This window comes from Rudaea sp., from assembly GCF_047601565.1.
Lineage (GTDB): Bacteria > Pseudomonadota > Gammaproteobacteria > Xanthomonadales > Rhodanobacteraceae > Rudaea.
This window is the reverse complement of record NZ_JASGIY010000001.1, coordinates 3,838,856-3,893,999: the sequence shown is the minus strand read 5'-3', so window position 1 is coordinate 3,893,999 and position 55,144 is coordinate 3,838,856. Positions and strand designations below refer to the sequence as shown.

Sequence of the window (55,144 nt, the reverse complement as noted above, 5' to 3'; positions counted from 1 at the left end):
ACGGTGACGACAACGGGTACGCCAACGCCGGCGATCAGTGAAACGGGCGCATTGCCGACGGGCGTGACTTTCACCGACAACGGCGACGGCACGGCCGTGCTGTCGGGCACGCCCGCCTTGGGCACGGTCGGCACATATCCGCTCGTTTTCAAGGCGGCGAACGGCATCGCGCCCGATGCGACGCAGAACTTCACGCTGACCGTGGGCAAGGGCAGCCAGAGCATCGCATTCGGCGCGCAGAGTCCGGCCAGCCGTTCATTCGCGAGCGGGGCCGCGTTCGCTCTCGATCCGCTGGCCAGCGCCAGCAGCGGTCTGGTCGTGAGCTACGCCTCCCTCACGCCGGCGGTGTGTTCGATCAGTGGCAGCACGGTGACCATGGTGGCTGCCGGCACCTGCACGATCAGTGCGAGCCAGGCCGGCGATGCGAACTGGCAGGCGGCCGCATCGGTATCGCAGTCGATCGCCCTCGTGCAGTATTGGACCGTGACCACGGCGGTCAGCGGCAGCGGCGGATCGGTTTCCGCTCCGGCGAGTGCCTCGGTCGCGGACGGTTCGTCCACCACGTTCACCATCACGCCCGCCGCGGGTCATGCGATAGGCACGGTCGGCGGCACGACATGCACGCCGACTCTGCAAAGCGGGAGTACCTGGACCACCGGCTCGATCACGACGAATTGCGCGATCACGGTGACGTTCACGCCGGGTTTCGTCTCCCTCAATCCCGCGCGCCTCCTCGACACGCGCGCCGACCACGACACCGTGGATGGCCAATTCGCCGGCCAGGGTGCGCTCGGCACGGGCGGCGAACTCGACTTGACCCTGGCGGGACGCGGCGGCGTGCCTGCCACGGGCGTCGTCGCGGTGGTGTTGAACGTGACGGCCGTGGCGCCGACCGGACTCGGCCATGTCACGATATGGCCCACGGGCGTGGCGCGGCCATTGGCGTCGAACCTCAATTTCGTGGCCGGGCAAACGATTCCGAATCTCGTCATCGTCAAACTCGGCAACGGCGGCAAGGTATCGCTTTTCGCAGCGGCCGGCACGGACCTGATCGCGGATGTCGCCGGATACTTCGGCGCCGCAACGGACTTGGTCGCATTGACACCGGCACGCCTGCTCGATACGCGCGCCAACGATGCAACCGTCGATGGCCAATTCGCCGGCGACGGCGCGATCGATCCCGCCACGAAGCTCGACCTTCAGGTTTCGGGGCGATATGTCCTGCCCGCGACGGGTGTGGGTGCGGTGTTGTTGAATACGACCGTGGTCGCTCCGACGGCCCCGGGCTATCTGACGCTGTGGCCCAGCGATGCCGCGCAACCGGTGGCCTCGAATCTCAACTTCACGGCCGGAGTGACCATCCCGAATCTGGTATTGGCCAAGGTCAGCAGCGCGGGCCAGGTATCGATCTACAATTCGGCCGGCAATACCAACGTGGTGGCGGACGTGGAAGGCTGGTTTCCATCGTCATCGCAACTGACGCCGTTGGTGCCGGCGCGCGTGGTGGATACGCGCCTCGGCGCAGCCACGATCGATCATCAGTATGCTGGGAGCGGCGCACTGGCTTCGCGCAGCACGACGGCGATAACCATGCTCGGCCGTGGCGGGGTACCCGCCGACGGGGTGGATGCGGTCGTGTTGAACGTGACCGTGACCGGGCCGACCGCGGCGGGTTTCCTGACGGTATGGCCGACCGGATCGACCCGGCCGAATGCCTCGAATCTCAACTTCGTCGCGGGCCAGACCATACCGAACCTGGTGATTGCCAAAGTCGGCAGCAATGGGCAGGTATCGTTCTTTGTCGGCGGCAATGGGAGCACGCAACTGGTCGTCGACGTGGTCGGCTGGTTCGCTCGCTGAGAGAATCTGCCTGCCGAGGCTGCACACCGCGCGCTTGAGCCGAAGCGCGCGGTGCGCCTCCGGAGCGGGCACGGATCACGCTGCGTCGGTGCGGGCAGCGGCTTTCCAGCCCTCGGACGTCAACAGTTCCAGCGGCTGGAAGCGCGCCTTGTAGTCCATCTTCGGATGGCGCTCGATCCAGTAGCCGAGATAGACGTGCGGCAGGCCGCGTTCGCGCGCGAGTTCGATCTGGCGCAGGATGGCGTGCGTGCCGAGGCCGCGCGCCTCGTGGGCGGGATGATAAAAAGTATACACCGCCGAAAGGCCGGTCGCGGTGATATCGGTGACGGCGACGGCGAGCAGGTTGCCGTCCGCGTCGCGCAGTTCCAGAAACGAGGTCGGGCTCCACGCGGTATAGAGGAAGCGCGTGAAGTCCTGCGGGTCGGGATTGTCCATGCCGCCGCCGGCGTGGCGCGCGTCGAGGTAGCTCCGGTACAGGACGAAGTATTCGTGGCTGTAGCGCGCGGGCACGATGGTCAGCGCAAGGTCGGCGTTGCGCCGGAGGTTGCGGCGTTGGCTGCGGTCCGGCGCGAAGCTGTCCACCGCGATGCGCGCCGGCACGCAGGCGCGGCATTGCGGACATTGCGGATGGTAGACGTGGCCGCCGGCACGGCGGTAGCCGCGCGTCAACGCGTGCGCGTACATGCGCGGCAGGTGCGGCGCGGACGGATCGATGACGAGGTTCTGCGCCGTACGCCCGGAGAAGTAGCCGCACGGGTGCGGCAAGGTCTGGAACAGGCGGAGGGATTCCGACTTCATGGAGATAGTCTACATCCGTCGGAACGCCGCATCGTAGGATCTCGATTCATCGAACCCACTGCCCGCTTTCGGACGGCAAGGAATGGACGCGCCCCTATACCCGTGCCGCGACTTCGTCGATATGCAGCAGCAGGTCCGCCGGGTCGGCGTAGACGCGGAACGCGCCGGCGCGGCTCAGCTCGTCCTCGCCGTAGCCGCCCGAAAGCAGGCCGACGCCGAGGCCGCGCGCGCGCTTGGCCGCGATCATGTCCCAGATGCTGTCGCCGAGCACGAGCGAGTCGCGGATGTCGACCCCAAGGCGCTCGGCCGCGGTGAGGAACAGGTCGGGATCGGGCTTGGCGTATTTGACTTGGTCGCGCGTGACCACGGGCACCCTGGCGGGATCGACGCCGAGCGCGACGAGATTGTGCCCGGCGGTCTCCATGCGCCCGCTCGTCGCGATCGCCCACGGATTGCCTTGGTCGGTGAGATGGTCGAGCAGCGCGCGCGCGCCGGGCAGCGGGCGCACGCTGGCGGACAGTTCCTTGTACGCCACGGCATGGTTGCGGCGCAGGCGATCGAGGCGTTCGGGCGTGTTGTCGAGCCCGGTCTCGCGCAGGAGGATGTTGGTGAACAGGCCGCCCGACATGCCGATCTTGCGATGGATCTTCCATACGGGCACGTCGACGCCCTCGGCATCGAGCGCGGTCTTCCATGCGAGCACGTGTTGGTAGACGCTGTCGATCAGCGTGCCGTCGAGGTCGAAGAGAAACGCGGTCCTGGTGCGGGGCATGGGCGTGCTCGTGACGAGAATGAAGCGGGAATCGTGGCCGCGTATCGGCCGCAAGGAGCGCAAAGCACGCCACGGAAGAAAACGGATTCGTGCTGAGGCGGATTTGCGCGCTTTGCGACCGATGAGTTCTTAAAACAGGTGCAGCACACCGAGCCAGTTGAGCATGAGCAGCAGGGCGATGGCTGCGAGCAGCACGGTGCGGATATTCCAGACGAAGCGCGCACGTCGTTCGGCCGGGGTGCGTTCCTTGCTGCGCGAGGCCTCCAATTCCTCGGCGAAGCGCGTCGGCGGTTCGATGCCGATTTCGCGCAGCATCGCGCGCGCGCGCCCCTGATCCTGCGAATGCACCACCCAGACCTGCGCCCAGGCCTCGCGGTTGGACTTCGCGGCGTAGTTTGGCCCCTTGTAGTCGTGGCCGGTGTAGTTGCTGCGGTTGGTCACCGAGGTTTCGATGCCGGCCTCCCGCAGCAGCGCGACGACGCGGTCGATGTTCTCGTTGCGGGGAGAGGTGTAGATTTGCCTCATGGTGGATGATGTTGGTTGAGAAGTGCGGCCATGGATGGCCGCTTCTTGATTTCGCGATCAGGATGATCGCCGAGATACATGCGCCAGTCTTATCATGCCTTCCTGCGCGGTCGAGGCGACGAGGCGGCCGTCGGCGGAAAAGACCTGCCCGCGCGCGAGTCCGCGCGCGCCTTGCGCGGTCGGGCTGTCGAGCGCGTAGAGCAACCATTCGTCGGCACGGAACGGGCGGTGGAACCACATCGCATGGTCGAGGCTCGCGAGCTGTGCCTGGCCCGTGAGCCAGGAGATGCCGTGCGGCAGCATCGCCGTGCCGATCAGGTTGAAGTCCGAGGCGTAGGCAAGCATCGCGCGGTGCAGCGCCGGCGCGTCGCCGATGCGGTCGACGAGACGAAACCAGACGTGTTGCAGCGGTTCCCGCTTGCCGGGGTCGAACTCGTCGCGTGGCTCGACGAAACGCAATTCGAACGGCCCGTGGTTGCCGAGCCAGCGCTGCAATTTCGGCGGCAGTTTTTCCAATTCCTCGGCGGAGAGACTCTTGCGCGAAGGCAGCGCGTCGGCGGCGGCCACGGCTGGCATCGCGCTCTGGTGATCGAGGCCGGTCTCGTCGATCTGGAACGACACGGTGCAGTTGAAGATCTGTTCGCCGTGCTGGATCGCGATCACCCGCCGGGTGGAAAAGCTGCGCCCGTCGCGCGTGCGTTCGACGCTGTAGACGATGGGCGCACCGATGTCGCCCGCGCGCAGGAAGTAGGCATGCAGCGAATGCGCGCCGCGGTGCGCCTCGACCGTCTGCTGCGCGGCCGACAACGCCTGCCCGAGCACCTGGCCGCCGAACACGTTGCGCGTGCCGATGTCGCGGCTCTGGCCGCGGAACAGGTTGTCTTCGAGACGCTCCAGGCCGAGCAGTTCGACCAGTTCGGCGACGACGGGGTTGGTCATGCGGATTCCGGGCGATTGCACAATCCGCATTGTAACGTAGCGGCGCGCTCGATCGCGCCCGCTCCAAGCCTTCCGCGCCGAAACGAGGTCAGGGCATCACGCGCTCCCACACCTGGGTGCGGCCGAGCAGCGAGAAGCCTTTGAAGCCGCGCACCTGCAGGGTCTTGCCGTCGGCGGCGGGCGTGAGCTTGCAGCCGTAGGTGTTGCCGTTCTTCGGATCGAGGATGGTGCCGCCGTCCCAGACGTCGCCGTCCTTCTTCATGCCCCAGATGATGGTCATGCCGATGATCGGCTGGTTCTTGCGCTCGCCGCTGCATTCCTCGCAGAGCGGGTTCGGGCCTTTGTCGGACTGGAGGATTTCCTTGACCTTGCCGATCACTTCGCCGTTGGCTTCGCTGATCTCGACGATGGATTTCGGCTTGCCGGTGGCGTCGTCGATCGTGCGCCAGATGCCGACCGGCGTGGCGTCGAGCGCGAAAGCGGAACCGGCGAACAGCGCAGCGACGGCCGCGAAGACAAAAGTATACAAGCGCATGATGTTCCCCTCGTGGGTTCGGTGCGGTGGGTGACGACGATCCTGGTGCAATGCAATTGATACAATCGGCGATCCTATCCAAATCCCGCAGCACATCCATGACGCAAAGCATCAAGGAGTCGGCCGAACGGCTCGCCGGCGCAGTCGTCGACCCGCACACGGGCAAAACGCTGGCCGAGAGCGGTGCGTTGAGAGGCGTCGGCGCCGACGGCAACAAGGTCGCCGTCGACATCGTGCTCGGTTATCCGGCGCGGACGTGGGAAACCACGCTCGCGCAGCAGGTGCGCGCGGCGCTTGCGGCCGACCCGGCGATCGCGGCGGTGGCCGTCGGCGTCGCCTCGCGCGTGCATGCGCACAAGGTGCAGAACGACCTGACGCCGCGACCGAACGTGAAGAATATCCTCGCCGTCGCCTCGGGCAAGGGCGGCGTCGGCAAGTCGACCACGGCGGCGAATCTCGCGCTTGCGCTCGCTGCGGAAGGCGCGAAGGTGGGCCTGCTCGACGCCGACATCTACGGGCCGAGCATTCCGCGCATGATGGGCGTGTCGGGCAAGCCCGATTCGAAGGACGGCAAGACGATCGAGGCGAAGATCGCGCACGGCGTGCAGACGATGTCGATCGGGTTTTTGATCGAGGAGGACACGCCGATGATCTGGCGCGGCCCGATGGTGACGCAGGCGCTGACGCAACTGCTCAACGACACCAACTGGGTCGATCTCGATTATCTGGTCATCGACCTGCCGCCCGGCACGGGCGACATCCAGTTGACGCTGTGCCAGAAGGTGCCGGTGTCCGGCGCGATCATCGTGACCACGCCGCAGGATATCGCCACACTGGACGCGAGGAAGGCGCTGAAGATGTTCGAGAAGGTCGACGTGCCCGTGCTCGGCATCGTCGAGAACATGGCGCTGCACACCTGCTCGAACTGCGGCCACACAGAGCACATCTTCGGCGCGGGCGGCGGCGCCGCGATGGCCGTTCAGTACGGCGTGCCGCTGCTCGGCTCGCTGCCGCTCGACATCCATATTCGCGAGCAGGCCGACGGCGGCGCGCCGACGGTGGTCGCGCAGTCCGACGGAGCGGTCGCGGCAAGTTATCGCGAGATCGCGCGCAAGGCCGCGGCGCACCTTGCCTTGCGCGCGCGCAGCAAGTCCATCCAGTTCCCGAAGATCGTCGTCCAAGATACGTGAGTGCGCGCAGGATCCTGTGCCTGTCCGGTAGCCTGCGACGGCAATCGGCGAATACGGCCGCGCTGCTCGCCGCACAGCGGTTGGCGCCGCGCGGCCTGTGGCTGGAGTTGTATGCGGCACTCGGCGAGTTGCCGCCATTCAATCCCGACATTGAAGCGGCGGGTGTGCCGGCCGTTGTCGCCGAACTGCGCGCGCGGGTCGCCGCTGCCGATGCGCTGCTGATCGCCTGTCCGGAATATGCGCACGGTGTGCCGGGTGCGTTCAAGAACCTGCTCGACTGGCTGGTCGGGGCGGTCGAATTCCCGTGCAAGCCGGTGCTCGTGCTGAATACCTCGGCGCGTGGCTCGCATTACGCGCAGGACGCGCTGCTGGAAATCTTGCGCACGATGTCGGCGCGGCTGATCGTTCCCGCGCCGCACGTCGTGGCGCTCCCGGCGTGCGGCTGCACGGTCAGCGACGTGCTGGCCGATCCCCAGCGCTGCGCCGAGTTGGAAAGCGCATTGGCGGCGTTGATGCCCTGATTGCGCGCTTCCTGCATGCGGAAAGGCGAAGGGACGCGGTCGGAAAGAATCCAAAGCCAAGGCAAACCCTTCCGCCCTGAAGGGCAGCTTCCCCTGCAGGCAATGGAAGCGAAAGTGGAGCGGCTCAGCGGATGCGTTGCAACTGGCTGCGAGTGCCTTCCTCGTAGAGCTGGCGCAGGAAATCGATCAGGATGGGATTGAGCAGATCGGAGTGGCTGCTGAGCACGGGGTGCGAGGTGTATACGTTCCAGATCGGCGAATCGAGATTGACGTCGGCGTTGCGCGGCAGCAACGCGATCGCGGTATCGGCGGCGCCGGCGATGCAAAACTGGCGGGGGAACGGCGCGACGCCGGCAGCGGTTGCGGCGCTTTTGCAGCCGGCCTGGGGCGGGGAGGCAAGGCAGTTGGCATCGGGCTCCGCCCTCAGCGCTTGTTCCAGCCCGTTCAGACGACGGATTTCCGTCGTGTAGCGAGCGGAGAAATCCGGATCGTTGCGCAGCGCTTCGCAGGTCGCGTCGGCCTCGATCGACTTCGCGCCGGCGAGTTGTTTGTCCTGTTTCAGGTTGGACAAGGTGTTGAGCGTGTAGTCGACGTATTCCTGGTCCTGGCCCAGCGTTTGCGTGGCCGCGTCGCGTTCGGTGTCGGCCGTCGCCGGATAGCGGTTCGAGAGCGTGTTGAAGAAGCGCGCGACGGGGAACGCATAGCGCGTCGCCCAGTCGTCGGCGCTGGTGATCGAAACGAATACCGGCGCATGATAGCTGTGCGGCTGCGCCGCGCGCGCCGCGCGCCATAGCGGCGCGAAGCGGGCCGCCTGGTCGGCCGGGTTGATCGTCAGGATCAGATCGCCTTCGCGCACCAGCACGGGATCGATGCGCCGGGCCGGCGCACCGCCATTTTCGGCGTTGCGCGCTTCGGCGTCGAGGATGCGCTCGTGCAGGTCGGCGATATCGCGCACCAGCGCCTGGCTGAGTGCGTTGTAGACGATCAGGCCGCCGAAACTGTGGCCGATGATGACGAGGCGCATGGACTTGCGGCAACCGGGATCGTAGCCGTCGTCGATGCTTTGCGGCGTTCGCCGGCTGCGCTCGACCTCGCCGTTCCACGTCTCGTTGTTGATGTCCTGGATCGAGCGCAGCCGGCTCAGCAATTCGCGTACTTGTCCCTCCGCCACCTGTTCCGCTGTCGTCTTGCGTGTCCAGAACGTGGCGTTCTTGAAAAGGTCGGGTAGCAGTGTCGCGTCGCCGCGCCAGCCCGCGTACAGGCCGACGATCTCGCTCGAATGCGTTTCCACGTCGGCGAGCTTGGCCAACATCGCGCGAAACCAGCGCACGTTGCTGTCCTCGCTCGCCGCGCCGTGCTTCCAGCCGTGCACGAAGACGACGACGGTCTGGCGATGGCCCTCCTCGCTGCCGTGTTTTCTTGCCCTGTCGCGCACGTAATCGAGGAAACGGTCGGTCTGCTCGGCGGCGAGGCCGTTGGCCGGCGTGGCCGGAAACAGCAGGCCCTGGTCGTCGAATTCGGCAAAATGCAGCGTGTACGGTCCGCTTTGCCCCGGTATGCCGGGAGCGACCTCGCGAATCAGGTCCGCGCAGCCCGCATCGTAGGTGCGGCCGAAGCTGTCGTCGGTTTGCGGATCGACGTGCGGGTTGATCGGATTGCAGTTCAAGGCGTCGTCGAGTTTCGTCCGGTGCGGGGCCAGCGACGTGCACGAGGCCAGCGCGAGGACGGCAATGAGCACGGCCAGCGCCAGCGAGGCCGACAGACGCAGCAAGCGGGGAGCGGGAAACGGGTTCATGATGATGGTCCCGGGTGACGTAGGGAACGGAAGCGTGCCGTCCATCCGCCACGCCAGCCGCCGTTGTCGCGGGTAACGCCGATTCGTCCATGTCACTGACATCCCGCGCCGGACGGACGCCGCGCCGCCGCGGGCGCCGCGCAAAAGGCATATCGGAACAAGCGGGTTAGCCGCTATCATGGCGACCCTTGTCGCCTTTCCGGCCGGAGGTGGAGTGAGCATCAAGAGCGATCGCTGGATTCGCCGCATGGCGCAGAAGCACGGCATGATCGAGCCGTTCGAGCCGGGCCAGGTGCGGGTCAATGCATCCGGCGGCAAACTGATTTCCTACGGCACGTCGAGCTACGGCTACGACGTGCGCTGCGCCGACGAGTTCAAGGTGTTCACCAACATCAACTCGACCATCGTCGACCCCAAGCACTTCGATTCGCGCAGCTTCGTCGACATCCAGTCGCAAGAGTGCATCATCCCGCCGAACTCGTTCGCGCTCGCGCGCACGGTGGAATACTTCCGCATCCCGCGCAACGTGCTGACCGTTTGCCTGGGCAAGAGCACCTACGCGCGCTGCGGCATCATCGTCAACGTCACCCCGCTGGAGCCGGAGTGGGAGGGCCATGTCACCCTGGAGTTCTCCAACACCACGCCGCTGCCGGCGCGCATCTACGCCAACGAGGGCGTCGCGCAAATGCTGTTTTTCGAATCGGACGAGGTTTGTGAGGTAAGCTATGCGGACCGCGGCGGAAAGTACCAGGGTCAGCGCGGGGTCACCTTGCCGCAGGCATGATCGAAGTCGGGCGCATTCGTCAGGATCGACTCCCGACACAACGAATTCGAGGCACGCAGCATCCATGCAGAACATCATTTTCGCTCGTAGTTTCAAGCTCGCCTCGCTGGTCCTCGCGCTGGCCGCGCTCGCCGCCTGCCGCCACGACAGCGTCCGCGAAGGCACTTCCGAGGCGGCCGTGTCGCCGCAGCAGTACGACCTGGTCGTGCTCGCCGACAAGGACGGACAGTACGACCTCGACGGCGCCACGCTCGACGTGGAGACGTTGCGCGACCATATCCGCTACCGCGACGAAAACGGCCAGCCGGTGCGCACGATCCTGCTCAAGCGCGGCGAAAAGCAGAAGATCACCAATGCCCAGGTCATCGGCCTCGCCGGCATCGCGCGCGACTTGAAGACCGTGGCCTTCGTGCTCGACAATGACGACCGGCTCAAGGTCATCAAGATTGCCGACGACGGCAAGAAGTAAGCGTCATCCACCGGAGAAAACCATGCCTCGTTCCACCACAGTTCTGGCCGCGCTGCTTGGCCTCGCCCTCGCCGCAACGGCATCCGCGCGCGACATCGAAGACGGCAGGCTGATCATCAAGATCACCAAGGACGGCAAGTACCAGGTCGGCGATTCGGTCACCGTCGACAAGGTCGGCATGTACGGCGCCGTCGGCGGCTTCTACCAGGACGGCCTCGACAAAAACAAGCCGCTCAAGGGCATCCTCGTCAAGAAGGCCGAGAAAGCGAACGACGAGCAGAAGCACATGATCTACGTCACCGGCAAGCGCATGTCGCTGCCGGTCTATCTCAACGTGGACGGCAACGAGCAGCTCTACACGGAGCCGGAACCCGCTCCGGCAGCCGCACCCGCCGCTGCCCCGGCTGCCGATGCCCAGGCCGCGCCTACCGCAGCCCCGGAGCCGCAGGCCGATCCGAACAAGCACTGATCGGCTCGTCCGTGCATTCCGAACGGTGCCTTTGCGGCGCCGTTCTTTTTTTCCGCTTTCCCTGCGCAGTGGGTTTAGTGGAGCGTTCCGGCCGCGTAGCTCAGATCGCTCTCGGTCGTCAGCGCGGTTCTCACGCACAGGCGGGTTGCCGCGATCATGATTTCCATCGGCAGGCTCGGCGCGTCTTCGAACTTGCGCGCCTGTTCCGGCAAGTATGGCACGTGCACGAAACCGCCTCGCACGCGCCGGCGCGCACGCGCGAGGCGGTGCATCAGGCCGTAGAAGACCTGGTTGCAGACGAAACCGCCGGCGGTTTGCGACAGTTCAGCGGGGATGTCCGCTTCGCGCAGCGCCGCGAGCATCGCCTTGACCGGCAGTGTGGAAAAGTACGCATTTGCGGCATTTTCCACAATGCGCACGTCGACGGGCTGGTCGCCGGCATTGTCCGGGACGCGCGCGTCGATCAGGTTGATCGCGACGCGTTCGAGCGAGATACCTGCGCGGCCGCCGGCCTGGCCGAGCGCGACGACGAGCGCGGGACGGTGCCTGCGCAGCAGCGCATCGAGCGCCGGCAGCGAGCGAGCGAACTCGGTCGGCAGCATGGCGCCGACGATGTGGTGGCCGGCGACGATTTCGCCGTCGAGCGCGCGCGCGATCTCGAACGAAGGATTGATCGCCTCGCCGCCGAACGGATCGAATCCGGTCACCAATGCAACGGGCGGTTTTTTCGCCGAGTGCTTCATCGGAAGATCAGTACCGCCATCAGGATCACGTTGACCGCGAGCAGCGCGAGCGCGGTCGGCCATTGCGCGCGGATCACCGCGTACTGGTCGCGCAGTTCCAGCAGTACCGCGGGCACGATGTTGAAATTCGCCGCCATCGGCGTCAGCAGCGTGCCGCAGTAGCCGGTCAGCATGCCGAGCGAACCGAGCAGCGCCGGCGCGGCGCCGTGCTTGTGGATCAGCAAGGGCAGGCCGATGCCGGCCATCATGACCGGGAACGCGGCGAACGCGTTGCCCATGATGATCGTGAACAGCACCATGCCGAGCGCGAACGCGAGCAGGCAGGCCAGCGGCGAACCGACCGGGATCAGCATGCCGACGATCGCGGCGACCGCCTCGCCGACGCCGGTCGCGGCGAACACGCCGCCGAGCGTGGCGAGCAGCATCGGCAGCAGGGCGACGCAGCCGAGCGCGTCGAGCAGGCGCCGGCCCTCGCTCAGCGCCTGCGTTGCCGGTGCGCGCGTAGTGAGCATGGCGGCCAGCGCGGCGACCACGCAGGCTAGGCCGAGAGCGACGAGCGTGCTTTGCGTCGAATCCACGAGCGGTATGCCGCGCAGGGAAAGGCGCGGAAGCACGAGCACGAAAACGATCGTCGCGAACGGAATCGTCAGCGCGGGAACGAACAGCGCGTTGCCGAGGCGCTCGGCGGAATCGCGGCGTTCGCTTTCGGTCGAGTCGTGTTTCTGCATGGTCCCGCTTGCGGCGAGAAGCCCCAGCGCGATCACGCCGGTGCCCATCGCCTGCGCCGGCCAGCGCGTGTGCGCGGCGCCGGCCGCCATGATCGCGTCGCCGAACAGGAATGCGCAGCCGACGACCGCCCAGAATGCCGCCATCGACCGGCGCCGTTCGCGGATATTGTAGATCGCGCACAGAATCAGCCATGCGCCGATCAGCCAGTAGACGTATTCAATCTTCAACATGCGCGACGTTTTTTTGATGGCGTCCTGCCGCCTGGATTCCGGCCAATCCATGGCCGGAATGACGAAGTTTTTTCTGGAACCAGGCGATGCGCACGGCGTGGATCGCGAACGCCGCAATCGCCGTCGGCAGCGCCCACAGCGCGATCGACAGCGGATCGAGCGCGATGCCGTTGCGCGCGTAGAAACCCTGGATCAGCAGCACCGCGCCGAACGCGAGGAACACGTCCTCGCCGAAGAAGCGGCCGACGTTGTCGGTGGCCGCGGCCAGTGCGCGCACGCGTTCGCGCGCATCGTCGTCGAGCGCGATGCCATCGTTCCGCGCCGCCGCTTCGCTCATCGGCGCGACGAGCGGGCGCACGGTCTGCGCATGGCCGGCAAGGTCGATCATGCCGAGCATCGACAGTATCTGGCGTGCGCCGAGATAGGCGATCAGCAGCCGTGCGAGCGAAAGGTTGCGGAACGAGCCGATCCACGCCTGTGCGCGTTCGCGCAGGCCGTAGCGTTCGAGCAGCCCAATCACCGGCAGGGTCAGCACGAACAGCAGCAGCGCACGGTTGCTCACGAACGAATCGCCGAGCAGCGCGAGCAGGTCGCCGATGCCGATGCCGGCGGCCAGTGCGCTCGCCACGCCGGCGGCGATCACGACGAGCACCGGATTGCGCTTGAGCGCGAAACCGGCGATCACGACGCCGACGCCGATCAGGGGCCAGTAGTTCACGTCCAGATTTCTCCCGTCATTGTTTTTGCGAAACGCGGCTTACGCAGCGATGCGACCAATTCTCACCCCCGCCTTCTGCAAGCCTTCGCGCAACCGCTGCGCAAACGTCGCCGCGTCGAGCCGGTCGCCGTGCACGCAGATCGTGTCCGCGCGAATGTCGACGACTCCGCCTTCGCGCGTCGTCGCGTTGCCGAGCGTGGCGATCTGCACCGCCTGCGCGACGGCGGCATCGACGTCGTGAATCACCGCGCCTTCTTCGCGGCGCGGCGTCAGCGATCCGTCCGCGCGGTAGCGGCGATCGGCGAACGCCTCATGCGCGACGACGAGGCCAAGCTGCGCGCCCGCGTGCGGCAGGGCGCTGCCGGCGAGGCCGACGAGGACCAGGTGCGGATCGAAATCGCGCACGGCATTCGCGATCGCCTCGGCGAGTTTCGCGTCCTTCGCCGCCGTGTTGTACAGCGCGCCATGCGGCTTGACGTGGTGCAGGCGCTGCCCCTGCGCGCGCACGAACGCGGCCAGCGCGCCGATCTGGTACAGCGTCGCCGCGTGCGCTTCGGCCGGCGCGACCGCCATTTCGCGGCGGCCGAAGCCCTGCAGGTCGGGCAGCGAGACGTGCGCACCGATCGCGACGCCGTGTTCGGCGGCCAGAATCACGGTACGCTGCATCGTCATGAAATCGCCCGCATGGAATCCGCAGGCGACGTTGACCGAGCTGACATGCGGCATCACGCCGGCGTCGTCGCCCATCGTCCAGACGCCGAACGATTCGCCCATGTCGCAGTTGAGGTCGATGATCATGTCCGCGTCCGTCACCAGGGCCGATGCAGGCGCGCGCGGATCCAGGTTTCGAGTTTGGCCAGCGCGCGTTCGCGTTCAAGATAGCGCATCTGCGCGTCGGCGAGATCGGTCTGCGCGAAACGCAGGCGGTCGCCGGGCCGCCGTTGCGCGAAGCGCGGCTGGTCGACGGCGATGATGTGGGCGATGCGCGGATAGCCGCCGGTCGTCGGCGCCTCGGCGGCCAGCGCGATCGGCGCGCCGCCGGGCGGCAGTTGCACGGTGCCGGGTGCGGCGCCTGCCGAGACGAGTTCGAGCGGCATCGCGAGGTTCAGCGCCGCGCCTTCGAGGCGAAAGCCGACGCGGTTCGAGTCGACGCCGACGCGGAATTCCGCGCCGAACAGCGCGCGCTGCGAATCGGCGTCGAGCCGGTCGAAGTGGGAGCCGGCGATCGCGCGGATCGTCCGCGCCGCATCGGCGTCGAACCACGGCGCCGCATCGAGCGACCAACGGGTTGCGACGATGCCGCGGTTTCCCGAATCGTCTTCGCGGCGAAATGCGGCAAGCATCGCTTCCCGCGATTGCCGATCGCGGGACGAGGGCGCCGTCGGCAACGAATCGCCCGCGGCGAGCGCGCGGGCGAGCGGCCCGAGTCCGGCGTTGAGGTCGGTGGCGCGGCTGCCGAGCACGCGCGGCAGGTCGATGCCACCCGCGACCGCGAGATATGCGCGTGCGCCGCGACGCATGCCGCCGAGGTGCAATTCGCTGCCGGCGCGCAACAGGACCGGACGCCAGCGCGGCACGTCTTCGCTGGCGCAGCGCGCCTCGATTTCCGCGCCGGTGAGGGCGATCAGCGCATCGCTGTCGAAACGCAGCCGCGGCCCGTGCAGGGTGATTTCGAGCGCGGCCGCATCCTGTGCATTGCCGACGAGCAGGTTTGCGAGCCTGAGCGACACGGCATCCATCGCGCCGGCGCTACCGACCCCGATCGCGCCGAAGCCGCGACGCCCCGCGTCCTGCACGGTGGTGAGCAAACCGGGAGCAAGCACGGTAATGCGCGACGGCTCTTGCTGGAGAGTGCGGCCAAGGATGGCCGCTTTTTGATCCTTGCGATCAGGGACGAACGCAGAGGTGCTCGAGATGCTTCGGAAGCGAACGCGCGTGCCCGGCGCGAGCAGCGCGGGCGGATCGCGCGCGGCATCGAACAAGGTCAGCGGCGTGCGGCCGATGATTTGCCAGCCGCCGGGCAATTCGCGCGGGTAGATGCCGGTTTGTGCGCCGCCGATCGCGACCGAGCCCGCGGGCACGCGCGTGCGCGGGCGCGCGCGGCGCGGTGCGTGCAGCGCACGGTCGAGGCCGAGCAGATACGGAAAACCCGGCGCGAAGCCGAGCATGGCGACCCGATAGTCGCCGCGCGCATGGCGTGCGATCACCTCGGTTTCGTCGAGCCGCGCGTGCCGGGCGACGTCGGCGAGATCGGGGCCGTATTCGCCGCCGTAGCAGACTGGAATTTCCAAGACACTCTCCCTCTCCCTCGACGCCGGCGTGGGAGAGTCCGGGACAAGGGCGGTTTCGAGTATGCGTCGGGCCAGGCGCTCGCCCGCGGACGGACCGCTTCCGGCGTCGGCCCATGCCGCGGGATTGTAGTGCACGGCGACGCTCGCATACGCCGGCACGATGTCGGCGACACCCGGCAGGTCCGCCGCGCGCAGCGTGCCTGCGAGGTCGTGCGCACGCGAATTCGTCCCGGTGTCGATCGCATCGCCCAGGCACAGCAGCAGCGCGCGGTCGCCCAGCCATTCGACGCCGATGCCGCTCATCCGCGTCTTGCGATTTCGATCTGCGCGAGCAGTTGCGCCTTGCGCGCGGCGAGCGTATCGGCCGGATAAGGCGCTCGCTCGCCGATGCCCCAAACCGGCTTCGGCCATGCCGCGTCGCCGACATGGCGCGCGACGACGTGCACGTGCAACTGCGGTACCAGGTTGCCGAGCGCGGCGACGTTGAGCTTGTCGGGCCGCGCGACGATGCGCAGCGCGCGCGAGCAGAGTTCGATTTCGTCGAGCAGGCGATGCTGCCCGGCATGCGGCAGGTCGATCCAGTCGCTCATGCCCGCGCGCATCGGCACAAGGATCAGCCAGGCATAGCGCGCATCGTCCATCAGCAGCACGCGCGAGAGGTCGAGGTCGACCAGGGCGTGCGCGTCCGCGCGCAGTTGCGGATGCAGCTCGAACGGCGCGGCGGCCATCACGCGCCGCCGAGATGGCGGCCGAAGAAGGCGAGCGTGCGCTCGAGTGCAAGCGCAGCGCTGGCTGCGTCGTAGCGGTCCGGCGACGCTTCGCGGTTGAAGGCGTGGTCGGCGGGGTAGGTGTAGATCTCGAGTTCGCGTTGCGCGGCCGGCACCCCGTCGGCGAAACGCAATTCGGCGCGGTGGCGCGCGATCGCCTCGGGCGGGATCGATTTGTCGTGCTCGCCGAAGTGGAAGATCGTCGCCGCGCGCAGCGGCTCGTGCAGGAAGTTGACGTTGCGCGCGCCGTAGTAGCTGACCGCGGACAGGCCGAGGCGGATCGCCGAGAGCATCGCCACCGTGCCGCCCCAGCAGTAGCCGACGACGCCGACCTTGCCGGCCGACGCGATCGACGAGGCGGCGCTGGCGATGTCCTCGAGAGCGCGCTCGATCGGCGTTTCGGCGACGAGTTCGCGCCCGCGCGCCATGCCCGCGGCATCGTAGCCAAGTTCGACGCCGTGCTCGACGTGGTCGAAGAACGCCGGTGCGATGGCGACGTAACCCTGTTCGGCGAAGCGGTCGACGACGCTGCGGATGTGCGCGTTGACGCCGAAGATTTCCTGCACGACGACGAGGCCGCCGCGCGCCGCGCCGGAAGGTTTGGCAAGGTAGGCGCCGATGCACTGGGTGCGCGTGGTGCCGATGCGTATCGTTTCGCCCATTGCCGTCTCCGTTGCGCGTAAAGACGCCAGCGTAGGTACGGATGCGGCAATGTCAAGCTGGCCCGCATTTCTCGCAGTCCTCCTGCTGCTGCGGCCGATCCATCCGCTCTGACACGCGCTGCTCCCTCGGCCGGACTCGACGTACTGTCGAGTACGCCTTCGCCCGTCCTCGGTGCGCATCACGCGTCAGAACGGCGTCTCGGCGCCCTCGCGACGGAGGGCCGTGAGAAATGCGGGCTAGGGTCCGCGCACCTGATTGCGGCCCGCCTGCTTGGCCGCATAGAGTGCGCTGTCGGCGGCGTCGATGAGCAGGTCGACCGCGCCGGCCGTCTGCTGCATGTCGCGCAGCGCCGCCACGCCGATGCTGATCGTCGCCGGCGGGTCGATGCTGCCCATGCGTTCGGCCACGGCGGCGCGCACGCGCTCGGCGATGCCCGCACTTTCGCTGCGGTTGCGATCGGCGAAGACGGCCACGAACTCCTCGCCGCCGTAGCGGCCGAGCAGGCTGTCTGCGGGAAGTTCGTCGCGCATGATGCGCACCCCTTCGACGAGCAGGCGGTCGCCGGCGAGATGGCCGTGGCGGTCGTTGATGGCCTTGAAATGGTCGAAGTCGATCAGCAGCACGGTCAGGTCGCGTTGCACACGGCGGCAGTCGGCGAGCAGCTTGGCGAGTTCGTCGAGCACGTACGATCGGCTGTATGCGCCGGTCAGCGGGTCGACGATCGACGCCTGGTAAAGCGTCTGCGCCTCCCGTTCGAGGAAGCGGTTCGCCTCGGCAAGCGCCGCGCGCTGCCTGTCGATGTCCTCGTTGCGCGCGGCGAGGGTGGCATTGAGGCGGCGCAGGTGCCACAGCAGCGCGGCGAAGACGGCGACGGTGACGAACAGCGCGGCGATGGCGACAATGCCGTAGAGCCGTTCCTGGCGGGTGCGCTGCAGGCGCTCGGCCTGCAGTTCGCTGCTGCGCACGGCGAGTTCGAGTTGCTGCCGGCTCTGCTCGTGTGCCTTGCGCGATTCGATTGCGCTGAGCAGGCGCGAAGAACGCACGCCGAACAGTTCTTCGCGCAGGTTGGCATGACGATGGGTGTACTCGTGGGCCGTGGCCAGGTCGTGTTCGGCCTCGGCCAGCTTGTCGCGCAGTTCGTAGGCCTGGGCGAGGTACGGCTTCAGACCCGCGGCGTTGAGGCGCGGCGAAACCTCGTCGAGCAGGTGATGGGTGTTGGCGAGATCGCCGTGGGCGAACGCGATTTCCGCCTGCGCGAGCCTGCTGTTCACGGTCAGCTCGCGCTGGTCGAGTTCGTTGCCGATGGCGAGCGCCGCATCGAAATGCGGCGCGGCTTCGTCCGGCTTGCGCAAGCCGAGCAGGGCGTGGCCGACCTCGAGTTGCTCGAAGCCGACGGACGGGCGGTTGCCGAGCGCTTCGCTGATCGCGAGCGCGTCGCCGGCCGCCGCCAGCGCCGCTTCGTATTCGCCGATGTCGTTGAGAAAGCCCGCGTATGCGCCTTGTACCGAGGCGTAGAATCCGGGCTGGGCGTAGTGTTCGGCCGCTTCGACCGCCTTGGCGAAATAGGCTTGGGTCGTCTGCGCGTCGCCGAGTTCGCGATAGAGCAGGGCGACGTTGCGGTAGGCCACGTCGGTGCGGTCGTCGATGCGCTCGCGGATGTCGAGCGCTTGCAGGAAGTAGTCGAGGCACTGGGCGAAATCGCCCTTGTCGCGCGCGATCGTGCCGAGGTTGGTCAGCGCGGTCGCTTCGCCCGCGGCGTCGCGGTTCTTGCGGTGCAGGGTCAACGCCGCGGTCTGGTGCCGCAGCGCGGCGTCGAGGTTGCCGCGACGGCGCTCGAACACGCCCTGGTATTCTTCCGCGGCGGCGGTAAGGCCGTCGTTGCCGGCTCCCTGCGCGAGTCGCATCAGCGTTTCGGCGGATTCGTATCCGTGCGCGTAGTCGCCGCGGGCGAGCACGCTCTGGATGCGCGCGATCAGCGCGGCGCCGCGCAACTCGTCGTCGCCTGCCGCGGCGGCATCCCGATCGAGCGCCTGCCAGTAGCGTTCGGCGGATGCGTCCGCGGACAGCGCGGAGTACGCCTCGGCAATCGCGAATTCGGCATCGATGCGTCCGCGCAGCCCGCCGATCTGCCAGGCGATGCGCGGCAACGCCTGCAACCCGGTGTCCAGCCGTTCGACGAGCCGGGCCGCGGACGTCACCGCCTGGGCGCGTATCGGCACTTCGGCGCACACGGCCGGCGGCGGGGCGGCCAGGCAAGCCGTGGCGCCCAACAACATGGCGGCGGTGCGCGACACCGCAGGATATCCGGTCGACTTCGATCGCACAGCGCGTTTGCGTACGGAATCCATTCGCTATCTTTCCTAACCTGTGTGAAGGCATTTCGGGGATGTTGAACGAAACCTTGCGCCCGACCCGGCTGCGAGCCGCCCGGCGAATCGAGGTCGGCCCGGTGCCGACCCCATAAAGTATAATTCCGAAGCTTCGGAATGTGATCAAGTTCATGTCTTTGAACACGCGGAAAATCGGCTTCGTCAGCCTTGGCTGCCCCAAGGCGCTGGTCGATTCCGAACGCATCCTCACCCAGTTGCGCGCGGAGGGCTACGAGATCGTGCCGAGCTACGACGCGGCCGACGTGGTCGTCGTCAACACCTGCGGCTTCATCGACGCGGCCGTGCAGGAATCGCTGGACGCGATCGGCGAGGCCCTCGAGGAGAACGGCAAGGTCATCGTCACCGGCTGCCTCGGCAAGCGCGCCGAAGTGATCCGCGAGGCGCACCCCGACGTGCTCGCGATCGGCGGACCGCAGGACTACGCGAGCGTGATGAACGCGGTGCACGCGCAGTTGCCGCCGAAGCGCGATCCGCATGTCGACCTGATTCCTTCCGCGCGCGGCAGCCGGTCGCGCGCCGCGCGCCGCGTCTCGCCGGCCTCGCGTCCCGAGGCGGATATCGGCGTGAAGCTCACGCCGAGGCACTACGCCTATCTGAAGATTTCCGAGGGCTGCAACCACCGCTGCACGTTCTGCATCATTCCGTCGATGCGCGGCGACCTCATCTCGCGCCCGGTCGACGAGGTGCTCGTCGAGGCCGAGAGGCTCGTGAGGAGCGGCGTGCGCGAACTGCTCGTGATCTCGCAGGACACCAGCGCCTACGGCGTGGACCTCAAATACGCCGAGCGCGAATGGAAAAATGGAAGAGTGCGCACGCGCATGACCGAGCTGTGCGCCGCGCTCGGGAGCCTGGGCGCATGGGTGCGCCTGCACTACGTCTATCCGTATCCGCACGTGGACGAGGTGATCGGGCTGATGGCGGAAGGCAAGATCCTGCCGTACCTCGACATCCCGTTCCAACACTCGAGCCCGCGCATCCTCAAGCTGATGAAGCGTCCCGCGGCGAGCGCGAAAACCCTCGACCGCGTGCTCGCATGGCGCCGCGCGTGTCCGGAAATCGCCTTGCGCAGCACCTTCATCGTCGGCTTTCCCGGCGAGACCGAGGCCGAATTCGAGGAACTGCTCGACTTCCTCGATGCCGCGCAACTCGATCGCGTCGGCGCGTTCGCCTATTCGCCTGTGGACGGCGCCCGCGCCAACGAACTGCCCGGCGCGGTACCCGAGGAAGTCAAAGAGGAACGCCTCGAACGCTTCATGGCGAAACAGGCGCGGATCAGCGCCGCGCGTCTGCAACGCAAGATCGGCACGACGGTGCAAGCGCTCGTCGACCACGTCGATTCCGATGGCGCCGTCGCGCGCACCGCGGCCGACGCGCCCGAGATCGACGGGCTGCTGCACGTCGTTGACGGGCAGAAGCTCAAGCCGGGGCAGTTCGTCGAAGTGCGGGTCGAGCGTGCCGACGAGCATGATTTGACGGGTCGTATCGCCGGGAACCGATAGCTCGTCATCCCGGCGCAAGCGGGCATCCAGTGCCTTCGAATGAAAGGCGAAGGAACCCGGATTCCGGCTTGCGCCGGAATGACGGAAAGAAGGCATATGCGTTTCGTCGCTCCACTTCGCGAATCCCTCGATCCGACCGTTTTTCGTCGGCCGCCGCTCGACGCATGGAGCGAATTTTCCGATCTTCTGCAGGCGCCCGCATGGCCGACGATCGAGCAGATCGGAGCCCTTCGTGAAAGAGTGGAAAATGCAGCAAAAGCCATAATGCCGCAGTTCGTCGAACAGACGCCCGGCTTGCTGCGCGACGGCCTGCACTACGAGAAGCGCATCGTCGAGTGCGGCCAGATCGCAACGCGTACCGGCAACTGGCACGACCTGTTCAATGCGCTGGTCTGGCTGCGCCATCCGGCGATCAAGTCCGCGCTCAATGCGCGCCAGATCGCGGAAATCGCCGTCGTCGGCGCGAAGCGGCGTACGCGCGCGCAGTGCGCGCTCACTCATTTCGACGAAGCCGGCGTGATCGTTCGGATCGAAGATCCTGCCTTGCTCGCGCTGTGGGACACGCACGACTGGCATGGCCTGTTTTGGCGCGAACGCGCTGCGTGGAGCGATGGGCGCATCCGCCTCGACCTGTTCGGCCACGCACTGCTCGAACACGCGCTGCGCCCCGGGCAATTGCTCGTCGGCAAGGCGCTCGCGATTGCGCCGTGCGCGGACTTGCCGGCGCGCCTCGCGCGCGCGATCCGCGCCGGCGACGCGCTCAACGATCCGCAGGAACTGCGCCCGCTGCCGTTGTCCGACATTCCCGGCTGGCACGAGGGCAACGCCGAAGAAACGTTCTATGCGACGGCGCCGTGCTTCCGCGCGCGCCGCGCGGGGCGCAGCTATCCGCTGCCGTTCGGCGCAGGCGAGTCGCGCAATGCGCCGGCATGCGCCGGGTCGTCTGGTCCGTCGTAACTGATCCCGATCACGATAAAGCGCTTGCTGCCCGAAGGCAGCGGCGCTTCGAATTCGTCATCGATGCGCTTCTTCAGCGCCGCGCGCGCGAGCGGCGAATCGATGCTGATCCAGCCTTTTTGCGCGTCGGTTTCGTCGGGGCCGACGATGCGCAGGCGCTGCGCGCGGCCTTCCTCGTCCTCGATCGCGAACCAGGCGCCGAAGAAGATCGCGCCGCGATCCGTGGGCTTGGCCGCGGCGACCTTGAGTTCCGGCAGGCGCTTGGTCAGATAGCGCACGCGCCGATCGATCTCGCCGAGCTGCTTCTTGCGGTAGGTGTATTCGGCGTTCTCCGAGCGGTCGCCCTCGGCCGCCGCCGCAGCGAGCGCCTTGACGACCTCGGGCCGGCGCACGCGCCAGAGTTCGTCGAGTTCGACCTTGAGCCGCGCCTGGCCTTCCGCAGTGATGATCGCGGTCGACGCGGCCTGCGCGGGACGCCAGCGGCTCATGGGGCCATTGAAAGAACGGACGGAAAAATCGACACGCCGTTCTTATGGCAGAACGCCAGCAGAGGCAGTTCTGGACGAGTACGGCCGACAAGGGGCTGATGAGGTTCCATATCAAAACCTTCCATGACAAAGGTGAGAAAATATTAGCGCCTTTCAGACCGGCAAGTTGCATCGAGTTGTCGCCGGTGAGCGTGAAACCTGCAGGAGGGACGTTTTTGTTTCAATGAGGCCGAGGCGTGCGTCTCGGATCAACGCCGCGTCCTATTTCAGACGGCGAGGATGGAGCTATGCTTCAATGAGGCCGAGGCTTTCGCCTCGGATCAACCGACTTGGCGACGCTATTGAGCGCGAAGTCAATCGGCTTCAATGAGGCCGAGGCTTTCGCCTCGGATCAACGCCGCGTCCTATTTCAGACGGCGAGGATGGAGCTATGCTTCAATGAGGCCGAGGCTTTCGCCTCGGATCAACAGCAATCCGGCCTATTCGCCTGTTTTGAGCAAGCCGCTTCAATGAGGCCGAGGCTTTCGCCTCGGATCAACCCCTCGCCTCGTCCGAGGATCGCCGGCGGGGAATGGCTTCAATGAGGCCGAGGCTTTCGCCTCGGATCAACCGATTCCTGGAATTCGGCACGTCCAAGATGCAGCCGAGCTTCAATGAGGCCGAGGCTTTCGCCTCGGATCAACAGCCCACATGCAAGTGTTTGTCAGGGCTGCTGAAAATGTCCATCGTTGCGAGGGCTGCGGAAATGAGTGACAACTGCAAGCCCGCAGCTCTCGCAGAATGGCCAAAGGGAAGCGTAATTGACTGATTTTCAAAGATCAACCCGTTGCGAGCGGTTGCCGCATTTCGCGGCATTGCCGAAGCTCTCGCAGGGGCGAGGCGAACGATGGCACAAATGAAGCGGGTACAATTCACGGGATCAGACGATGATGGGCTCGCGGGAAACGGGCTTGAATTTCTCGCCGAGACTGACGACGCGCGGCTTTACCTTGTCTGCGGGGCCGAGATCGATCACGAGTAGTGCATCGTCGCGCCGATTGATCGCGTTGTCGAGCAACTGGACCATTTCCGCATGCCGGCGCTTGCTCAGCCGGCATTGGAAAACGGACAACTGCAGCCATTCGCCGAAGCCTTTCATCAGTTTGAAGACCTGTCGCCAGCGTTTGTCGTCACTGATGTCGTAAGTGACCAGGTACAGATGTTCGTCCATCGGAATCTCGCCGTCTGAGAATGCGTGTCAGCGCGTAGTGAAATTGGGGTAGTCGTCGAGTTCACCGAGCAGAAAACGCCCAAGCAGCCGAGCCTGCAATTCGAGCAGACGTCGATAGCTGACGCGGTATCCGAAAAGCGGGTGAGCGATTTCCTGGCCGAGCCGCCGCTCGAACGCAGCAATGAAACGCTTGCGGCCGTCGGGCGCCATGTTGACGCTGCCAGCGACGCTGACGAAATCGCTGGGATGGATCTCGCCGTTGTTGATGACCTGGATGACGGTGGAATCGGCGAGCAATGGGCGGAATGGTTCCATCAAGTCGAGCGCGAGCGCCGGCCTGCCATAGCGCGGTTGATGGTAGAAGCCGCGGAATGGATCGAAGCCGACGGCTTGCAGGGTCACGCTGAAGGTTCGCGTAAGCAAGGTGTAGCCGAACGACAGCATGGCATTGACCGGATCGGTCGGCGGCCGGCGGTTGCGTTGCGCAAAATCGAAGCTAAGCAGCGGTTCGTCTTCGGCCGAAATGGATTTCAGCAGCCCGCGGAAATGGGCGAAGTAGATTGCTGCGGCATTGCCTTCGATGCCGAGCAGCATTTCGAGATTTTCGGCGGATTCGGATTGTTTCTGGATGCGCTTGAGATCGGCAAGCGCGCGTTCCGGCTTGTCGTCGGATTTCCAATTTCGCCGCAGTTGGGTGTCGGCCGAGTCGGCCCATTCGCCCTGCACCCATTCGAGATAGGCGAGGCGAGGGCAGTACACGTGCTCGTTGAGCATGCGCGCCGGAATCAGCGGCTGATCGCCGCCGAGTTCCGGAAAAGGCAGTTCCAGTTCCCCTTGTTTCGCTTCCATCAAAGTCTCCCTCTTTGAAGGTGCGGTCCATAGCCTAATTGCTAACCCAAGGATTGATCAAGGTCAATCCGCAGTGCAAGAAATCATCGATGTTGCGTGGCGCGAGACTGGCGCCGCGGGAGCGCGCGATGGCCGCGATCTGTGCGTCGAACTGGCGGATGGGCCGACCGCGCTGGCGACGATCCGATGCGATTTCGGCGAATACGCGCGCGGCCGCATCGTCGAAGGGAAGCAGACGGCTGGCAAAGCCCTAGTCGAACAAGCCATCAATGGAAGCGCCCAGCTTGTTCCGCTTGCGCCCAACGGGCAGAAGAGCGAGGCCGTGCAAGATTTCAGCTTGCGTGACCGTGGTCACGAACAAGCTGCTGACGTGTTGCCGGGCAACCCAGCGCTCCACCAGTTTGTTCGGCGCGGGCCGGATCAACTCCGACAGCACGTTGGTATCGAGAACGATCACGGTTTGAAGCGAGGCGGCTCGCGCACCAAGCGCGCTTACGAAAGCAACGACGACGCTTACCGGGTCTTCCGCAAGATGCTGGACAGCGGTCATCCGCCAAATGATTGGAATCGACTGCTTGCCGAGGCCCGCACCGAAGTTGAGCGCTTGCAGCGGTTTGCGGGAGCGGTTTTTTAGAACTTGTTCGTAAATTACGGTTCGCGCTGAGCGTAGCGCCGAAGGCGCGAAGTCGAAGTGCCGCAGAGCCTGATGACTACTGTGTTTCGACGTGGCGAAGCAGAGCTTCGCTACGCTCCACACGAACGGTTTTGCTATTTGCGGACAAGCTTTTAGCCGTCCACTCGGCCCGTCGCCGACGGTGCTGCGCAGATCGAAATCCTTTCGCGCGGGATCAGCCGGATACCGTGCCGAGACCCAATTGTTCGCGCAGCATCGGCAGGATTGCACGATACACCGGTTGTCCCGCGGCCGATCGCTCCAGCTGACACAGCAACGCCTCGACCTGTTCGCGGCCATCGGATTCTTGCACGGCTTGTCGCGGAGTGAGTCCGCCCAGCGCGGGCAGCGCCTCGTCGAGCCAGGCTGTGCAGTGTTGTTGCAGGTACTGGTCGGCCATAGCTTGCATGTCCGCATCCATGGCCGGGCGCCGCTGCGATGGGGATTCCTGCGCCAGCAGCTGCTCGACGGATTTCGTTTCGTCGTGCCGAAAACGGGCGTGCCCGCCCAGCCGCTCGGCGACGATGGCGCGCAGGGCCTCGGCGCGCTCGCGCGAATTGACTTCCGCGGTGAGGTGGCCTTCATCGATGAAGAGATGGCCCAGGATGGTGTTGTCCCATTCCGGATGCAGCGTGTTGCCGAGCTTGCTCCACGCGATTTCGACGCGGCGCAAGTTGCCGTTTTCGTCGTGCGAGGCTTGTGAGAGCAGATCCGATTCGTCGTTGACGATGTCGAGATCCTTGAGCGCATCGAAGGCGAACTGCGGCGAGTCGATGGCGAAAACCAGCGTGTGGTATTCCAAGTCCTCGCCGTCGGTGGTCCGCATCATCGGAGGCTGGGGATACAGTATGGCCCCCGCCAGCTTCAGATAGAGTTCGCGCAGTTCGATGTCGTATTCGAAGCGGATATCGTCGTGGTACTCCGAAGATTGCATGCGCTTGCGTTGTTGGATGACGGCGACCTTGTCCTGTGGCGGCAATACGACCGGACTCGTCGCCTCCAGCAGCGTGACGCCGAGCGCCGAGGCGATCTGTCCGTACACGAGATCGCCCGCGCGCAGCGCGCGTGAGGCATTGCGCTCCAGCACATGATGCGTCTGCCCGGTCAGCATATCGCGCAGCCACAGGCTGTGGCCGGGCTCGCTGCGCTCGACGTCGAAGAAGCTCGGCATGTGCTCCCCGCATGAAGCAAGGTACTCGCGCACCGCGGGATCGAGCCGTGGGCCTTTGCGTTGCAGATACGCCTGCGTGGGCGTGACCCCGATCAACGCCGGGTCCCCGAACTGTGTGTCGTCGGGACTCGGCGTCCAGTGATGGAAGAACCACGGCATGAACACGGGCATGTGCGGCGTGTCAGGATCGAATTCCTCCTCGCCGTCTTCCCACAGCATGAATTCGTGCCAGGCCTCGTCCAGCGCGAGCGGGCCGTAAACGGCTTCGGTGAAATTGAGCATGCGCGTGGGCATGCCTTCCAACTCGCGCCGCAGTCCGGTGGACGGGCATACGTAGAGGTCTTGATGGACCCAATCGCCGTCCAGCGCTCGCAAACCCATCCAGCGATGCTGGAAATGCAGCCTGCCGTCGATGACGATGACCTCGGTGATGACGTAGTCGTCGAGGTGCTGGTGGATGTGCTGCTGCACGGTATTGCGCCGGTCGATGCCCTTGCAGATTTCCGCATGAACCTTGTCCCACGGGCGGCCTACCTGTTTGCACAGGAAGCGGGCGAGTGGGGCAAGATTCTCGTTCAGCGTCTTGCGGTCGGTGTGGCGCCGCCGCAGGCTCTCGCGGCTCCGGCTGTTTTCGTCGACGGGTTCACGGCGCTCGCGATTGCCGTGTGCCGGAACGCGTGGGCGTTCGACGATGAGCTTGAACATGTCCGGCCGCATGGCTGATCTCCGTCGAGGATTCGCGCTGTAGCCACGTGTCGGCAAGACAGCCGCACAGCATAGCCGAATGACCGAGGCACTGCGCCTTTTTCCCGTTCTCTTTTTCACTGCGGCTGTCGATTTCCACGGTGTCGCTGCGCGCGTAGTCGAGACCGTACTGGTAGGTTCGTCGCAGGCCAGCCGGCGCAGCAGGGACTCGTCGATGCGCATCGCACGACGATAACATGCGCACTGAAGGTATAATTCCATCTTTCCCGAGTGTGCAATTCCCATCATGTTCGAATCCCTCAGCCAACGCCTTTCCACCACCATCGAACGCCTGCGCGGTCGCGCGCGCCTGACCGAGGCCAACATCCGCGAATCGCTGCGCGAGGTGCGCATTGCGCTGCTCGAGGCCGACGTGGCGCTGCCGGTGGTGCAGGCGCTGATCCAGCGCATCCAGGTGCGCGCGGTGGGGCAGGAGGTGTTGAAGTCGCTGTCGCCGGGGCAGACGCTGGTCAAGGTCGTGCGCGACGAGTTGACCGCGGTGATGGGTTCTGTCAACACCGACCTGAACCTCGCCGCGGCGCCGCCGGCGATCGTGCTGATGGCCGGCCTGCAGGGCGCGGGCAAGACGACGACGGTGGCGAAGCTCGCCAGGTTTCTCAAGGAGCGCAAGAAGAAAAAGGTGATGGTCGTCAGCGCCGACGTCTACCGTCCGGCGGCGATCGAGCAGTTGCGTACGCTGGCCGAGCAGGTCGGCGTGCTGTTCCATCCGAGCACGGGCGATCAGGATCCGGTCGCGATCGCGCAGGGCGCGCTCGATGCGGCGAAGAAGAATTTCGCCGACGTGCTGATCGTCGACACCGCGGGCCGTCTTGCGATCGATGCGCAGATGATGGACGAGATCAAGCGCCTGCATGCCGCGCTCGATCCGGTCGAGACGCTGTTCGTGGTCGACGCGATGACCGGGCAGGACGCGGCGAACACGGCCAAGGCGTTCGCCGAGGCGCTGCCGCTGACCGGCGTGGTGCTGACCAAGACCGACGGCGATGCGCGCGGCGGCGCGGCGCTGTCCGTGCGCTACGTCACCGGGCGGCCGATCAAGTTCATCGGCGTGAGCGAGAAGCCCGACGGCCTCGACGCGTTCCATCCGGACCGCATCGCGCAGCGCATCCTCGGCATGGGCGACGTGCTCTCGCTGGTCGAGCAGGTCGAGCAGAACGTCGACAAGGAGAAGGCGCAGAAGCTTGCCGAAAAGGTGATGAAGGGCAAGCGCTTCGACATGAACGACATGCGCGACCAGTTGCAGCAGATGGTGTCGATGGGCGGCCTCGCCTCATTGATGGACAAGCTGCCGGGCGTCGGCAACCTACCAGATGCGGTGAAATCGAAGGTCAACGACAAGGAAATCCACCGCATGATCGCCATCGTCAATTCGATGACGAAGAAGGAGCGCCGCCATCCCGATCTGCTCAACGGCTCGCGTCGCGCGCGCGTGGCGCGCGGTTCCGGCACGCAGCCGGCCGACGTCAACCGTCTGCTCAAGCAGTACATGCAGATGGAGAAGATGATGTCGAGGATGGGCTCGGGCGGCATGAAGGGCCTGATGCGGCAGATGGGCGCGGCGATGAAGGGCATCGGCGGCGGCGGAATGCCGCCCGGCGGCTTGATGCGCTGATCGACGGCTTTGCCGCTTCAGCTCGTCATTCCAGCTTGCGCTGGAATGACGAGCCCGGGTCGGCTCGGGCTCAGCCCTCCGCTACCACCGTGCCCTGGTGGAACGCGATCTTCCAGCCCGTGGCGGTGCGCCGCCAGATCGAGGCGCGGCGCGTGATGCGGTCTTCCTGCTTGAGCGTATAGGTCGCGAGGTAGTTGTCCGGGGCGATTTCGGCGCAGTGGAAATCGCGCACTTCCCAATGCTCGGCCGGCGGATTGCGCCCACGTTCCTCGAGCACGTCGAGCACGTATTCGCGCGAATAGCGCCGGCCCGAGGCGCCGATTTCCCAGAACGACGAATCCATCATGGCGTCGAAATCGGCGCGCGTCGTGCCGAATTCCGGATGGTGGAACACGGGTTCGCGCCGCCGCAGTTCTTCGAGGATCGGGCGCAGTTCGGACCGGGTGGCGAGCGTGGGTTCCATGCAGGCGGGCAGATTGTCGGTTTGGCCGTGGCGCAGGACCGGATCGTTGGGGATACGGGCGCGGACGTCAAGTCCAGGTTCGAGCACGGACCTTGCAACCGGATACCCGCAGCGGCTTGCGGGGCGGCCGCTGCGGCATTTCCGATTCATGTAATAATGCATTAATACGTTGATTCAAGCCTTCCGGTCTGGTAGCATGGCCGCATGAAACGCAAACAGATCGATGCGGAAACCACGAAGGAGTCGGCCGAGGAAAACCTCTGCCACGCGCTGCTCGCGATGCGCGGCGTCGGCGAGATGCGCTCGTTCCTGCGCGACCTGTGCACGCCGTCCGAGCTCGAGGCGCTGGTCGACCGCTGGCGCGTCGTGCCGTACCTGCTCGAAGGCATGGCCTACCGCGAGATCCACGACCGCACCGGCGTCAGCGTGACGACGATCGGGCGCGTGGCGCGCTTCCTCGCGCAGGGCAGCGGCGGCTATCGCGCCGCGGTCGAGCATCGCGCGGTGCCCTCGCTGCGCAAGCGCGGCCGGTCCGCCGCGGCGGCGAAGAAATCGGTTTGAGCGGGACGGGCGGGCACGGAGGCCCGCCCCTCTTTTCCGAGATCGGAATCCAGACGAAATGACCACGACGAAAACCCGCGATCGCCTGCGCGTCGCGATCCAGAAATCCGGGCGCATGGCCGACGTGTCGCAAGACCTGCTCGCGCGCTGCGGCCTCAAGTTCCGCCAGAGCCGCGACAAGCTGTTCTGCTTCGGCGAGAGCATGCCGATCGACCTGCTGCTCGTGCGCGACGACGACATTCCCGGCTTGATCGCGCAGGGCGTCGCCGACCTCGGCATCGTCGGGCGCAACGTGCTCGCCGAGCAGGCGTTGGCCGCGCACGCGAACGGCGAGGCCGCGCCCGGCGTGGAACTGCGTCCGCTCAACACGAGCCGCTGTCGCCTGTCGATCGCGGTGCCGCAGGAAATGGAATACGAAAATCCGCAGCAGTTGCAGGGCCTGCGCATCGCGACGTCGTATCCGGCGCTGCTCGGCGATTGGCTCGCGCGAAACGGCGTCGCGGCGAAGGTCGTGTTCCTCGCCGGCTCGGTCGAGATCGCGCCGCGCCTCGGCACGGCGGACCTGATCTGCGATCTCGTTTCCAGCGGTGCGACGCTGGCCGCGAACCAGCTCAAGGAAGCGGTCGTGCTGCTCGACAGCGAAGCCGTCATCGCCGGTCCCGAAGAGGTGCCGCTCGACGAGCGCGGCGAACTGCGCGAACTGCTGCTGCGCCGCATCGACGGCGTGATCCAGGTGCGCGAATCCAAGCTCGTGATGCTGCACGCGGCGCGCAGCGCGATCGAGGCGATCCGCGGCATCCTGCCGAACGCGCAGACGCCGACGCTGCTGCCGATCGAAGGCAGCCCCGACCGCGTCGCGCTGCAGGCCGTCTGCTACGGCGCGATCACATGGACGCACCTCGAAGACATGAAACGCGCCGGCGCGAGCCAGTTGCTCGTGCTGCCGGTCGAAAAGATTCTGGCATGAGCGTCCGAATGAAACCGCAGTCATCGCAGGATCCGCAGTTGCAGGTTCTCGAATGGGCGGTGCTCGACGAGCGGGAGCGCCGCGTCGCGTTGCTGCGCCCGGTGCAGGAGCGCGGCGAAGAATTGGGCGCGGCGGTCGCGCGCATCCTCGACCAGGTGCGCGCCGACGGCGACGCCAGTCTGCGTGCGCTGACGCGGCGCTACGACGGTTGCGAACTCGATTCGTTGGCGGTGGGAGACGCGGAATTCGCCGAAGCGGAAGCATGCCTCGATCCGGCGTTGACGCGGGCGATCGGCGAGGCGAAGGCGCGCATCGAGGCGTTCCATCGCGCGGCCGCGCCGCAGCCCGTGTCGGTCGAGACCGCGCCGGGCGTGGTCTGCGAACGCGTGACGCGCCCGATCGCGCGCGTCGGCCTGTACGTGCCCGCGGGCAGCGCGCCGCTGCCGTCGACCGCGCTGATGCTCGGCGTGCCGGCCGCGATCGCCGGCTGTCCGCAGGTCGTGCTGTGCACGCCTGCCGGCAAGGACGGGCGCGCCGACGCGGCCGTGCTCCACGTCGCCGCCTTGTGCGGCATTCGCCGCGTGTTCAAGCTCGGCGGTGCGCAGGCGATCGCGGCGATGGCGTTCGGCACCGAATCGGTGCCGGCCTGCGACAAGCTGTTCGGGCCGGGCAATGCGTATGTCACCGAAGCCAAGCGCCAGGTGTCGGCATTGCCCGAAGGGCCGGCGATCGATATGCCGGCCGGGCCGTCCGAAGTGCTCGTCATCGCCGACGCGTCGGCGAATCCCGAATTCATCGCCGCCGACCTGCTCTCGCAGGCCGAGCACGGTCCGGATTCGCAGGTGCTGCTGCTGTCCGACGAGCGCGCCGTGCTCGCAGCGACGCGCACCGCGCTCGAGCGCCAGCTCGCGGCATTGCCGCGCGCGGACATCGCGCGCGTCGCGTTGTCGAAAAGCCGGCTGATCCTCGTCGGATCACTGGCCGAGGCGATCGCGATCAGCAACGTCTACGCGCCCGAGCACCTGATCCTCAACGTGCGCGAGCCGCGTATCCTTTTGCAAAAAGTGGAAAATGCGGGTTCGGTCTTTCTCGGCGCGTGGTCGCCCGAGGCGGTCGGCGACTACTGCAGCGGCACCAACCACGTGCTGCCGACCTACGGCTACGCGCGCGCGTGGAGCGGCGTGTCGGTCGCGAGCTTCGTCAAGCAGATCACCGTGCAGGAACTGTCCGCCGACGGCCTGCGCGCGATCGGCCCGTCGGCGGCGACGCTGGCGCGCGCGGAACGCCTCGACGCGCACGGGCGCGCGGTGACGTTGCGGCTGGATGCGCTGGAGAAAAGCCCGTGAGCGCGACGTTGAAAATTCTCGAACGGGCGCGCCCTGACATCCTCGCCATGCAGCCGTACTCGTCGGCGCGCATGGAGGCCGGGCAGGCGACGATCATGCTCAACGCGAACGAGTCGCCGTGGGCTCCGCCAGGGACGGCATCGGATGCCGATGGCGCGCGCAGCGCGACGACACCGACTCCTCCTCCCCGGCGAAGCGGGGGAGGATACGAGGTGGGGGCGCACGGCTCAGATGGCTTGAATCGCTATCCCGATCCGCAGCCAGCGGCATTGTGCGCGCGGCTCGCGGAACTGTACGGCGTCGACCACGGTCAGGTGCTCGTCGGCCGCGGCAGCGACGAGGCGATCGACCTGCTCGTGCGTGCGTTCTGCCACGAAGGCTGCGACACGATCGTGATTTCGCCGCCGACCTTCGGCATGTACGCGGTCGCCGCGCGCACGCAGGGCGCGGCGGTGATCGAAGCGCCGCTCGGTGCGGACTTCAGCGTCGACGCCGACGCCGTGCTGGCGAAAGTCACCGATTCGACCAAACTCGTCTTCGTCTGCACGCCGAACAATCCGACCGGCGCGCTGGTGCCGCTCGCGACGATCGAGCGCCTGGCGGTCGCGTTGCGCGACCGCGCGCTCGTCGTGGTCGACGAGGCCTATCTCGAGTTCGCCGGCGACGCGCCGAGCGCGACGACGCTGCTCGGCAAATACGAAAACGTCGCCGTGCTGCGCACGCTGTCGAAGGCGTATGCGCTGGCCGGCGCGCGCATCGGCACGTTGATCGCGCATGCGGACGTCGTCGCGTTGCTGCGCCGCATCCAGGCGCCGTATCCGGTTCCGGCGCTTTGCGCCGAGGCCGCGCTCGCCGCGCTGTCGCCGCAGGGCATTGCGCAGACGCGCGAACGCATCGCGATCCTGATGGCCGAGCGCGAGCGGCTTTCGCGCGCGCTGCCGGCGGCGGCTGGCGTGCTCGCGGTCCATCCCTCGTCGGCGAATTTCCTTTGCGTGCGTTTCGCCGATGCACAGAAGGTCTACCGCGCGCTGCTCGCGCGCGGCATCGTCGTGCGCGACGTCGGTCGTTATCCGGGCCTCGCCGATTGCCTGCGCATCACGATCGGCGCGCCGCAGGAAAACGCGGCCGTGCTCGGCGCGCTCGGTTTGCGGGAGGCCGTCGCATGAGAGCGAATACCGACGCCAACATGGCCCTCCCCCTCGCGCTTGCGCGGGGGAGAGGGTTGGGTGAGGGGGCGCTTTTCGATAGCGGAACAGCGCGCACGTCGCGCGACGCAGGTATCCAGCCGGAGTGTTGACATGAGTGCGCGCAAGCTGCTTTTCGTTGATCGCGACGGCACGCTGATCGTCGAACCGGCCGACTACCAGATCGACTCCTACGAGAAACTCGCACTCGTCGACAACGTCATCCCGGCGCTGTCGCGCATCGTCGCGGCCGGCTACGAACTCGTGATGATCACGAATCAGGACGGCCTCGGCACCGATAGTTTTCCGCAGCACGCGTTCGACGGCCCGCACGAACTGATGCTGCGCATCTTCGCCTCGCAGGGCATCCGCTTCCGCGAAGTGCTGATCGATCCGAGCTTCGCCCATGAGGGCCGCGACACGCGTAAGCCCGGCACGGGGCTCGTGCGCCATTACTTGGCCGACGACGGCTGGAGCCGCGCCGCTTCGGCGATGGTCGGCGACCGCGAGACCGATGTGCGGTTCGCCGCGAACCTCGGCATCCGCTGCTTTCGTCTCGGAGGTGCTTCATCGAATCAGGGCGAGTGGGACTGGAACGCGATCGCGCACGAGCTGTGCGATGCGCCGCGGCGCGCGTCGATCGAACGCAACACGAAGGAAACGCGCATCGCGGTGCAGGTCGATCTCGACCGCACGGCCGAACCGAAGGTTCATACCGGACTCGGCTTCTTCGACCACATGCTCGAACAGATCGGCAAGCACGGCGGCTTCGCGCTGGAGCTTGCGTGCGAGGGCGATACGCATATCGACGAACACCACACGATCGAGGACTGCGCGCTCGCGCTCGGCACGGCGTTGCGCCAGGCGCTCGGCGACAAGCGCGGCATCGGCCGCTACGGCGCAGCGGCGCAAGTGGAGAACGCCGCGGCCGCCGTCGACATCACGCTGCCGATGGACGAAACGATCGCGCGCGCGGCGCTCGATCTTTCCGGCCGCGCCTATTTCGTTTTCGACGGGCCGCCTCCAAACGGAACGTTCCCGCGCGACCGCGTCGGCGACATCCCGACCGAACTCGTGCCGCATTTCTTCCGCTCGCTGTGCGACACGCTCGGCGCCAACCTGCATCTGGCCGTGCGCGGCGACAATGCGCACCACATGGTCGAGGCCTGCTTCAAATCGGTCGCGCGCGCGTTGCGCGTGGCGCTGCGGCGCGAAGGTTCCGAGCTGCCGAGCACGAAGGGGGCGCTGTAATGGCGAACGTCGTCCTCATCGACGCCGGCGGCACCAACATCGGCTCGGTGCGCTACGCGCTGCAGCGCCTCGGCATCGATGCGCCGCTGTCGAGCGATGCGGACGAGATCCACGCGGCGACGCACGTGATCCTGCCCGGCGTCGGCGCGGCGGCGCCCGGCATGGCGCGCCTGCGCGAATCGGGTCTGGTCGACGTCGTGCGCGGGCTGACCCAACCCGTGCTCGGCGTGTGTCTCGGCATGCAGCTTCTGTTCGCGCACTCCGAGGAAAGCGACACGCCTTGTCTCGGCCTGATTCCGGCGAAGTTGAAGCTTTTCCCGCGCACCGACGGCCTGCGCGTGCCGCATATGGGCTGGAACTCGCTGCGCGTGGCGCGGCAAAGTCCGTTGCTGGCAGGCATCGAGGACGGCGCGTTCGCGTATTTCGTGCACAGCTACGCCGCCCCAGTCGGCGACTACACGCTGGCGAGCTGCGACTACGGCGGCGCGTTCTCCGCTGTCGTGCGACGCGATAATTTTTATGGCGCGCAGTTCCATCCCGAACGCTCGGCGGCGGTCGGCGCGAAGTTGCTGAAGAATTTCATTTCGCTGTAGCAAGCTCGTCGTCTCGGCATGGATTGCCGGGACCCAGACCGCATGGATGCCGGAGTCGGCGTGACTGCGGATTTGCGAGGTTGCCATCCCTGGCTCCTGGATTCCGGCAGTCCCTGCCGGAATGACGTCAGGGTATTTTGTGGCATTGAACAGAATGGAAATCATCCCCGCCATCGATCTGCGTGCCGGCCGCGTCGTGCGCCTCAAGCAAGGCGACTATGCGCAGGAAACGCGCTACGAATTCGACGCCTGCGCGCTCGCCGCCGACTATGCGGACGCCGGCGCGGCATGGCTGCATCTGGTCGATCTCGACGGCGCCAAGTCCGGCGCGTTCGAGAACCTGCGTGTGATCGAGAAGATCGCCGCCGCGGAGCGCCTCGCCGTGCAGGCCGGTGGCGGCGTGCGCGGCGAGGACGACGTGCAGCGTCTGCTCGATGCCGGCGTGGCGCGCGTCGTCGTCGGCAGCGTCGCCGTGCGCGAGCCGGAAAAAGTGGAGCGGTGGCTCGCGCGCTATGGCGAGGATCGCCTCTGCATCGCGCTCGATACGCGCAACGAGAATGGTGTTTGGCGCCTGCCGAGCGCGGGTTGGACGGAAAGCTCCGGCGCCACGCTCGACGAACTCGCGCCGCGCTACGCCGGCGCGGGCGCAAAGCATCTGCTGTGCACGGATATCAGCCGCGACGGCATGCTGTCCGGGCCGAACCTCGATCTCTACGCGCACGTGCAGCGCATCGCGCCGCGGTTTTCGGTGATCGCCTCGGGCGGCGTGCGCGATGTCGCCGACGTGCGTGCGCTGCGCGAGCAGAACGTGGGTGGGGTTGTACTCGGCCGTAGCCTGCTCGAGGGGAGGTTGACGCTTGTGGAAGCATTGGCATGTTGATCGGTACTTCCGCTCCTGCCGTCATTCCAGCGCAAGCTGGAATCCAGCTCTTTCTTTTGATCCTTTCGCACTGCCGGAAAATCGAAGGCTGGATTCCAGCTTTCGCTGGAATGACGAGCAAAGAAGGGCGTTTGTCGTGCTGACCAGAAGAATCATTCCCTGCCTCGACGTACGCGACGGCAAGGTCGTCAAGGGCGTGCGTTTCCGCGACCATGTCGAGATGGGCGACATCGTCCATCTCGCCCAGCGCTACCGCGACGAAGGCGCGGACGAACTCGTGTTCTACGACATCACGGCGAGCCCGCAGGGCCGCTCGGTCGATCGCGATTGGGTCGCGCGCGTCGCGCGCGTGATCGACATTCCGTTCTGCGTCGCTGGTGGCATCCGCAGCGTCGCCGACGCGCGCGCGGTGCTGCATGCGGGCGCGGACAAAGTCTCGGTCAATTCGCCCGCGCTGGAACGGCCGGAACTCGTCGACGAGCTGGCCGACGCGTTCGGCGTGCAATGCGTCGTCGTCGGCGTCGATTCGCTGCGCGACGACGACGGCGAATGGCGCGTGCGCCAGTACACCGGCGACCCGACGAAAACGCGCGCGCTGTCGCGCCGCGTTTTGTCCTGGATCGAAGAGGTTCAGGATCGCGGCGCCGGTGAAATCGTGCTCAACTGCATGGGCTCCGACGGCGTGCGCCACGGCTACGACGTCGAACAGCTCCGCGCCGCGCGCGCGATCTGCAAGGTGCCGCTGATCGCCTCGGGCGGCGCCGGCACGCCCGAACATTTCCGCGACGTGTTCCGCGATGCCGACGTCGACGGCGCGCTCGCGGCGAGCGTATTCCATTCCGACGCGATCGCGATTCCGAGTCTGAAAGCTTTCCTGTACGACGAACACATCCCGGTGCGCCTATGAATGATTTCGATTCCAGCCGGCTGGACTGGGCCAAGGGCGACGGCCTGCTGCCCGCGATCGTGCAGCACTGGCGCAGCGGCGCGGTGCTGATGCTCGGCTACATGAATGCCGAGGCGCTCGCGCAGACGCGGCAAAGCGGCAAGGTGACGTTCTACAGCCGCAGCAAGCGGCGCCTGTGGACCAAGGGCGAAAGCTCGGGGCATTTCCTGCGGCTCAAGTCGCTGCGCGCCGATTGCGACAACGATACGATACTTGTCGCAGCCGACCCGATCGGGCCGATCTGCCATACCGGCACGCAAAGCTGTTTCGGCGACGGTTCCGAACCGGCGTTGTCATTCCTGGCCGAACTCGATGCGCTCGTCGCGCAGCGCGAGCGCGAACGGCCGGTCGGCAGCTATACGACCAAGCTGTTCGAAAGCGGCGTGCGTCGCATCGCGCAGAAGGTCGGCGAGGAGGGCGTCGAAACCGCATTGGCCGCGGTGGCGCAGGACGAGGCGGCGCTGCGCGGCGAAGCGGCCGACTTGATCTTCCACCTGCTCGTGCTGCTGCGTGCGCGTGGCATCGAGTTCGTCGACGTGATCGAGGAACTGCGGGCGCGGCACAAGTAGGGGCTCGATTCATCGAGCCCGCCCGATCTACGCGGAGAATCAAAAATCGGGCACGCCGCTGTGGCATGATGCGGGCTTTCCACCGCCGTGAATGCCGCCATGCCCAAGACCCTGCTTGCCTTGTCCGTCGCCCTTGCGATCAACGCCGCACAGGCTGCGACGCCGCCCGATCCGCTCGCGCGCGAGATCTTCAAGCAACTGATCGAGATCAACACCACCGATTCGGTCGGCAGCACGACGGACGCGGCGAAGGCGATGCAGAAGCGCTTCCTCGACGCGGGCTTCGCGCCGAAGGACGCGCAGGTGCTCGTCGGCGCGAATCCGAAGCGCGGCAACCTTGTTGCGCGCCTGCACGGCAGCGGCAAGCACAAGCCGGTGCTGATCATCGCCCATCTCGACGTGGTCGAGGCCAAGCGCGAAGACTGGTCGCTCGATCCGTTCAAATTCATCGAGAAGGACGGCTATTTCTACGGCCGCGGCACCCAGGACATGAAGAATTCCGACGCGGTCGCCGTGGCCGCATTGCTGCGCATGAAGAAGGAAGGCTTCGTGCCCGACCGCGACATCATCCTCGCGCTGACCGCGGACGAGGAGGGCGGCACCGACAATGGCGTCGACTGGCTGCTCAAGAACCATCGCGACCTCGTCGACGCGGAATTCGCGATCAATCCCGACTCGGGCGGCGTCGATGCCGAAGCGGGCAAGGCCACCGCGTTCAACGTCGATGCGACCGAGAAGCTGTACGCCGATTTCGAACTGGAATCCACCGATTCGGGCGGCCACAGCTCGCTGCCGAAGGCCGAGAATCCGATCTACGACGTGTCGAACGCGCTCGTGCGCCTGAGCAAGGCTTCGTTTCCGTTCGAATTGAACACGGTCACGCGCGGCTGGCTCGAACATATGCAGACGATCGAGGACGGCGCGCGCGCCAAGGACATCAAGGGCGCGCTCGCGACGCCGCCGGATCTCGACGCGGTCGCGCGCCTGAGCCGCGACCCGCGCTACAACTCGTCCGTGCATACGACCTGCGTGGCCACGCGCCTCGACGGCGGCCATGCCAACAACGCGTTGCCGCAGCGCGCGACGGCGATCGTCAACTGCCGCATCCTGCCCGGCCATTCGTCTGAAGAAGTGCGCCAAGAATTGATCAAGGTTTTCGCCGAGCCGAAGCTGGCGGTGCGCTACGTCGATCCGCAGACCGACAAGCCCCTAGACGTCGGCTCCGACCGCAAGGCACTCCCGCCGCCGCCGCCGCGCAAGGACGTGTTCGAGGCGCTCAACGCCGTCGTCGGTAAGATGTGGCCAGGCATTCCGATCGTGACCGACATGGCGACGGGCGCATCGGACAGCATCTACACGATGGCGGCCGGCATTCCGACCTATGGCTTCAACGGCACCGTAATCGACCGCGATGACAACCGCATGCACGGGCGCGATGAGCGCGTACGCGTGCAGGCGTTCGACGATTCCGCGGAATTCTACTATCGCTATCTGAAGACGCTGACCAGCGGAAAATAGAACCGCAGCCCGAACTGTACCAATCCAGGCAGGCCGGTCAATAACAAGATTGGCAGATGCCGCATTATTTGCGGCTTGTGTGTAGCTGATACACAGAAATGGCGCTGTACGCAGCGCCATTGGCGTCTTTCCCAGAAAGATGCTTTTGCGGGAGCAAGATAGGGTGATTCTCGCGAAGTCGGGAATTACTGCGCCGCGGCGACATAAGCATGATGCACGATCTTGCCTTCCAACTTCTGCGCGTCCTTGACCAGGTTGTAGAGCGGGCAAGTATCTTCCACCGCTTTGGCCAAACCATCGATATCGGCAGCACTGTTCGGAGATTCGACTTTCACTTTATAGGTGATGTACCCGTAGCGCGCAGGCGAAGTGACACTCTTGCCGAAACGTGGGCTGAGGTCGGCGTCGGCGGTGAGTTCGAGCTTGTCCAGCAGCACTCCACGCGCCGCTGCCTGGATTTCGAAGATGTGGGTCGGGCAGGTAGTGACTACGCCGAGCAGATTTTCTTCCACGGTCGGGGCGAGGCCGCGGCCGAGCAGGCCCGCTGCACTGTCGTGCAGCGCCTGGAAATAATTGTCATGGCCCAGCCAAGTCTGGCGCAAGCCGGTGTTCGGTTCGACGCGGGTATGCGCAATCAGGGTGCGCGGTTGCGTCGATGCCGGTTTCGGCTCGCTCGGTTTCAACGTGCCTTTCGTCACCGGCACCTGGTCTTCGGTGATGAAATCGCGCAAACCCGGTTGCGAGTTCGGAGCGCGTTGCGCCGGCGTTTGGATGTACTCGATAGTGAGTGGACTGACTTGATGCGGCTGCGTCACCAAGTCGATGACCGAAGAATTGGCATGCACGGCGATTTTCAGTTCTTCCAATTTCGCATCCGACACCGGCGATTGGATATAAGCCTCGTAGGAAAGATTGTTCGGGTAGGCCAGCGTGGCGCTCTTGCGTTGCGGGATGCTGGTGAACACGATATCCAGCGAATCCAGCGGAATGTCTTTCAACGCCGCCTGCACCACGTATTCGTCGGCCACCGCGCTGGACAGCATTGCGACCAGCGATTCCCACGAACCGGGAGCGAGGTTGAAACCTGCGCCATTGCGGGGACTGTCGCTGAGCCACTGGAATTGCTCCTTGTCGCCGATGCGCAAACGCCGCACGCCGGAACGGCCTTCGGCGATGACATGGGCATGCAAGCGAGTTGGCGCAGCGTCCTGCTTTTGCTGGGCGACGATGGCTTGTTTCTTCGCTTTCAGATAATCGCGCAGCGGTGAAGCGTCCTCAGCATGGACTTCGGCGGCATATATGGTGTCGATGCTGCCCAGCGCAGCAATGGAAAGCGATACGGCCAGCGCGAGCATGGCGGCAACGACAAGGGAATGTTTGCGAATCGTGATGTGCATGAACGTGCGGTTCCATCGGTGGCATTGAATGAGGAGCGCCATTCTGCGGTATACAGGCCGCAGGGCCACATGCCGCATCATCATGTGCAAATACCGTTTGCGCGCAACCGATGCGTAGCCAGCGCTCGGCATAAGCACCTGGGTAAAAGGAATTTCCGCGTGGAAACTTTCGTCAATACCTTGCGAGACGCCCATCACCCTCGCACGGATTTCCACTTCAATGCTCCAACACACTTCTGCGCATGCTCGGCGCTTCGTTCCGGTCCGCGCGCCGTTCGCTTTGGCGCTGTATGTCATGTTGGCAAGCGGCGCTTTGCACGCGCAGCCAACGCCGGACGCCGCGAACGCGAATGCGAACGGCGACAGCGCCAACACCGATGCCGAAGGGAAACACAAAGACGCGAAAACGCTGGACACGGTGCAGGTGGTCGGTTCGCAGATCGCCGGCGGCAGCGCGGATGCCGCCTTGCCGGTGATCCAGGTAGACAAGGCGCAGATCGACTCCACCGGCGCCGCCAACGGCGACCAGCTGTTTCGCGACTTGGCGCAATTCGGCGATGTCGCCTTCACCCAGAAAGTCGTCAACGAAGGACGCAATCAAAACTACGCCCGCGGCGACGTCGCTTCGATCAACCTGCGCAACATCGGCTCCCAATACACCTTGTTGCTGGTCGATGGCCGTCGCACGGTCGCATATCCGTTGAGCGGCAATACGCCGTCGTACAACGCGAATGCCATTCCGACCTTCGGTCTCGACCGCATGGACGTGCTGCTCGACGGCGCAGCGGCGGTATACGGTTCCGACGCGATCGCCGGCGTGGTCAACCTGGTTCTGCCAAGCAGTCTCAACGGCGGCGGCGTCAAAGTCGGATACGGGCATGCGGAAGGCACGCACCGCTCCAACGGCTCCGTCAACGGCTATTGGGGCAGCGATTTTGAAGGCGGCCGCGGCAACATCAGCGTGTTGTATGGCGTTTCGCACCAGAGCGCGCAGTTGAACAGCGATCAGTGGTATACCGCGACGGATCGCCGCAGCATCTCTTCCGATGGCGATGCGATACCCGATCCGAACGGCACGGCCGGCGGCTTGAGTTCGTATACGCCGTGGGGGCAGTTCCAACTGGTGAAGAAAAACGCCGACGGAACGGTATCCACGGTGGGGTCGCCGTATTACGTCGATACCACGGGCGCGATCAAGCAAGGAGCGCTCCCGACCTCATTGAAATACGATACCGCCGGTGTGCCGGGCGTCACTCAGGAACCGCAGATCAACAGAGGCAATTTTTTCGCCAATGCCCATTACGACCTGACCGACTCGCTGCAGCTATTCGGCGAACTGGGCTATTACCGCGCCAAGTCCAGCACTTGGTTTGCCAGCGATCCCGACTCCGTCCTCAGCTCCACGGTTCCCAACTACGTCTACATCAACCTCAATGCCTATTGGGTACCGCAGGCGCTGAAAACAGCGGCGGCCAACGCAGGCGCCGATACCATTCGTTTGATCAACTACAACCTTGCCGATGATCCGTTGCGCAAGTTGACGGACGACAATTCGGAACTACGCACCTTGGCGGGCTTGCGTGGTTGGACGGACAATGGCTGGAATTGGGAAACGGCCTTGTTGTATTCGCGTTCGCGCACCATCGACAGCCAGCAGAGTGGGCTGTTCAACGAATTCGTCGCCGCACTGAACGGCACCACTGCCAGCGCCTACAACCCCTTCAACGGCGGCGACCCCGCGCACCCGAGCTATGGCGATGCCACGCCCTCCGACATCTCGGGCATCGTCGGTTGGGCCACTCGCGTGGGCACCAACACGCTGGGGTTGTGGGATTTCAAGATCAACCGCCCGGACGCGGTGCATTGGTACGCCGGCGACATCGGCGTGGCCGCCGGTGTCGAGCTGCGCCACGAAACCACGTCCGACGACCGCGACCCGAACGTAGACGGCACCATCCAATACACCGACTGGTACACCGGCAATGTGAACTCCAGCAATGTCTTCCTGACCAGCTACTCGTCCGATATCCATGCCAGCCGCAACGTGAAATCGGTCTTCGCCGAGGTGGCCGTACCGCTGGTGTCGCCCGAATTGGGAATCCCGCTGGTGAGGTCCTTGGACTTGCAGATTGCCGGCCGCTACGAGGACTACAGCGATGCCGGCAGCGTGGCCAAGCCGAAGTTCGCCGTGGCATGGAGCGTGGTGGACAGCTTGTTGCTGCGCGGCTCGGTCAGTGGCGGCTTCCACGCGCCGGCTCTGGAATTGGCCAATTCCGGAACCATCTGGCGCGGCGGCAGCACCCTCGATTTGATTCGATGCGATGCGTCGGTAAAAAGCGGCGCTTATGCCACATACAGCAACTGCGTCACCGCGAACAGCGGCAACGCGGTGTTCTATCCGACTGTCGATACCGGCACCACTTACGATAAAAACACCGTCAAGCCGGAAACCAGCAAGCAGTATTCGTACGGCTTCGTGTTTGAACCGAAATTCCTGCCTGAGGCTACGGGCAAGTTCAGCATTGGCATCGACGCATGGCAGATCAAAATCGAAAATCCGATCACCTCGCTCGGCACCACCAATGAGCTGTTGTACGACGCTTACCTGCGCGCCACCGGCCAAGGCTCCAATCCAAACGTGGTTCGCCTGGCTCCGACCGCCGCAGACGTCGCGCAGTTTGCCGGTTCCGGCATCGCCCCGGTCGGCGCGTTGCAATACGTGGTGACCGATTATGTCAACGGTCAGCCGCTCACTGCCAAGGGAATCGACTACCACCTGAGTTGGCGCAAGCGCGATACCGCATGGGGCAATTGGTCGTTCCTCGTCGATGTCAGCCAACTGCAAAGCTATTCGCAGACTCCCTTGCCACAGGTACAAGCCGTGGCCGGAGCGATTGCCAGCGGCCAACTGGTCGGAATCGTCAACCCCGCCACGTTGGCCGCGTACAACCAGGTCGGCCTCAATGGCGCCAAGCCGGAATGGCGCGGCAGTGCCGCGTTGATCTGGAACTACGCCGATTGGACCGTGCGTGTGCGCGACAACTACATCGGCAGCGTGACCAGTGCTGCGTACAGCTACGTTGCCGCCACTGCGCCACAAAAGGTCAAGTCGACCCAGTTGTGGACCTTGTCCCTGAGGAAGGACTTCAGCCACGACTTCTTCAAGGGCGGTTATATCGAAATCGGTGCGCGCAATTTGTTCAACAAGCAGCCTCCGCTCGATGCTGGCGGCAACTACCTGCCCGCGTTGTACGAAGACTATGGGCGCTATCTCTACTTGAATATCGGCAGCAACTGGTAACCCACCGGGCTTTTCATATCCCAACAGTATTCTTTGTAGCTGACTTGTTTTTACTCATCCGGAATTTCACCATGAAAACTTCACCCGACTATCGCAAACATCTTGTCCTCCCCATTTCCGTTGCGTTGGCGTTGTCTGCGGGTGTTGGCGCTGCCGATGCCTCGTGGCCATTCGCGGCGGCACTGTTGGCGTTGAGCGGCACGCCGGCGCTTGTCGACGCGGCCGAAGGCGGCGCATCGCAAGCCGTCTCCGATTTCAAAAGCCAGCACGCGCAATGGGTGAAGGAGCGCGAAGCGGAATTGACCCGGCCCGACGGCTGGACGAGTCTGATCGGCCTGCATTGGGTGGACGGCAAGCAGGCGAGCGTCGGCGGCGGCGAGGGCAACGACATCCGCCTGCTGATCGCTCCGGACAAACTGGGCAAGGTGGAGCAACACGATGGTGCGCTGTTTTTCAGCGCAGCCGATGGCGCCAAGGTCACGGCGGATGGCAAACCGCTGCAAGGCACGGTGCAACTGAAACCCGAAGGAAAAGATGGCGACACCAAACTGGGTTACGACGGCGGCAAGGGCCAGATCACCGTCATAGATCGCCAGGGCCGCCTGGCTTTGCGCGTGCGTCACGCCGATTCGCCCGACCGGCTGCACTTCAAGGGACTGGATGTTTTCCCGCCGGATGAGCAATGGCAGGTGAAGGCACGTTTCATAGCGCATCCGCCGGGTACGACCATCCAGATATCCAACATCATCGGCAATGTCAACGAAACCCCCAACCCCGGCTATGTCGAGTTCGACAAGGATGGAAAGACCTGGCGGCTGGAAGCCACCGGCGATCCGGCCAAGGGCCTGAACTTCATTTTCAAGGATGCGACCAGCGGCAAGGAAACCTACGGCGTGGGCCGTTTCCTGCACACCGGCTCGGTGGCAGCGGACGGCACGGTTGTGGTGGACTTCAACCGCGCCTACAACCCGCCGTGCGCGTTCACCCCATACGCAACTTGCCCGGTGCCGCCGCCGGAAAACCGTTTCGCGCAGAAGGACGGCAAGGGCGAGGTAGTGCGGCTTGCGGTGAAAGCCGGCGAAAAAAAGTATGCCGGACACGAGGAAAAACCGGTCGCCGGCGGGTGATGCCTGCGCGAAAAGCCAACGGCGCCTAGCGGAGATGCGCTGGACGGTAACCGCCGAAAGCACTTTGAATCTCTGCTTTTGGCCCGAGCCGTTTCCACCAACTCCGCGACGCACGGGCGGATTTCCGTCCGCATAGACACGCCAGCGCGGCAAAAACCTCCACGCCCGCACAAATATTTTTCTTCCGCTCCCAAGCCGATGCGCCGGGTGTAATCTGCGCGCCATGAGCGGGTGGGCCCAGTACCTCAGGAAGATGCACAGCGTGTTGTCGCGCCGCGGCCGGCGCCGCGACGAGATCGAAGATCTCGTCCAGGATGCCGCCGTGCGCATGCTCGAATACTGCGAGCGCGGCGGCGACGTGCGCGAGCCCGAGGCCGTGCTCGTGCGCACCGTGCAGCGCCTGGCGTTGAACCGCGATCGCGACGCGCACCCCGAGCTTTATGCGGACGAGCCGCTCGAAAAGCTCGTCCTGATCGATCCCGCGCCGCCGCCCGAAGGGGTTTTGTCGGGCGAGCAGTGCCTGGATGAAATGAAGCGCACGCTCGATGCGGTAAGCCGCAAGACGCGAGAGATTTTCTTCATGCACCGCCTGCACGGATTCAGCTATGCGCAGATAGCGCGGCACATGGATTTGCCGGTGAGCACCGTAGAGAAGCATATCGCGCGCGCGATGACGATCCTGCTCGAAAAGCGGCGGCACGAGGAACGACTGCCATGAACGCGACGGCCGGCAAGCCCGCGAGCGACGGAACGCCCTCGGCCGCGGCCTGTGCGGAAGCGGCCGCGTGGATCGCGCGTCTGCACGGCGAGGAGCGCTCTGCGAAGACCGAGGCCGGCTTCAAGCGCTGGCTTGCCGCGAGTCCCGAGCATCGCGCCGCGTTCGACATGGCGAACGAAATCTGGGTGGGCGCCGAGCACCTGCCCAAGCCGCCGCTACCGGCTTTCGTGCGCTGGCCACGCGGCGGCTTCGTGCTTACCTGGCCGCGCGCGCTCGCGGCCGCCGCCGTGCTCGTCGTCGCCGCGACCGGCGCGCTGTGGATGCTGCGCGATCCGGGGCTCGCGACGCGCGTCGGCGAGCAGCGCACGTTCAGCCTCGAAGACGGCACGCGCATTTCGCTCAACACCGCGAGCCGCGTCGAAGTGCATTACGACCGCAGCGTGCGGCGTGTGGAACTCGATCAGGGCGAAGCTTTCTTCGAAGTGGCGAAGCGGCCGAACTGGCCGTTCGTCGTCACCGCGGGCGGCAGGCAGGTCACCGCACTCGGCACCGCCTTCCTCGTGCGGCGCGACGAACAGCGCGTGGCCGTGACGCTGGTGGAAGGGAAGGTGACGGTGGCCTCGGCAAGCCAGCAAGCGGACTCGCCCTCGTCCGCGGATTCTCCGCGCCCGGAAAACGCCGCCGGCGAAGCGTTCACTCTCTCGCCCGGGCAGCGGCTCACGTTCGTCGCGCACGAACCGCCCAAGCTCGACCGGCCCGCGCTCGAAAAAGTGACGGCGTGGCAGCGCGGGCGCGTGATCCTCGACCACACACCGCTCGTCGACGCCATTGCGGAGATGAACCGCTACAGCAACGTGAAGCTCAGGATCGAAACGCCGCAGGCCGGGCAGGCCCAGGTCACGGGAACCTTCAGTGCCGGCGACTCCGAGGACTTCGCGCAAGCCGTGGCCGAAACGTATCGGCTCAAGATCGAGGCGCGGGCCGGCGCGATCGTGCTCAGCGGCGTGCCGAGTTCGCGCGATCCCCGCGCAGAGTAGGGCCGGAGGTTTTTCGGCGTCTCGCGTGTCTAGTACGCAGAGACCCGAATCACCGCCGCGACGGACTGCCTACTCGAGGGGAGCTTTCATGACTGGTACCGCCCGTTCCGTAATCCTGTTTCTTGTTCTTCTGGCGCTTTCGCCGCTCGCGGCGCTGGCGCAGACGGCAGCATTCAACCTGCCGGCGCAGCCGCTGGCCGAATCGCTCAAAGCGCTCGGCGCGCAGGCGAACATCAATGTCATGGTTGCGCCCGCGCTGGTGGATGGGCGTGTGGCACCGGTACTGAAAGGGGATATGTCGACGAAGGACGCGCTGACCAAGCTGCTCGAGGGAACCGGGCTGGAATATCACTTCGTCAACGAACAGACAGTCGTCGTCAGGCAGAAAGCGGCGACGAAAACGAATACGGAAGGCGCCAATGCAGCGGCGGAGCAGAAGAATGCCGGCGGCAACTCTTCCCGCCCGACTCAAGCGGCCGAAGAAATTTCTGCGCAGTCGTCTTCCATAGGGAAGGGAAATGACCAACGGGCTCCTCAAAAGACATCCTGAACCGCCCCGGGAACGTCGGAGGCTGGTTGGTGTGAGTCAAGCCGCCATCGGCATCTCACGGTGTTGCTGTTGCTGATGATATATCGCTTCGGCTTCCGCCGGCGGTCGGTGTCCGATCGAGGAGAGTAGGCGGTGGTGGTTGAACCAGTTCACCCACGCCAGCGTCGCCATTTCCACGGCTTCCAGGTTCGGCCAGGATCGGCGGTGGATGACCTCGGCCTTGTACAGCCCGTTGATCGTCTCGGCCAGCGCGTTGTCGTAGGAGTCGCCCACGCGGCCGACCGACGGTTCGATGCCGGCCAGCGCCAGCCGCTCGGTGTAGCGGATCGACACGTACTGCACGCCGCGGTCGGAGTGGTGGATCAGGGCTTGCTGCACCGGTCGTCGATCGTGCAGCGCCTGCTCCAGCGCGTCGAGCACGAAGTCCGTGCGCGCCGATCGCGACACCTTCCAGCCGACGATGCGGCGCGCGAACACGTCGATCACGAAGGCCACGTAGACGAAGCCCGCCCACGTCGACACGTAGGTGAAGTCGCTGACCCACAGCGCGTTCGGACGGTCGGCGTGGAACTGCCGGTTGACGCGATCCAGCGGGCACGGCGTGGCCTTGTCGCTGACTGTGGTCTTCACCGGCTTGCCGCGGATCACGCCTTGCAGGCCCAGCCTGCGCATCAGCCGCTCGACCGTGCAGCGCGCCACGCGCACGCCCTCACGCAGTAATTGCCGCCATACCTTGCGCGCGCCGTACACCTGCAGGTTCTCGGCGTAGACGCGCCGGATCGCCTGACACAGGTCGTCGTCACGACGCGCCCGCGCCGAACGTCGATCCGGATGGCGACGTTCCCGCGCGTGGCGGCGGTACGTCGACGGAGCGATCGGCAGCACGCGGCAGATCGGCTCGACTCCATGGATGGCTCGGTGATCGTCGATGAACGCGATCATGGCTTGAACCGGCGGTCGAGCTCCGCCTGGGCAAAATACGCCGACGCCTTGCGCAAGATCTCGTTCGCTTGGCGCAGTTCGCGAATCTCTCGCTCCTGCGCCTTGAGCCGATCACGCTCGGACGTGCTCAACCCCTCGCGCCGGCCTTCATCGACCTGCGCCTGCCGCACCCAGCGCCGCAACGTCTCCGACGTGCAGCCCAGCTTGCCGGCCACCGAGGCGATCGTCGCCCATTCCGAGCCGTATTCGGCTTGGTGCTCGCGCACCATCCGCACCGCTCGCTCTCTCACTTCCGCAGAATACTTCGTGTTTGTCATTGCTCCATCCTCTCAAGAGTGGGAGCCTCCGACATACCCGGGGCGGTTCAGTCCTTATTGAATCTACTCGCAACTCTGCTCACAATTTCTTCGGATGCTGCCGGATCGTTTGGGACGTCCGGAAACAAAAAACCCGCGATTTCTCGCGGGTTTCGTGATGTTCACCGGATTTCTTGGAACGTCTCCGGATACTACGTTGGTGCCAAGGGGGGACTCGAACCCCCACACCTTACGGCGCTACCACCTCAAGGTAGGGAATTGGTGTCCACCGAAGTTCGCTGAAGTACAGAAACCGCATAATAACGCCATTTCTTCGTTCGCCGCCGTCCGTTGACGTGCGCCTATATTTTCCATACGCTTTCCATACAAATGATTTTGAGGGGCGGCGATGGACCTTTCCACAGTACGAAACCGCGATCGCTTGGGCGCGCGCCGTGAGCCTTATTGGCAGAAACTCGGCGCTGGTCGGTACCTCGGGGTGCGTATAGGCGCGAACGGCTCAACGTGGATCGCCCGCTACTACGATCCGGACACGCATCCGAACCGGCCAGCCAAGACACTCGGCGACTTCGCCACGATGCCTCCGAGCGATCGGTATACCGCAGCGAAGAAAGCGGCCGAGGAATGGTTCGATCATCTGACCGGCGGTGGAAGCAATGCCGTGCTGACCGTCAGGCAAGCCTGCGAGAGCTACGCGGAGGCATTGGCGCGTGACGGCGAGACGCGAGCGAAGGAAGCCCGCCGGCGATTCGCACAATACGTGTACGGCGATCCGATCGAGAAGGTCGTGCTGCTCAAGCTGACCGACAAGCACGTCAAGGCATGGCGCCAACGGCTGGAGGACTTGCCGGTAGTGAGCTACGGTAAGAAGGGCGAGCGGATCACGAGCAAGCGATCGCGCGCGACCGTAAACCGGGACATGGTGTGCTTCCGCGCGGCGCTGAACAAAGCGCTGGACGATGGCGCTGTCCTGACCGCCCGCGCGTGGGATAGCGCGCTGCGCCCGCACAAAGGTACGGGTGCGCGTCGCAACATCTACCTGGATCGCGACCAGCGCAAAGCCCTGATTGCCGCGCTACTCGCGGATGCAGCCGCATTCGTGCGCGGGCTGTGCGCGCTACCGGTGCGACCTGGCGCACTGGCCGCCTTCAAGGTCGGCGACTTCGACGCGCGCCGCAACGAACTCGTGATCGCCAAGGACAAGGCCGGCCAGGATCGGCGCATCCTGCTGCCTGTTGAAACCGTCGCCTTGTTCAAGGAGCAGGCGCGGCACAAGCTGCCGGGCGCATACCTATTCACGCGCGCGGATGGCAGGCCGTGGGTCAAGGATGCTTGGAAAGGGCCGATCAAGGACGCCGTGCGCGCCGCAGAACTACCCGAACGCACGACGGCGTACACGTTGCGTCATTCCACGATCACCGACTTGATCACTGGCGGCCTCGATCTGTTCACTGTTGCTAAGGTCAGTGGTACGTCGGTCAAGATGATCGAGGAACACTACGGGCATCTGCGCGGCGAGCATGCTGCGAAGGCGCTGGCAGGGCTGGCGCTGTAACGTCGCCAGCGTGAACATGGTTCCGTCTGCGGTCGGGAAGGTCGCACCTACGCCGCCGCGCGCACGTCAAACTGCACCTTCACCCGCTTGTACGGAAACAGCAGCTTGCCGTCGCCGGTCTTGTCCATCAAGCCGCACAGAACGAGCGCTTGTGCATCGTTGTGCACCCCCTTCACGTCGCGTCCAACACGACGCGCCAGCTCGCGCACGCCGATTGGGCCGGCGCCGGTCATGGCCGTAATCAGACTCCATCGGCTCGGCGTGAGAGCGCGCGCCATCGCTTCCGCAGACGAAAAGGTGTATCGGGGCGTCGTGTCCTTCTTGCCGCGGAAAGCGGCCTTCATGCGCTGCTTCACGTCCTCGATGTTGCCAATGCCGATTGTCAGGGTGGTGGTATTCATTTCAGCGTCTCCGTCGGGCAACGTCGGCCCAGAAATCGGCGGTCAGCTTGTCGAGTGTGGTGAAGGTGTAGGGCACTTCCTTGTCGCCCACATGCTTGTGATCGCCCTTGCCGCGTTCGTTGTCGTAACGCACGACGCACGTTTCGTTGGTCACATACGCCAGTCGGTACTTGAAGCCATGTGTCGCGGGCGGCACGGGTTCGGAAACGGCCCAGATGATGATCTCAACAAAGGAGTCGTCGTCCAGTGGCGCGCGTTCTCTCTGGACCAGGGTCGCCTTCATGTTGATGATGATACAACAGTTGTTGAAAGAAATTCAACAAAGCGCTTGACAGTCGGCGCGGAAAGGCGTACAAAGTCGCCGTCGCCGCAAAATCGGCGACCGGGGTTGGCGTCCCGACTTCCTACAGGCGCACAAAGCGCCGCTTCCGAAAGCCCGGCGCTTTTTTCATGCCCGGCTTTCGGGCGGCGCAGTCCCATGACGGACGGTGCGCGGGAGCCGCAAGGCTCGCCGGTTTCCTGTAGGCCGGTACGCCAACCCGCATCGTCCGTCACCCACGATTGGCGTCGCTGGTGACGGATTCCAAGCCACTACAGGAGTCCACCATGAGCAACACCAACACCGCCCGCATCGTCACGAGCGGGCTTTCCATCGAAGTCGAGCGTGTCAGCGTACACGATACCGTCCACGGCACCCGCGGCCCGCGCGTGTACGTGCGCATGCGATCCGCCGCCAGCAAGCCCGGCCTGGACGAAGGCCCGCGCACCTGCCTTTCCCTGACGCCCGAGGATGCCCAAGCCTTCGGGATTTTGCTCCAGCAGAGCGCAGGGGGTGCGGCATGAAACCGCAAAGCACCGTCACTCATGGCATCAGCTTTCACATCGTCAGCAATGGCGACTTTCTATTCGCTACGGAAGAAGGCGTGGAGACCAGAGAAGCCGTTGACTTTGCTGAGAACGCGCGAGGCGTCGCCGACACACTGTTGAGCATCATGGTTTCGAGCACCCACAGGGACGAATCCCCCGCTATCGCCTTCGCTGCCAAATTCCTACTTGAAGCGGCGGATGCTGCCATGGTCGCATCGATTAAGAGGATCAAGGGAGGTGCGCAATGAACGCCGCCACTAACCACCTGCAATCCGCCGCCGACGCAGCCTGTCCCGTCCGTGTAAACCTGCACACCTCGACCGGCGTCGAGTTCGTTGATTTCTCTGTTTCTCGCCTTCGTCCGCAGTCCATCATCTTGAACGCCGGCCCGCGCGAGTCCCGCATCGTGCTCGACGTACCGCCGCTGTTCGCCTCCGTCGGCCAGGATGAATTCAGTGTGTTGTCCGGCCATGCTCTTGAGCTTGCCCGAGCGGCGCATGTCCTGCAGCGGGTCATGACTCGATTCGAATGGAATGGCGAGTTTGGCGGCGACGATCGTGCGAATGCCGGTGTTGGGATCGACTTCATTACCGGAATGGTCGCCGGAATGCTCGACATAGCGGCGAAGCAACCGTAACGAAACAGCCAAGCGCCCAAGGACGGGCGCATGCTGCCCTTGATTTCCTGTAATCATTCGATTACAATACGCCATGTTCACGATCAAACAACTTCCTGAATTCACCGCTTGGATTTCCAGTATCAGAGATGGCATGACGAAGCGCCGTTTGTTGACGAGGTTGCGCAAGGCCACCTTGGGTAACTTGGGCGACGTGAAACCTGTTGGCGAAGGTGTGAGCGAAATGCGTGAAGACTTCGGCCCTGGCTGGCGCATGTATTTCATCCGACGCGGGACAGTTCTGATCGTGATGCTTGGCGGTGGCGAGAAGTCCACACAGAAAGCCGATATCGCTGCCGCCAAGAAACTCGCTGCCAAACTGGAGGACTGACTCATGCGCAAGAAAATCAAGGTTTCCGAACTGCCAGAATTTGACATGGCGGAGCATCTGGAGGACGAGCAGGCCATTGCGGAATACCTGACCGTCGTGCTCGAGGAGAACGATCCCGCATTGCTGGCTGCCGCACTCGGCGACATTGCCCGCGCGCGCGGCATGACGGAGATTGCGAAGGCCGCCGGTATCGCTCGTGAAGCGCTCTACAAGGCGCTGCGTGCCAATTCGCAGCCGCGCTTCGAGACGGTGCAACGCGTTTGCGCTGCGCTGGGATTGAAGCTTGCTGCCGTTCCAGCCTGACCGAACGCCACGGCTAGGCCGGCCAGCCGGAAGAAGACGCAACGCACTGAGCAGACGGACATCGAGCTTGCACGGTCGCGCTTGGTACGGCTGCTGCGAACAACCCAGAGGTGATGCCTTGACCACGAAAGCCTATGCCAGCGTCTTCGACGCCATTGCCAACACGCCGCAGGAAGCGGCCAACCTGCGCCTGCGCGCCGAACTGATGCACCGCATCGAGAAGCACGTCGAGCGCAAGAAGTGGACGCAGGGCGAAGCCGCCAAGCATGGAGGCGTAACCCAGCCGCGCATGAACGACTTGCTGCGTGGGCGGCTGTCGCGGTTCTCGCTGGATGCGTTGGTGAACATCGCGGCCGACATGGGCCTGCGCGTGGAATTGCGCGCAGCGGCTTGACCGAACCGCCACGGCTAGGCCGGCCAGCCGAACGCGGGGAACCTTCACCCGCTGCCGTGGCGATTTTTGAAGGGCGCAGGAGGTGCGCGCATATGCCACGCCCGAACACCGACGACGAAGGGAATCTGCGTGATAGCGCCGAGCGCGATTTTTTCAACGAAGTTGAATTGCGGGCAGTCATTCGACGGCTTCGAACATCGACTCACACGTTATCGATGCATGACAGGAACATCGCAGCGGACGCACTCGAGTGTGTTCTAGTCACTCCAGCAAAACACCGGTGGAAGGCGGCGCTCGGCGCAACCAAGAAAGGTAGGCCGAGCAAGCTGCAAACCATCGCTGAGCACGAACAATGGGAACGCTGTCGCGCGATCGCGCAACTCGTTTCAGACTATCGCGAAGGGAAGGGACCGGACAAAAAACGGCACTCCTTATCGGGAAGTAAAGTCGACCACGGGGCGTTCCAGATGGTAGCGGAAGCCATGCCCGACCAACTGCGCGACGAGATTGTATGTCGCCTGAAAGATCAGTACGGCGCCGACGTGAACATACAAGACAAGGATATCGAAAACGAGGCGTTTGCCGTTGTTCGTGCAGCCTGGGGGGCGTGCAGGGACGGCATAGCGGAAGCTCCTGCGGGAAAATAGGTACATTTCGCCGTTCGATTCGTTCGCGCCGCGCGCACATTATTCATACCCGTTCGCGCCAGCGCGAACGGACGCGAGCAGCCGCTGCGTCCTAATCTTGAGGACGCAAGCATGTCTCATCTCACGCAACACTCGCGGGAACATTCCCCCCGCTACCTTCGCCAACCCTGGACCCACTACGGGTTTTGCGGCAAGTCCAAATGGTATGACTTGGTAGAAAAGGGCCTTCTGCCGCCGCCGCGCAAGCTTGGCAGCATCGCCACCTGGCCGGCCAATGAAACCGACAAAGCCGTTGACACTCTCCTGAGCAACAAGGAAATCGCATGAAAAATTACGGAGCTGAACAAAATTTCGGATTCGAGCAATCGCCGCAGTTTTTCACGATGAAGCGCGATTTGGACATCCGCGCCGCCGGCTGGCGCTTCGAGGTGCACGGCTGGCGCAAGGGCAGCAACGGCCGTTGGGCGTGTCGCGTGGAGGACGTGTCGTGAACGCCGCCGAGATTGCTGCGGGTCAACGGAGTCGCGACGTTCAGCGACGGCAGCATTGCTGGCTCGACTGCAACGCTGACGCCCCCGTCATGGAGCAGGCCAAGGAAGTCGCCGAGTACATCGCCTCGAAGTTCGTGCCGATCTCGGTCGGCAACTTCACGAAGGGCCAGCAGCACCACGAAAGCGCATTGCAGCAGGTCGGTCACTTCTTCGGCATCAACAGCGCACCGGCGACGGTTGTGCGCTCGGCGTTCCAGGACTACGTGATGAGCGGCGGCGCGAAAGGTTGGGGCGATTTCACCAAGACGCCCGAGGAGGCGCATCGCAAGCAGGTCATGCGCGCGGCTTCCGCCGCACTGCGCCGCGGCGACGAGCCGGACTACAGCGGTCTGACCGACGATGACATCGAGAAGGCGCAACAGGATTCAGACCATCCGGTGCCGCAGTTGTTGTTCAGATACCTCACCAATCCCGACAAGATCAAAGCCTACGAACTGGCGACGCCAGCGGAACGACAGCGCTACCAATTGCATGACGCCATCGAAAACATGGACCTGGAGAAGTCGGCGCCGTTCAAACGGCTGGTGCCAGCGGAGCAGGACAAGCTGCGGAAGCAGTTGAAGGCGATTCGTTCGGGCAACTGAGAACAGGAACGGAACAGGTGAAATTCCAGAAGGGCAAATCAGGAAACCCCGGCGGCAGGCCCAAGGCCGAGGTCAGCGTGCGTGAAATCGCGCAAGAGCATGGCGTGGCGGCGATGCGCAGACTCGTGGATCTCATGGCCGATAGCAACGCGCGCGTGGCCGTCGCTGCGTGCCAGGCAATCTTGGATCGCGGTTATGGCAAGCCGCAGCAGTCAATCGACGTCTCAACACTCGCCCCCCTGGATGAGGCGGTCAGAGAGGGACGCCTGAGAGTCAAGCGAATGCGGCATGGCGATGCGCATGACTGAAATTTCAACTACAACGCGCCGCGGCATTCCGGCCGACTACGCAGGTGACGATCCCGAGCTATGCAATGCGCGAACGAAGTCAGGGCGACCTTGCCGAGCGCTTGGAGTGCTACCCAATGGACGCTGCTCGGAGCATGCCGGAATCACGGAGCCACTTACGAAACATCCGCCTGAGGTGCACGCGGGGCCGGTATCGAGAAATGCGCTGTCGAGCATGAACCGACTGCGGAACCGTGCGGCTGCCGTCGTTGCTCGCGCTCAAGCGCGCGACCGCGCTGAGCGATCGGAATAGGTCATCAGGCCCTGCGCTTGATCGGCACCACTTCGGCGCCGGTTCGCTACTGGCGGTTTCGCAGCGCAGTTTTCCATACGTTTTCCATACGGAATGACGATTGATCGTCGATATACTGCTAAGTTGTTGATTTTAAATGGTGCCCAAGGGGGGACT

60 protein-coding genes, 1 tRNA gene, 1 CRISPR repeat array and 1 other annotated feature (2 of these 63 cut by a window edge) are annotated in these 55,144 nt (G+C 65.0%); of the genes, 36 read left to right on the top strand and 25 right to left on the bottom strand.

Annotation, left to right across the window (positions count from 1 at the left end):
* Positions 1-1,860, top strand: the final stretch of a protein-coding gene (locus tag QM741_RS17415; RefSeq protein ID WP_415208896.1) for an Ig-like domain repeat protein. It extends 2,859 nt beyond the left edge of the window; the window shows 1,860 of its 4,719 coding nt (coding positions 2,860-4,719); its start codon lies beyond the left edge, outside the window; it ends in the stop codon at positions 1,858-1,860.
* Between the two features lie 75 nt (positions 1,861-1,935).
* On the opposite strand, the gene QM741_RS17410 is transcribed toward QM741_RS17415, so the two are convergent.
* The 5 genes from QM741_RS17410 to QM741_RS17390 form a co-directional block, all read right to left on the bottom strand.
* Positions 1,936-2,658 (bottom strand): arginyltransferase, encoded by a 723-nt coding sequence (locus QM741_RS17410; protein ID WP_415208895.1) that lies wholly within the window; start codon positions 2,656-2,658, stop codon positions 1,936-1,938.
* A gap of 94 nt (positions 2,659-2,752) precedes the next feature.
* The gene (locus tag QM741_RS17405) at positions 2,753-3,430 is read right to left on the bottom strand and encodes an HAD family hydrolase (RefSeq protein ID WP_415208894.1); all 678 of its coding nucleotides are present in this window, start codon (positions 3,428-3,430) and stop codon (positions 2,753-2,755) included.
* 129 nt (positions 3,431-3,559) lie between these two features.
* Positions 3,560-3,955 carry a hypothetical protein gene (locus QM741_RS17400; protein WP_415208893.1) on the bottom strand — a complete coding sequence of 132 codons (396 nt, stop codon included), beginning with the start codon at positions 3,953-3,955 and terminating at the stop codon, positions 3,560-3,562.
* Positions 3,956-4,012: 57 nt separating this feature from the next.
* Positions 4,013-4,894 (bottom strand): acyl-CoA thioesterase II, encoded by an 882-nt coding sequence (gene tesB, locus QM741_RS17395; protein WP_415208892.1) that lies wholly within the window; start codon positions 4,892-4,894, stop codon positions 4,013-4,015.
* Between the two features lie 88 nt (positions 4,895-4,982).
* Positions 4,983-5,429 carry a DUF2147 domain-containing protein gene (locus tag QM741_RS17390; RefSeq protein ID WP_415208891.1) on the bottom strand — a complete coding sequence of 149 codons (447 nt, stop codon included), beginning with the start codon at positions 5,427-5,429 and terminating at the stop codon, positions 4,983-4,985.
* Between the two features lie 98 nt (positions 5,430-5,527).
* On the opposite strand from QM741_RS17390, the gene apbC reads away from it, so the two are divergent.
* Positions 5,528-6,619, top strand: a complete 1,092-nt coding sequence (gene apbC, locus QM741_RS17385; RefSeq protein WP_415208890.1) for an iron-sulfur cluster carrier protein ApbC — start codon at positions 5,528-5,530, stop codon at positions 6,617-6,619.
* Complete coding sequence (locus QM741_RS17380) at positions 6,616-7,140, top strand: NADPH-dependent FMN reductase (RefSeq protein WP_415208889.1); 525 nt, start codon at positions 6,616-6,618, stop codon at positions 7,138-7,140. The genes apbC and QM741_RS17380 overlap by 4 nt, the downstream gene beginning before the upstream one ends.
* Before the next feature lie 124 nt (positions 7,141-7,264).
* Here the strand turns inward: QM741_RS17380 and QM741_RS17375 are convergent, their stop codons facing one another.
* Positions 7,265-8,935, bottom strand: a complete 1,671-nt coding sequence (locus QM741_RS17375; RefSeq protein WP_415208888.1) for a hypothetical protein — start codon at positions 8,933-8,935, stop codon at positions 7,265-7,267.
* A gap of 214 nt (positions 8,936-9,149) precedes the next feature.
* On the opposite strand from QM741_RS17375, the gene dcd reads away from it, so the two are divergent.
* From dcd to QM741_RS17360, 3 genes are all read left to right on the top strand, one after another.
* Positions 9,150-9,719, top strand: a complete 570-nt coding sequence (gene dcd / locus QM741_RS17370) for a dCTP deaminase (RefSeq protein WP_415208887.1) — start codon at positions 9,150-9,152, stop codon at positions 9,717-9,719.
* Positions 9,720-9,783: 64 nt separating this feature from the next.
* A complete protein-coding gene (locus QM741_RS17365) occupies positions 9,784-10,188 on the top strand; it encodes a hypothetical protein (protein WP_415208886.1) in 405 nt (134 codons plus the stop codon).
* Between the two features lie 22 nt (positions 10,189-10,210).
* The gene (locus QM741_RS17360; protein WP_415208885.1) at positions 10,211-10,657 is read left to right on the top strand and encodes a hypothetical protein; all 447 of its coding nucleotides are present in this window, start codon (positions 10,211-10,213) and stop codon (positions 10,655-10,657) included.
* A 74-nt stretch (positions 10,658-10,731) separates the two neighbouring features.
* On the opposite strand, the gene pcp is transcribed toward QM741_RS17360, so the two are convergent.
* The 8 genes from pcp to QM741_RS17320 all read right to left on the bottom strand — a co-directional run bounded on the left by pcp (position 10,732) and on the right by QM741_RS17320 (position 19,092).
* Entirely contained in the window at positions 10,732-11,364 is a 633-nt protein-coding gene (gene pcp / locus QM741_RS17355; RefSeq protein WP_415208884.1) for a pyroglutamyl-peptidase I, read from the bottom strand.
* Positions 11,365-11,396: 32 nt separating this feature from the next.
* Positions 11,397-12,359, bottom strand: a complete 963-nt coding sequence (locus QM741_RS17350) for a DUF979 domain-containing protein (RefSeq protein WP_415208883.1) — start codon at positions 12,357-12,359, stop codon at positions 11,397-11,399.
* Entirely contained in the window at positions 12,346-13,077 is a 732-nt protein-coding gene (locus tag QM741_RS17345; protein ID WP_415208882.1) for a DUF969 domain-containing protein, read from the bottom strand. Before QM741_RS17345 ends, QM741_RS17350 begins: the two co-directional genes overlap by 14 nt.
* 39 nt (positions 13,078-13,116) lie before the next feature.
* Positions 13,117-13,875, bottom strand: coding sequence for a LamB/YcsF family protein (locus QM741_RS17340; protein ID WP_415208881.1), 759 nt, complete (start codon positions 13,873-13,875; stop codon positions 13,117-13,119).
* Positions 13,876-13,886: 11 nt separating this feature from the next.
* Positions 13,887-15,671, bottom strand: coding sequence for a 5-oxoprolinase subunit PxpB (gene pxpB / locus QM741_RS17335; protein WP_415208880.1), 1,785 nt, complete (start codon positions 15,669-15,671; stop codon positions 13,887-13,889).
* The gene (locus QM741_RS17330; RefSeq protein WP_415208879.1) at positions 15,668-16,096 is read right to left on the bottom strand and encodes an HIT domain-containing protein; all 429 of its coding nucleotides are present in this window, start codon (positions 16,094-16,096) and stop codon (positions 15,668-15,670) included. The genes pxpB and QM741_RS17330 overlap by 4 nt, the downstream gene beginning before the upstream one ends.
* Positions 16,096-16,797, bottom strand: a complete 702-nt coding sequence (locus tag QM741_RS17325) for a dienelactone hydrolase family protein (protein WP_415208878.1) — start codon at positions 16,795-16,797, stop codon at positions 16,096-16,098. The genes QM741_RS17330 and QM741_RS17325 overlap by 1 nt, the downstream gene beginning before the upstream one ends.
* Before the next feature lie 237 nt (positions 16,798-17,034).
* Positions 17,035-19,092, bottom strand: coding sequence for a diguanylate cyclase (locus QM741_RS17320; protein WP_415208877.1), 2,058 nt, complete (start codon positions 19,090-19,092; stop codon positions 17,035-17,037).
* A 206-nt stretch (positions 19,093-19,298) separates the two neighbouring features.
* Here QM741_RS17320 and rimO point away from each other — a divergent pair, with 206 nt between their 5' ends.
* Positions 19,299-20,687 carry a 30S ribosomal protein S12 methylthiotransferase RimO gene (rimO, locus tag QM741_RS17315; protein ID WP_415208876.1) on the top strand — a complete coding sequence of 463 codons (1,389 nt, stop codon included), beginning with the start codon at positions 19,299-19,301 and terminating at the stop codon, positions 20,685-20,687.
* A 96-nt stretch (positions 20,688-20,783) separates the two neighbouring features.
* Positions 20,784-21,644, top strand: coding sequence for a DUF3025 domain-containing protein (locus tag QM741_RS17310; protein WP_415208875.1), 861 nt, complete (start codon positions 20,784-20,786; stop codon positions 21,642-21,644).
* Here QM741_RS17310 and greB read toward each other — a convergent pair.
* The 4 genes from greB to QM741_RS17290 all read right to left on the bottom strand — a co-directional run bounded on the left by greB (position 21,572) and on the right by QM741_RS17290 (position 24,588).
* On the bottom strand, positions 21,572-22,132 hold the full coding sequence (gene greB, locus QM741_RS17305; protein WP_415208874.1) for a transcription elongation factor GreB: 561 nt from the start codon (positions 22,130-22,132) through the stop codon (positions 21,572-21,574). The two genes, QM741_RS17310 and greB, sit on opposite strands and share 73 nt — an antisense overlap.
* Before the next feature lie 217 nt (positions 22,133-22,349).
* Positions 22,350-22,815: direct repeats of the CRISPR family, unit length 36 nt; unit sequence GCTTCAATGAGGCCGAGGCTTTCGCCTCGGATCAAC.
* Between the two features lie 236 nt (positions 22,816-23,051).
* On the bottom strand, positions 23,052-23,342 hold the full coding sequence (gene cas2, locus QM741_RS17300; RefSeq protein WP_415208873.1) for a CRISPR-associated endonuclease Cas2: 291 nt from the start codon (positions 23,340-23,342) through the stop codon (positions 23,052-23,054).
* A gap of 27 nt (positions 23,343-23,369) precedes the next feature.
* Positions 23,370-24,191: a CRISPR-associated endonuclease Cas1 gene (gene cas1, locus QM741_RS17295; RefSeq protein WP_415208872.1), complete on the bottom strand. Its 822-nt coding sequence runs from the start codon at positions 24,189-24,191 to the stop codon at positions 23,370-23,372.
* A gap of 250 nt (positions 24,192-24,441) precedes the next feature.
* Complete coding sequence (locus QM741_RS17290; protein WP_415208871.1) at positions 24,442-24,588, bottom strand: hypothetical protein; 147 nt, start codon at positions 24,586-24,588, stop codon at positions 24,442-24,444.
* On the opposite strand from QM741_RS17290, the gene QM741_RS17285 reads away from it, so the two are divergent.
* Positions 24,562-24,825: a type II toxin-antitoxin system YhaV family toxin gene (locus tag QM741_RS17285; protein WP_415208870.1), complete on the top strand. Its 264-nt coding sequence runs from the start codon at positions 24,562-24,564 to the stop codon at positions 24,823-24,825. The two genes, QM741_RS17290 and QM741_RS17285, sit on opposite strands and share 27 nt — an antisense overlap.
* A 214-nt stretch (positions 24,826-25,039) precedes the next feature.
* On the opposite strand, the gene QM741_RS17280 is transcribed toward QM741_RS17285, so the two are convergent.
* Positions 25,040-26,740 (bottom strand): hypothetical protein, encoded by a 1,701-nt coding sequence (locus tag QM741_RS17280; protein ID WP_415208869.1) that lies wholly within the window; start codon positions 26,738-26,740, stop codon positions 25,040-25,042.
* 286 nt (positions 26,741-27,026) lie between these two features.
* Between QM741_RS17280 and ffh the strand changes: the two genes are divergently transcribed.
* Positions 27,027-28,412, top strand: a complete 1,386-nt coding sequence (gene ffh / locus QM741_RS17275) for a signal recognition particle protein (RefSeq protein WP_415208868.1) — start codon at positions 27,027-27,029, stop codon at positions 28,410-28,412.
* A 70-nt stretch (positions 28,413-28,482) separates the two neighbouring features.
* On the opposite strand, the gene QM741_RS17270 is transcribed toward ffh, so the two are convergent.
* A complete protein-coding gene (locus tag QM741_RS17270) occupies positions 28,483-28,875 on the bottom strand; it encodes a DUF4440 domain-containing protein (protein ID WP_415208867.1) in 393 nt (130 codons plus the stop codon).
* A gap of 204 nt (positions 28,876-29,079) precedes the next feature.
* Between QM741_RS17270 and QM741_RS17265 the strand changes: the two genes are divergently transcribed.
* The 10 genes from QM741_RS17265 to QM741_RS17220 all read left to right on the top strand — a co-directional run bounded on the left by QM741_RS17265 (position 29,080) and on the right by QM741_RS17220 (position 38,690).
* Positions 29,080-29,436 (top strand): YerC/YecD family TrpR-related protein, encoded by a 357-nt coding sequence (locus QM741_RS17265; RefSeq protein WP_415208866.1) that lies wholly within the window; start codon positions 29,080-29,082, stop codon positions 29,434-29,436.
* A 58-nt stretch (positions 29,437-29,494) separates the two neighbouring features.
* Positions 29,495-30,403, top strand: a complete 909-nt coding sequence (gene hisG, locus QM741_RS17260; protein ID WP_415208865.1) for an ATP phosphoribosyltransferase — start codon at positions 29,495-29,497, stop codon at positions 30,401-30,403.
* An 8-nt stretch (positions 30,404-30,411) separates the two neighbouring features.
* Positions 30,412-31,749, top strand: coding sequence for a histidinol dehydrogenase (gene hisD / locus QM741_RS17255; RefSeq protein ID WP_415208864.1), 1,338 nt, complete (start codon positions 30,412-30,414; stop codon positions 31,747-31,749).
* 8 nt (positions 31,750-31,757) lie between these two features.
* Entirely contained in the window at positions 31,758-32,915 is a 1,158-nt protein-coding gene (hisC, locus tag QM741_RS17250; RefSeq protein ID WP_415209154.1) for a histidinol-phosphate transaminase, read from the top strand.
* 132 nt (positions 32,916-33,047) lie between these two features.
* Complete coding sequence (gene hisB / locus QM741_RS17245) at positions 33,048-34,184, top strand: bifunctional histidinol-phosphatase/imidazoleglycerol-phosphate dehydratase HisB (protein WP_415208863.1); 1,137 nt, start codon at positions 33,048-33,050, stop codon at positions 34,182-34,184.
* A complete protein-coding gene (gene hisH, locus QM741_RS17240) occupies positions 34,184-34,777 on the top strand; it encodes an imidazole glycerol phosphate synthase subunit HisH (protein WP_415208862.1) in 594 nt (197 codons plus the stop codon). Before hisB ends, hisH begins: the two co-directional genes overlap by 1 nt.
* A 154-nt stretch (positions 34,778-34,931) precedes the next feature.
* The gene (gene hisA, locus QM741_RS17235; protein ID WP_415208861.1) at positions 34,932-35,657 is read left to right on the top strand and encodes a 1-(5-phosphoribosyl)-5-[(5-phosphoribosylamino)methylideneamino]imidazole-4-carboxamide isomerase; all 726 of its coding nucleotides are present in this window, start codon (positions 34,932-34,934) and stop codon (positions 35,655-35,657) included.
* A gap of 136 nt (positions 35,658-35,793) precedes the next feature.
* Positions 35,794-36,564 carry an imidazole glycerol phosphate synthase subunit HisF gene (gene hisF / locus QM741_RS17230; protein WP_415208860.1) on the top strand — a complete coding sequence of 257 codons (771 nt, stop codon included), beginning with the start codon at positions 35,794-35,796 and terminating at the stop codon, positions 36,562-36,564.
* Positions 36,561-37,172 (top strand): bifunctional phosphoribosyl-AMP cyclohydrolase/phosphoribosyl-ATP diphosphatase HisIE, encoded by a 612-nt coding sequence (gene hisIE / locus QM741_RS17225; protein ID WP_415208859.1) that lies wholly within the window; start codon positions 36,561-36,563, stop codon positions 37,170-37,172. Before hisF ends, hisIE begins: the two co-directional genes overlap by 4 nt.
* A gap of 99 nt (positions 37,173-37,271) precedes the next feature.
* Entirely contained in the window at positions 37,272-38,690 is a 1,419-nt protein-coding gene (locus QM741_RS17220) for a M20/M25/M40 family metallo-hydrolase (RefSeq protein WP_415208858.1), read from the top strand.
* Positions 38,691-38,875: 185 nt separating this feature from the next.
* Here the strand turns inward: QM741_RS17220 and QM741_RS17215 are convergent, their stop codons facing one another.
* Positions 38,876-40,303: an OsmC family protein gene (locus QM741_RS17215; protein WP_415208857.1), complete on the bottom strand. Its 1,428-nt coding sequence runs from the start codon at positions 40,301-40,303 to the stop codon at positions 38,876-38,878.
* A 4-nt stretch (positions 40,304-40,307) separates the two neighbouring features.
* Between QM741_RS17215 and QM741_RS17210 the strand changes: the two genes are divergently transcribed.
* From QM741_RS17210 to QM741_RS17190, 5 genes are all read left to right on the top strand, one after another.
* On the top strand, positions 40,308-43,388 hold the full coding sequence (locus QM741_RS17210) for a TonB-dependent receptor plug domain-containing protein (RefSeq protein WP_415208856.1): 3,081 nt from the start codon (positions 40,308-40,310) through the stop codon (positions 43,386-43,388).
* Between the two features lie 44 nt (positions 43,389-43,432).
* On the top strand, positions 43,433-44,515 hold the full coding sequence (locus tag QM741_RS17205; protein ID WP_415208855.1) for a DUF1684 domain-containing protein: 1,083 nt from the start codon (positions 43,433-43,435) through the stop codon (positions 44,513-44,515).
* A gap of 223 nt (positions 44,516-44,738) precedes the next feature.
* Complete coding sequence (locus tag QM741_RS17200; protein WP_415208854.1) at positions 44,739-45,233, top strand: RNA polymerase sigma factor; 495 nt, start codon at positions 44,739-44,741, stop codon at positions 45,231-45,233.
* Positions 45,230-46,270 (top strand): FecR family protein, encoded by a 1,041-nt coding sequence (locus QM741_RS17195; RefSeq protein WP_415208853.1) that lies wholly within the window; start codon positions 45,230-45,232, stop codon positions 46,268-46,270. The genes QM741_RS17200 and QM741_RS17195 overlap by 4 nt, the downstream gene beginning before the upstream one ends.
* A gap of 88 nt (positions 46,271-46,358) precedes the next feature.
* On the top strand, positions 46,359-46,820 hold the full coding sequence (locus QM741_RS17190; RefSeq protein ID WP_415208852.1) for an STN domain-containing protein: 462 nt from the start codon (positions 46,359-46,361) through the stop codon (positions 46,818-46,820).
* A 36-nt stretch (positions 46,821-46,856) separates the two neighbouring features.
* Here the strand turns inward: QM741_RS17190 and QM741_RS17185 are convergent.
* Positions 46,857-48,079 (bottom strand): IS3 family transposase gene (locus QM741_RS17185; RefSeq protein ID WP_415206723.1). Its coding sequence is split into 2 segments (ribosomal slippage): positions 46,857-47,797 and positions 47,797-48,079, totalling 1,224 coding nucleotides; the frame shifts between segments, so codons are not numbered across the junction.
* Positions 47,688-47,804: a sequence feature (AL1L pseudoknot), on the bottom strand. (Overlaps the previous gene by 117 nt.)
* Before the next feature lie 478 nt (positions 48,080-48,557).
* Between QM741_RS17185 and QM741_RS17180 the strand changes: the two genes are divergently transcribed.
* Positions 48,558-49,634, top strand: a complete 1,077-nt coding sequence (locus tag QM741_RS17180; protein WP_415208851.1) for a tyrosine-type recombinase/integrase — start codon at positions 48,558-48,560, stop codon at positions 49,632-49,634.
* Between the two features lie 47 nt (positions 49,635-49,681).
* Here QM741_RS17180 and QM741_RS17175 read toward each other — a convergent pair whose 3' ends face one another.
* Together QM741_RS17175 and QM741_RS17170 are read right to left on the bottom strand one after the other, a co-directional pair.
* Complete coding sequence (locus tag QM741_RS17175) at positions 49,682-50,035, bottom strand: transcriptional regulator (protein WP_415208850.1); 354 nt, start codon at positions 50,033-50,035, stop codon at positions 49,682-49,684.
* Position 50,036: 1 nt separating this feature from the next.
* Positions 50,037-50,318 carry a DUF6516 family protein gene (locus QM741_RS17170; protein WP_415208849.1) on the bottom strand — a complete coding sequence of 94 codons (282 nt, stop codon included), beginning with the start codon at positions 50,316-50,318 and terminating at the stop codon, positions 50,037-50,039.
* 323 nt (positions 50,319-50,641) lie between these two features.
* Here QM741_RS17170 and QM741_RS17165 point away from each other — a divergent pair, with 323 nt between their 5' ends.
* From QM741_RS17165 to QM741_RS17120, 10 genes are all read left to right on the top strand, one after another.
* Positions 50,642-50,878, top strand: coding sequence for a hypothetical protein (locus tag QM741_RS17165; RefSeq protein ID WP_415208848.1), 237 nt, complete (start codon positions 50,642-50,644; stop codon positions 50,876-50,878).
* Positions 50,875-51,150, top strand: a complete 276-nt coding sequence (locus QM741_RS17160; RefSeq protein ID WP_415208847.1) for a hypothetical protein — start codon at positions 50,875-50,877, stop codon at positions 51,148-51,150. Before QM741_RS17165 ends, QM741_RS17160 begins: the two co-directional genes overlap by 4 nt.
* Complete coding sequence (locus QM741_RS17155; protein ID WP_415208846.1) at positions 51,147-51,539, top strand: hypothetical protein; 393 nt, start codon at positions 51,147-51,149, stop codon at positions 51,537-51,539. The genes QM741_RS17160 and QM741_RS17155 overlap by 4 nt, the downstream gene beginning before the upstream one ends.
* A gap of 73 nt (positions 51,540-51,612) precedes the next feature.
* Positions 51,613-51,909: a type II toxin-antitoxin system RelE/ParE family toxin gene (locus tag QM741_RS17150; RefSeq protein ID WP_415208845.1), complete on the top strand. Its 297-nt coding sequence runs from the start codon at positions 51,613-51,615 to the stop codon at positions 51,907-51,909.
* Positions 51,910-51,912: 3 nt separating this feature from the next.
* Positions 51,913-52,212: an addiction module antidote protein gene (locus tag QM741_RS17145; protein ID WP_415208844.1), complete on the top strand. Its 300-nt coding sequence runs from the start codon at positions 51,913-51,915 to the stop codon at positions 52,210-52,212.
* Between the two features lie 118 nt (positions 52,213-52,330).
* On the top strand, positions 52,331-52,606 hold the full coding sequence (locus QM741_RS17140) for a helix-turn-helix domain-containing protein (RefSeq protein ID WP_415208843.1): 276 nt from the start codon (positions 52,331-52,333) through the stop codon (positions 52,604-52,606).
* Positions 52,607-52,698: 92 nt separating this feature from the next.
* Complete coding sequence (locus tag QM741_RS17135; protein ID WP_415208842.1) at positions 52,699-53,253, top strand: hypothetical protein; 555 nt, start codon at positions 52,699-52,701, stop codon at positions 53,251-53,253.
* Between the two features lie 111 nt (positions 53,254-53,364).
* Complete coding sequence (locus QM741_RS17130; RefSeq protein WP_415208841.1) at positions 53,365-53,580, top strand: hypothetical protein; 216 nt, start codon at positions 53,365-53,367, stop codon at positions 53,578-53,580.
* A gap of 160 nt (positions 53,581-53,740) precedes the next feature.
* Positions 53,741-54,388 (top strand): hypothetical protein, encoded by a 648-nt coding sequence (locus QM741_RS17125; protein ID WP_415208840.1) that lies wholly within the window; start codon positions 53,741-53,743, stop codon positions 54,386-54,388.
* Between the two features lie 17 nt (positions 54,389-54,405).
* Positions 54,406-54,696: a hypothetical protein gene (locus QM741_RS17120; protein WP_415208839.1), complete on the top strand. Its 291-nt coding sequence runs from the start codon at positions 54,406-54,408 to the stop codon at positions 54,694-54,696.
* A 429-nt stretch (positions 54,697-55,125) separates the two neighbouring features.
* Here the strand turns inward: QM741_RS17120 and QM741_RS17115 are convergent.
* Positions 55,126-55,144: transfer RNA gene (locus tag QM741_RS17115), tRNA-Leu, on the bottom strand; it runs 66 nt beyond the window's last position.

Bases quoted from the DNA above. Each gene is read 5' to 3' on its own strand.
- QM741_RS17130 (WP_415208841.1), top strand. From the start codon at position 53,365: ATGTCTCATCTCACGCAACACTCGCGGGAACATTCCCCCCGCTACCTT.
- QM741_RS17155 (WP_415208846.1), top strand. From the start codon at position 51,147: ATGAACGCCGCCACTAACCACCTGCAATCCGCCGCCGACGCAGCCTGT.
- pxpB (WP_415208880.1), bottom strand. From the start codon at position 15,671: ATGAGCGGCATCGGCGTCGAATGGCTGGGCGACCGCGCGCTGCTGCTG.
- QM741_RS17160 (WP_415208847.1), top strand. From the start codon at position 50,875: ATGAAACCGCAAAGCACCGTCACTCATGGCATCAGCTTTCACATCGTC.
- QM741_RS17135 (WP_415208842.1), top strand. From the start codon at position 52,699: ATGCCACGCCCGAACACCGACGACGAAGGGAATCTGCGTGATAGCGCC.
- greB (WP_415208874.1), bottom strand. From the start codon at position 22,132: ATGAGCCGCTGGCGTCCCGCGCAGGCCGCGTCGACCGCGATCATCACT.
- QM741_RS17145 (WP_415208844.1), top strand. From the start codon at position 51,913: ATGCGCAAGAAAATCAAGGTTTCCGAACTGCCAGAATTTGACATGGCG.
- cas1 (WP_415208872.1), bottom strand. From the start codon at position 24,191: ATGGAAGCGAAACAAGGGGAACTGGAACTGCCTTTTCCGGAACTCGGC.
- QM741_RS17190 (WP_415208852.1), top strand. From the start codon at position 46,359: ATGACTGGTACCGCCCGTTCCGTAATCCTGTTTCTTGTTCTTCTGGCG.
- QM741_RS17165 (WP_415208848.1), top strand. From the start codon at position 50,642: ATGAGCAACACCAACACCGCCCGCATCGTCACGAGCGGGCTTTCCATC.
- tesB (WP_415208892.1), bottom strand. From the start codon at position 4,894: ATGACCAACCCCGTCGTCGCCGAACTGGTCGAACTGCTCGGCCTGGAG.
- QM741_RS17170 (WP_415208849.1), bottom strand. From the start codon at position 50,318: ATGAAGGCGACCCTGGTCCAGAGAGAACGCGCGCCACTGGACGACGAC.
- QM741_RS17360 (WP_415208885.1), top strand. From the start codon at position 10,211: ATGCCTCGTTCCACCACAGTTCTGGCCGCGCTGCTTGGCCTCGCCCTC.
- QM741_RS17210 (WP_415208856.1), top strand. From the start codon at position 40,308: ATGCTCCAACACACTTCTGCGCATGCTCGGCGCTTCGTTCCGGTCCGC.
- rimO (WP_415208876.1), top strand. From the start codon at position 19,299: ATGTCTTTGAACACGCGGAAAATCGGCTTCGTCAGCCTTGGCTGCCCC.
- apbC (WP_415208890.1), top strand. From the start codon at position 5,528: ATGACGCAAAGCATCAAGGAGTCGGCCGAACGGCTCGCCGGCGCAGTC.
- hisA (WP_415208861.1), top strand. From the start codon at position 34,932: ATGGAAATCATCCCCGCCATCGATCTGCGTGCCGGCCGCGTCGTGCGC.
- QM741_RS17280 (WP_415208869.1), bottom strand. From the start codon at position 26,740: ATGTTCAAGCTCATCGTCGAACGCCCACGCGTTCCGGCACACGGCAAT.
- QM741_RS17200 (WP_415208854.1), top strand. From the start codon at position 44,739: ATGAGCGGGTGGGCCCAGTACCTCAGGAAGATGCACAGCGTGTTGTCG.
- hisIE (WP_415208859.1), top strand. From the start codon at position 36,561: ATGAATGATTTCGATTCCAGCCGGCTGGACTGGGCCAAGGGCGACGGC.
- QM741_RS17195 (WP_415208853.1), top strand. From the start codon at position 45,230: ATGAACGCGACGGCCGGCAAGCCCGCGAGCGACGGAACGCCCTCGGCC.
- QM741_RS17340 (WP_415208881.1), bottom strand. From the start codon at position 13,875: ATGATCATCGACCTCAACTGCGACATGGGCGAATCGTTCGGCGTCTGG.
- QM741_RS17325 (WP_415208878.1), bottom strand. From the start codon at position 16,797: ATGGGCGAAACGATACGCATCGGCACCACGCGCACCCAGTGCATCGGC.
- QM741_RS17220 (WP_415208858.1), top strand. From the start codon at position 37,272: ATGCCCAAGACCCTGCTTGCCTTGTCCGTCGCCCTTGCGATCAACGCC.
- hisB (WP_415208863.1), top strand. From the start codon at position 33,048: ATGAGTGCGCGCAAGCTGCTTTTCGTTGATCGCGACGGCACGCTGATC.
- QM741_RS17265 (WP_415208866.1), top strand. From the start codon at position 29,080: ATGAAACGCAAACAGATCGATGCGGAAACCACGAAGGAGTCGGCCGAG.
- QM741_RS17375 (WP_415208888.1), bottom strand. From the start codon at position 8,935: ATGAACCCGTTTCCCGCTCCCCGCTTGCTGCGTCTGTCGGCCTCGCTG.
- QM741_RS17175 (WP_415208850.1), bottom strand. From the start codon at position 50,035: ATGAATACCACCACCCTGACAATCGGCATTGGCAACATCGAGGACGTG.
- hisD (WP_415208864.1), top strand. From the start codon at position 30,412: ATGAAACCGCAGTCATCGCAGGATCCGCAGTTGCAGGTTCTCGAATGG.
- ffh (WP_415208868.1), top strand. From the start codon at position 27,027: ATGTTCGAATCCCTCAGCCAACGCCTTTCCACCACCATCGAACGCCTG.
- hisH (WP_415208862.1), top strand. From the start codon at position 34,184: ATGGCGAACGTCGTCCTCATCGACGCCGGCGGCACCAACATCGGCTCG.
- QM741_RS17390 (WP_415208891.1), bottom strand. From the start codon at position 5,429: ATGCGCTTGTATACTTTTGTCTTCGCGGCCGTCGCTGCGCTGTTCGCC.
- QM741_RS17405 (WP_415208894.1), bottom strand. From the start codon at position 3,430: ATGCCCCGCACCAGGACCGCGTTTCTCTTCGACCTCGACGGCACGCTG.
- QM741_RS17400 (WP_415208893.1), bottom strand. From the start codon at position 3,955: ATGAGGCAAATCTACACCTCTCCCCGCAACGAGAACATCGACCGCGTC.
- QM741_RS17410 (WP_415208895.1), bottom strand. From the start codon at position 2,658: ATGAAGTCGGAATCCCTCCGCCTGTTCCAGACCTTGCCGCACCCGTGC.
- QM741_RS17270 (WP_415208867.1), bottom strand. From the start codon at position 28,875: ATGGAACCCACGCTCGCCACCCGGTCCGAACTGCGCCCGATCCTCGAA.
- QM741_RS17350 (WP_415208883.1), bottom strand. From the start codon at position 12,359: ATGTTGAAGATTGAATACGTCTACTGGCTGATCGGCGCATGGCTGATT.
- QM741_RS17330 (WP_415208879.1), bottom strand. From the start codon at position 16,096: ATGGCCGCCGCGCCGTTCGAGCTGCATCCGCAACTGCGCGCGGACGCG.
- cas2 (WP_415208873.1), bottom strand. From the start codon at position 23,342: ATGGACGAACATCTGTACCTGGTCACTTACGACATCAGTGACGACAAA.
- QM741_RS17150 (WP_415208845.1), top strand. From the start codon at position 51,613: ATGTTCACGATCAAACAACTTCCTGAATTCACCGCTTGGATTTCCAGT.
- QM741_RS17310 (WP_415208875.1), top strand. From the start codon at position 20,784: ATGCGTTTCGTCGCTCCACTTCGCGAATCCCTCGATCCGACCGTTTTT.
- QM741_RS17365 (WP_415208886.1), top strand. From the start codon at position 9,784: ATGCAGAACATCATTTTCGCTCGTAGTTTCAAGCTCGCCTCGCTGGTC.
- hisG (WP_415208865.1), top strand. From the start codon at position 29,495: ATGACCACGACGAAAACCCGCGATCGCCTGCGCGTCGCGATCCAGAAA.